Consider the following 45,330-nt stretch of genomic DNA (forward strand, 5'->3'; position numbering starts at 1 on the left):
TCCGCGGGGGTGGGGGTGAGGCGGGGCCGGCGGCGGGCCGCCGCCGCCCCCCCCCCCCCCCCGCCCCCCCCCCCCCCCCCCCCCCCCCCCCCCCCCCCCCCCCCCCCCCCCCCCCCCCCCCCCCCCCCCCCCCCCCCCCCCGCGGGGTATGCGGACCCCGTGCTGGGACGAGCGGCTGTGCGCGGTGCCCTGGCCGGACTGGCCGGCACCGCGGCGATGACCCTGGCCACGAAGGCCGAGCAGCGGGTGACGGGCCGGCCGGACTCCTACGTGCCGGCCCGCACGCTCACCGCGCTGGTCACCCGGCGCCGCCCGCCCGGGTCCGAGCGGCCGCTCGTGCGCAACCACCTCATGCACTGGGGCACCGGCGCCGCCGTCGGCGCGCTGCGGGGGATCTGGTCGGCCAGCGGCCTGCGCGGCTGGCGCGCCTCGGTCTGGCACACCTCCGTCCGGCTGGCCACCGACCAGACGCTGGAGAACGCCACCGGCGTCGGCGACCCGCCGTGGACCTGGTCGCGGCGGGACCGCGTCGTCGACGTCGCCGGCAAGGCCGTCTACTCCCTCGTCACCGGCGTGGTGTCCGACGCGCTGGTCCCGCTCGCCCCCGACCGCCGCCGCAGCACCTCCCCCTGACAGGACCGTCCCGGTCGCGGAACGGCCGGGACGGGTGGGACGGACGAGGCACGTGGGGTCACCCCCGCCCCGGGCACCGCGCGCCCTGCACACGCTCCGCTGACGACCTCCCTACGGTCCGTACCGACGAGACCAGGGGGAGCGCCGCCGGGAGGCGGCAGGAGGAGGCCGAACGTGCAGCGCAACCGGACGACGGGACGGCGCTGGACGGGTGCGGTCGCCGCCGCCACCGGGCTGGTGGCCCTCGTGCTCGCCCCCTCGTCCGCCTCTGCCGAGCCCGGCACGCCCCCGGCCACCGCCGCGGAGGCCGCCCAGCTGGTCGAGGAGACCGGCCGGCAGCTGACCGCCCTCGACGAGCAGGTGCACCAGGCCGAGCTCGCGGTCGCCGCGCAGCAGCAGGCCGCCACCGCCGCCGACGCCGCCGCCGACACCGCCGAGGCGACGCTCGCCCAGTACGCGCCGGCCATCCGCGCCATCGCGCAGAGCGGCTACACCGGCACCACCCGGTCCCGCGTGGCCGCCTTCCTGGGCAGCGACTCCGCCGATGACCTCGTCGCCCAGATGACCATGATCGACCTCATCGCCGAGCACACCGACGGCGTCCTCACCGAGGTGGCCGCCGCCCAGGCCGCGGCCGAGCAGGCCCGGGCCGACGCCGACGCCGCGGCCGCCACGGCCACCGCCGCGCTGACCGCCCTGCACGACCAGCAGGCGCAGGTCCGGGCGCAGGCCGACGCGTACGAGGCCGACTTCGAGCGGCTGACGGCCGCCGAGCAGGCCCGCGTCACCACCGCGCTGGCCGGCCCGGTCCTCGACGCGCCGTCGGCGGCCGCCGCCGCGGCCGCCGCCCCCGGTCCCGCCGCCGCGACCGCCGTGCAGACGGCGCTGGCCCAGGTCGGCGACCCCTACGTGTGGGGCGCCTCGGGGCCCGACGGCTTCGACTGCTCCGGGCTGACCTCCTACGCCTACGCCGCCGCCGGCATCGCGCTGCCGCACTCGAGCAAGGCGCAGTCGACGCTGGGGACGCCGGTGGCGCGGGCCGACCTCATGCCCGGCGACATCGTCTACTTCTACTCGCCGGTCAGCCACGTCGGCCTCTACATCGGCGACGGCAAGATGGTGCACGCGCGCACCTACGGCCAGCCGGTCGCGGTGACCAGCGTCGACCAGGCCGGCTACCGCGGCGCCGTCCGCGTGGCGTGAACGCCCGCCGGGCGCACCGACCCCGGGCGGGCCGTACCGTTGCCTGCCGTGACCCGGGCACTGCCGCGTGAGGAACCCGCCCTGCGGCCCGAGGCCATCGGCTTCCTCGACTCGCTCGTCATCGGCCTGGCCGCGACCTCGCCGGCCTACTCGCTGGCGGCGGTCATCGGCCCCGTCGTCGCCCTGGTCGGGGTGCACGCCCCGGGGGTGATGCTCGCGTCGTTCGTCCCCATGTTGCTCATCGCCGGCGCGTTCGCCGCGCTCAACCGCGCCGACCCCGACTGCGGGACGACGTTCTCCTGGGTGACCCGCGCCTTCGGCCCCACGGCGGGCTGGATCGGCGGCTGGGCGATCACGATGACCGGCGTCCTGGTGGTCGGGTCGCTCGCCGAGGTCGGCGTCCGGTTCACCCTGCTCATGCTCGGCCTGGACGCGCTGGCCGACTCCACGCCCGCGGTCGTCGCGCTGAGCGTGCTGCTGGTCGTCGTCATGTCGGCGATCTGCGTGCTCGGCACCGAGATCTCCGCCCGGCTGCAGAACGGGCTGATCCTCGCCCAGACCGCGGCGCTGCTGGTGTTCGCCGTCGTCGCGGTCGTCCGCGGCGTCCGGGGCGACTCGCCGTTCGGCGGGCTGACGCCGTCCTGGGACTGGCTGGACCCCTTCGGCGCGGGCGGCGCCGCGCTCACCGGCGGTCTCCTGCTCGGCGTCTTCGCCTACTGGGGCTGGGAGTCGGCGGTCAACCTGACCGAGGAGACCACCGACTCGCGGGTGGCCCCGGGGCGGGCCGGCGTGCTGTCCACGGTGGTCCTGCTGCTCACCTACGTCGGCGTCGCGGTCGCCGTCGTCTCCTTCGCCGGGACCTCCTGGCTCGCGGGCAACGCCGACGAGGAGGAGGCGGTCTTCGCCCTGCTGTCCACGCAGGCGCTGGGCGGCTGGGACTGGGTGGTGCTGGCCGCCGTCGCCACCTCGGCGATCGCCTCCACGCAGACGACGATCATCCCGGCCTCCCGCACCGGCCTGTCCATGGCGCGGCGGGCGGCGCTGCCGGCGCGGTTCGGGTCGGTCTCCGAGCGGTTCCGCACCCCGGACGTCTCCACCTGGTGGGTCGCCGGCGTGGCGATCGCCTGGTACGTGGGCGTGCACCTGGTCAGCGAGAACGCGCTGTTCGACTCGATCACCGCGCTGTCGCTGCTCATCGCGCTGTACTACGCGCTGACCGGCCTGGCCTGTGCCTGGTACTTCCGCCGCCGACTGGCCCGCAGCGTGCGCGACGCGCTGCTGCTGGGCGTCGGCCCGCTGGTCGGGGCGGCGATGCTCGGCTGGCTGCTGGTGCTCTCCGTGCGCGACCTCGCCGACCCGGAGAACAGCTACACCGGCCAGGCCTGGCTCGGGCTCGGCCCGCCGCTGGTGATCGGCGTCGGGATCATGGTGGCCGGGGTCGTGCTCATGCTGCTGTGGCGGTGGCGCGACGCCCGCTTCTGGCGCGAGCGCCCCGGCGTCGCCCCCGAGGACGCCGACCCCCTGGCCAGTTGAGCGTCCACTCCGGTCTTCCGGCCCTCCTGCAGGGACCCGTCGCGAGCCTGCGAGCGGCGGGGGCAGGAGGGTCCTTCGTCAGTGCAACCGTCGTCCCTCCGCCAGCATCGTGACCAGCGCCGCGATCCGCTTCGCCCGGGTGGCCGGGGTGGCGGCGGTGTGCACCCGCCAGAGGACGGCGTAGCGGTTGGTGCCGTCGAGCCCCGCGAACGCCTCCTGCGCGGCGGGCTCGGCGGCCAGCGCCGCGGCGAGGTCGTCGGGGACGGTGATGGTGGCCGGGCCCGCGTAGGCGCGGTCCCAGCGGCCGTCGGCCTGCGCCGCCTCCACCTGCGCGAGGCCGGCGGGGCGCATCCGGCCGGCCGCGACGAGGTCGGCGACGATGCCGACGTTCTTCTGCGACCACACGCTGCGCGGCCGCCGCGGCGTGACCCGGGTCAGGTACCAGTGCTCGTCCACGCTGTTGCTGCGGCCGTCGATCCAGCCGAAGCACAGCAGCGACTCGACCATCTCGTCGCGGGTCAGCGACGGCACGCCCGCGCCCTTCTTCGCCAGCTTCACGTAGCAGCCCGGCGCGGTGGCGTGCTCGGCCTCCAGCCACGCCTCGAACGCGGCCTGGTCGGGGAAGGTCAGCACCGGGAGGTCGGTCGGGAGCGTCATCCCAGCTCGCCCCGCAGCACCTCCGCCGCCCGCGCGAGCGACCGCATCTTGCCCTCGGCGGAGGCCCGCGGCAGGTACTTGAGGCCGCAGTCGGAGGTGAGGACCAGCCGCTCGACGTCGAGGTCGTCCAGGGCCCGCCGGACGCGGTCGGCCACCACCTCCGGCGTCTCCACCTCCGGCGTGGACAGGTCCAGGACGCCGAGCGCGATGCCCTTGCCGCGCAGCGGCCGCAGCTGCGCCGGGTCCAGGTGCGACTGCGCGGTCTCCACCGAGACCGTGTCGACCGGGGTGTCGGCCAGCTCGGGCAGGAACGAGTAGCCCTCCGGGCGCTCGCTCACCATGGCCGCGTAGCCGAAGCACAGGTGCAGGTGCACCGGGCCGGGCGCGCCCTCCACCGCCCGGGTCACCGCCTCGGCGCCGTACCGGCGGGCCACCTCGGGCCGGGCCTGCAGCCACGGCTCGTCGATCTGCACGACGTCGGCGCCCGCGGCGAACAGGTCGGCGATCTCCTCGCGGACGACGTCGGCGTAGGCCAGCGCGAGCGCCCGGTCGTCGCCGTAGTGCTCGTCGGCGGCCTGCTGGGCCATGGTGAACGGGCCGGGCAGCGTGATCTTCACGGCGCGGTCGGTGGCGGCGCGGAGGAAGCGCACGTCGCGGGCCTGGATCGGGCCGCGGCGGCGCAGCTCGCCGACCACCCGCGGCACGGGGATCGGCTTCCCGGAGCGGTTGAGCACGGTGCCCGGCGTGTCCACGTCGACGCCGTCGAGCGCGGTGGCGAAGTGGTTGGAGTAGGACTCCCGCCGCTGCTCGCCGTCGCCGACCAGGTCCAGGCCGGCCGCCTCCTGGGCGCGGACGGCCAGCAGCGTCGCGTCGTCCTGCGCCTCCTCGAGCAGGTCCGGCGCCGGCCGCCACAGCTCCCGGGCGCGGACCCGCGGCGGGAACTGGTGCGCCAGGCGGTCGTGGTCGATGAGCCACCCGGGCTGGGGCAGGCTCCCGACGACCGTGGTGGGCAGCGGCGGCAGCGAAGCGGGCACGGGGTGATCCTGCCCGCGCCGACGGGGCTCCGGGTGTGCTGGGGTGGAAGCCGTGGCGGACAACTACATCGCGGAACTGCCCTTCGGCGCCCCGGCCATCGACGAGGAGGCCTTCGTCGCGCCGACGGCGGTGGTGGTCGGCGCGGTCACGATGGGACCGCGCTCCAGCATCTGGTACGGCGCGGTCGCCCGGGCCGATCACGAGGTCATCGAGATCGGCGAGGGCTCCAACGTGCAGGACGGCAGCACGCTGCACTCCGATCCCGGCTTCCCGCTGGTCCTCGGTCGCGGCGTCACCGTCGGGCACCGGGTGGTGCTGCACGGCGCCCGCGTCGACGACGACGTGCTGGTCGGCATGGGCAGCATCGTCATGAACGGTGCGCACATCGGCTCGGGGTCCATCGTGGCCGCGGGCGCCGTCGTCACCCAGGGCACCGTCGTGCCGCCGGGCTCGCTGGTGGCCGGTGTCCCGGCGAAGGTGCTGCGGCCGACCACCGACGACGACCTCACGCACATCCGGCTCAACGCGGCCAGCTACACCGAGCGGCTGGACGCGGCGCGGAAGGTGCGGCCGGTGGTGCGCCGTCCGCTGCCTCCGGCCGGCTACACCCCCGGCGACGCGGCCGACTGAGGAAGGACCCCGCTGCTCCCCGCCACTCGCAGGCTCGCGGCGGGACCCTGCAGCGGGGCCAGGGTCAGCGGGCGAGGACGAGGACCCAGCGGTTGCAGCTCCCGTCGCGCTCGTAGCGGACGGTGTCCACCGCCGCCCGGGCGAGCTCCAGACCCCGGCCGCGCTCCGCGTCGTCCGGTGGCCACCCGCCCGGTCCCAGGGTCACGGGGCCGCCGTCGTCCTCGAACACGGCCTCGACCCGGTCGGGCAGGCCGCGCAGCCGCAGCACCAGTTCGCGTGCCCCCGAGGCGGCGGCGTGCTCGACGATGTTCGCCGCGACCTCGGCGACCGCCGTCTCGAAGCGCGTCCGGGCCGCCCTCCCGACGCCGTCCTCGCCCAGCCACAGCTCGGCGAGCAGGTCGTGGACGGGACCGAGGACCTCGGGACGCGCGGGGGCCCGCAGCACGTGCGTCGGGCCGGGCACGTCAGTCGCCGGCGAAGGCGCCGGCCACGTCCGGCCGCGGGCGCAGCACCCGGCCGAGGTTGGTCAGCTCCAGGACCGCCTGCACCTGCTCGCCCGCGCCGGCCAGCCGGAGGTCCCCACCGGCCTGGCGGGTGGTCTTCAAGCCGGCGATCAGCGCCCCGAGGCCGGAGCTGTCCATGGACTCCGTGCCGGAGAGGTCGACGACGACCCGGGGCGTGCCCCCGGCGACCAGCCGCCCGACGAGGGCGCGCAGCTGCGGCGCAGCGACCATGTTGAGCCGCCCCACCGGCCTGATCACCCCGATGTCGCCGTCGAGGGTCTCGGTCTGGAACTCGGTCATGTCCCCGCTCCCGCGGTCTGCTCGGGTCCGCGGTAGCGGACGGCCTGCACGATCACACTGAGGACGGCGAGGTCGAAGGCGACCCACACCAGGTTGGTCACGGTCCCGAGGACCGACGCGTCGGCGACCACCATGCGCACCGTGCCCACGACGGCCGCGACCACCAGCAGGGCCATGACCGCGAGCTGCGGGCGCACCAGGTGCCAGGGCCGGCGGTCCACCGACTGGCGCTCCTTGGGCGTGACCGCGAAGGCCAGGCTGCGGCCGAGGACGACGTTCCCGACCGCGGAGGTCACCGACCGGATCCACACCGGGAACAGCGCGAGGGAGTACTGCTGCCCGCGCCAGGTCCGCCGGCCGCGCCCGACCACCCAGAACAGCAGCTGGTTCACCAGGAGGAACGGCACCAGGCGGAGGAAGAACTCGGCCGTCAGGCCGGTCACGGGCAGGACGCCGAACAGGAGGTAGACCACCGGGGCGGCGAAGTACACGACGGCGGCGAAACCGGACAGGTAGCTCCACATCGTCGCCCAGTACATGAGCCGCTGGGCCACGGTCAGCCCGGGCTGGACGAGCGGGTTCTCCCGCAGCATGACCTGGACCGTCCCCTGTGCCCAGCGCAGCCGCTGGGTGAGCATCGTGCCGAGGTCCTCGGGGGCGAGACCGAGCGCGAGGGTCTCGTCGTGGTAGGCGGTGCGCCAGCCCAGCGCGTGCAGCCGCATGCAGGTGGCCATGTCCTCGGTGACCGAGATCGTGGCCATGGGCATGACCGGCTGGGCCTCGTCGTCGCGGTCGACGTCGACGGCGCGCACCAGGGTCCGGACGGTCTCGATCGCACCGAGCGGGGACCAGTCGCGGGCGGCGAGCCGGGCGAGGGCGTCCCGGTCGACCTCCGCGAGCCCGTGCTCCTCGCCGTCGAGCTCCGCCGAGAGGGCGGCGATGGCGGCGAGGTCCGCCTGCACCTGGTCGACGTCGGTCGCGACCACGGTGGCGGCGGCGGCCTCGACGCGCTGCTGGAAGCGGTAGGTGACGTCGGCGAGGGCGTGCCCGTCTCGCAGCTCCGCGCGCGCCCGGGCCACCGCCTCCTGCACCTGCGCGAGCGCCGCCAGCGCGCTGCCCTGCGCGGGGTCCAGCGACCGGCGCGCCCGGGCCAGCACCCGGTCGGCCGTGCGCAGCGCCCGGGCGACGGCGAGCTGCACCTCCGTGACGTACCGGGTGATGCCCAGCTGCATGAGCGCGTCGCGGCGCAGGACCGCGTTCGACCCGCAGAAGAAGGCGGCGTTCCAGCCGTCCTTGCCCTGCTGGATGGGACCGTAGAACAGCGGCGCCTGGCTGCCCAGCGGGTCGTCCCCGGGCACGTTGACGAAGACCTGCGGCGTCTGGACGAGCGCCATGCGGGGATCGCGGAAGTACCCGAGCGTGCGGTCGAGGATCTCCGGGTCCGGCACCTGGTCCGCGTCGAGGATCAGGATGTACTCGCCGTCGGTGGTCATGAGGGCGTTGTTCAGGTTGCCGGCCTTGGCGTGGCGGGACCGGCCGGCCCAGTCGGCGGAGCGGGTGATCACCCCGATGCCGGCCGCTTCGGCGCGGGCCCGCAGCTCCGGCCGCGCCCCGTCGTCGAGGATCCAGGTGCGGTGCGGGTGGCGGATGCGCTGCGCCGCCTCGGCGGTGGCCATGACGAGGTCGAGCGGCTCGTTGTACGTGGTGATGAAGACGTCGACGGTGGCGCCGTCCGGTGGCGGCGGCGGTTCCTCGCGCCGGCGCAGCCGCCACATGGTCAGGCCGAACAGCAGCGAGTCGAGGAGGCTGTAGGTCTCGGCGAGGACGAGGGGGACGGCGATCCACCACGCCGACCAGTTGATCGACTCCAGCCACCGCCAGACGACGTAGTTCACGCCGAGCGCGGCGGTCACGACGATCAGCACCCGCAGCGCCAGCAGCCGGCCGGTGAGGGGTGGCCGCGGCGCCGCCGCGGTCACCGACGCGCCGGACAGCGGGTCCCGTCCGCGGGCCGCCCGGTGGGTGGTCACGGCGCCTCCTCCCGGCGCAGGGCGATGGCGGTGACGTCGTCCAGCGGACCGGCGGCGGCCGTCAGGCCGCGGACCTGGTCGAGGAGGTCCTCGGGGTCGGGGTGCGCGCGGAGCAGCCGGGCGACGTGGTCGAGGGCCTCGCGGGTGCCGCCGAGGACGTCGAAGAGGCCGTCGCTGAAGACGAGGAGCGTGTCGCCGGGGTCGAGGACCAGCTCGTGCGCCGTCCACCCCAGGTCGGGGTCCACCCCCAGCGGCAGGTCCTCGCCGGCCAGGTGCCGCGTGCTGCCGTCGGCCCGGCGGACCAGGGCCAGCCCGTGGCCGGCGTCGGCGTAGCGCACCCGCCCGGTCGCCGGGGTCAGCCGGCCGTGGAAGAGCGTCACGAACGAGCCGGCCCGGCCGAGGTCGGGCTGCAGCGCCCGGGCCGCCGCGGCGAGCACCGCGCTCTCCGGTGACCGCCCGGGGCCCGGCGGCGCGAGGCGCGAGGTGGTCCGCAGGACGGCGCGGACGGTCGCCATGAGGATCGCCGCGGCCGCGCCCTTGCCCATCACGTCGGCCAGCGTGAGCACCAGGTCGCCGTCGACGACGTCGAGGTCGAGCAGGTCCCCGCCGACGGCGGTGGCCGGCCGGCAGCTCCCGGCGACCGCGTATCCGGGCACCTCGGGCGGCTCCCCGGGCAGCAGGGCGCGCTGCACCTCCCCCGCGCGGTCCATGTCGGCCGAGTGGGTCAGCTCGGCCTCGGTCCAGGCGGCGAGCTCCTCGAGCACCGCGACCTCGCGGTCGCCCAGCGTCCGCGGACGGGTGTCGAACAGGCACAGCGTGCCGACGACGAGACCCCCGGGGCCGGTGAGCGGGTGACCCGCGTAGAACCGCACGTGCGGCGGCCCAGCGACGGCCGGCGCCTCCGCGTAGACCGGGTCCAGGCGGGCGTCCGGCACCACGTGGGTCGTGCGCAGTGCCATCGTGCGGTCGCAGAAGGACGCCTGCCGGTCGGCCTGGCGATCCGGCATGCCCTGGGCGGACTTGAACCAGAGGTGGTCCTCGGCGATGAGGGTCACCGTCGCGATCGGTACGTCGAAGACCTTCTGCGCCAGCCGGGTGATCCGGTCGAAGCGCTCCTCGCGCCCGGTGCCGAGCAGCTGGAGCTGGTCGAGGGCGTCCAGCCGCCGGGTCTCGTCGGCATCGGCGCGGGAACCGGCCGGGAGCGGCACGAGGGAGCGGGCCGGTGCCGCGCTCACCGGCCACTCCCCACGAGGCTGCGGGCGGCGAGCGCGCGGCGGATCGCCCGGGCGCTGGCCGGGCTGCTGGCCAGGCGCCAGTCGGTCTCCTTGTCGTGGTCGAACCACACGAAGGCCTCGACGTCGGCCTGGGCGTCGAGCCAGGCCACCAGGTCGGTGATCCAGGCCGCCTTGTCGCCGCCGGACTCGGCGCAGCCGACCTCGGCCACCAGGACGGGCGTCCCCGGCGCCAGGTCCCGCAGCTCGTCGAGGCTCGGGCCGAAGAGGTCCGCGGGCGCCTGCCAGCCGCCGTGACCGGGTACCGCGCCCCAGTTGTAGCCGTCGAGCGCGACGCGGTCCACGGCGGCGGCACCGGGCCAGGTGTCGGCCATCGGCGAGGCGCCCCGGTACCGGACGTTGGGGTTCCACACGAGCTCGACGTTCCCCGCACCGGCGTGCCGGAACACCTCGGCGAGGTGCTGCCACGCGGCGACGTGGTGCCGCGCCGTCGTCCCGGCCACCCCGACCGCCCACGGGTACCAGTCGCCGTTCTGCTCGTGGGCGAAGCGCAGGAGCACCCGTCGCCCCCAGTCCCGCAGCGCCTCGGCCCACTCCCACAGCCGGCCGTCCCAGGCGCCTGCCGCGACCTCGGCCAGGGTGGAGCGTCCGCCGTCGGCCGGGTCCCACGGCTCCCAGGTGAGCACCGGCGTGGCGCCGCGGGCGGCGACGGCGTCGAGGCCGGCCAGCGGAGGAGGTGCCGCCAGGGCGGCGTAGGAGAGCACGAGCGAGGGCGGCTCCCCGGACGCCGCTGCCACCGCGTCGAGCTCGGCGGCCGCGGTCGGGCCGCCGGGTGTCGTCACGCCGAAGGCCAGCGGCTGCCTCCGCGCCGGCTGCTCCGGCCGTCCTGCACAGCCGGCCACGCCCAGTGCCGCCACGGCCACCCCGGCGGCCAGGACCGACCGGCGGGTCCGTCCCCGTTCCCCGTCCACGGGACTCCCATTCCCCACGGATGCGTAACGAACCCGTCCCGTTTCCGTCACGGGTCCCGCGCGGGTCCGTCCGGTCAGACCGCGCCGGCGAGGCGGGCGACGGCGTCGCGGACCTCGTCCAGGGACAGGGCGAGCGTCGCGTCCCCCACGGGCAGCTCCACGCGCACCACGCCCGGGTCGGCGGTGACCGCGGCCTGCACCCAGGTCCACAGCCCCTCCTGCGCCAGCGCGCGGACCGCGGACCCGAAGGCCTCCGGGGTGGTCGACAGCAGCAGGTGCAGCATCGGCGTCTGCGGCGGGTCGGGCACCACCCGCACGCCGGGCAGGCCGCGGACGGTGTCGGCGACCTCCCGCGCCCGCTCGAGGTAGGCGGGGAACAGCGGCAGCCGGCGGCGCAGGCAGGTCAGCGCCGAGGCGGCTCCGGGCCACAGGCCGAACAGCGTGCCGCCCATCCGCCCGCGCCACTCCCGGACCTCCGCGACGACGTCCGCGGGCCCGGCCACGCAGCACCCGGCCAGCGCGCCGATCCCCTTGTAGAAGCTGACGTAGACGGTGTCGAACGGTGCCGCGACGGCGGCCGGGGGCATCCCGTAGCCGGCGGCGGCCTCCCACAGCCGGGCGCCGTCGAGGTGGGCCACCGAGTGCACGTCGTGCGCCCACGCGGCCTGCTCGACGACGTCGTCCCACGGCGGCAGCGGACCGCCCAGGTCCCGCTGCGGCAGCTCCACCACCAGCGCGGCCGGCGCCTCGGCGACGCCGTCGAGGTCGGCGCGCAGCAGCATGCGGTGCCGGTCGCCGACCGGCCGCTCGACCAGGCCCTGCAGCCGCGCCAGCGCGCCGCCCTCGTGCCGGAACAGGTGGCACTCGGGGTGCCCGACGACGGTGGACCGGCGGCTGCGCTGGGCGTGCACCCGCAGCACCGCCTGCTGGGCCATCGTCCCGCTCGGCAGGTAGACGGCGGCCGGCTTGTCCAGCAGCCGCGCGACCTCCTCCTCCAGCTCGGCGACGACGCCGCCCGCGCCGTACCGGTCCAGCGCGGTGTCCGGCGGGACGGTGGCCAGCAGGTCGGCGGCGTGCTGGACGCCGTGCCCGGTCAGGGCCCGGTCGCAGGCCAGCCGCAGGGCGTCGAGGTCGTCGTCCACGGGCCCAGTCTGTCGGGAGCGCGGGATCCCGGCGGCCCGGGGCCCGGGACCGCGGCCCGCGTCAGGCGTCGAGCAGCTCGCGGAGGAGCGCGCCGACGGCGCCGGCCTCGATGAGGAAGCCGTCGTGCCCGTACGGCGAGGACACCACCCGCAGCGGCACCCCGAGCGCGTCGGCCACCCGCTGCTGCAGCTCCAGGGGGTAGAGCCGGTCGGAGTCGACGCCGGCCACCACCGCCCGCGCGGTCACCCGGGCCAGCGCCGCCTCCACCCCGCCCCGGCCGCGGCCGACGTCCCAGGTGTTCATCGCCTCGGTGAGCACCAGGTAGCTGCCGGCGTCGAACCGGCGGGCGAGCTTGTCGGCGTGGTGGTCGAGGTAGGAGGCGACGGCGAACCGGCCGTCGGCCTGCACGGCCGCGCCGAACCGCTCCTCCAGCTCGAACGCGCTGCGGTAGGTGAGGTGCGCGATCCGCCGGGCGACGCCGAGCCCCGCGACCGGGTCGGCGCGGATCGCGGCCTGCTGGGTGGTCTGGGTGCCGATCTGGTCGGCGGTGGCCGCAGCGCCCGAGGCGAGGAAGAACAGCCCGGCCACCCGGTCGGGCAGCGCGACCGCCCACTCCAGCGCCCGCATCCCGCCCATCGACCCGCCGACGACGGCGGCCCAGCGGTCGACGCCGAGCGTGTCCGCGAGCGCCGCCTCGACCAGCACCTGGTCGCCGACGGTCACCTCCGGGAACCGCGGGCCCCACGGCCGGCCGTCGGGCGCGGTCGAGGACGGGCCGGTGGTCCCCTGGCACCCGCCGAGCACGTTGGCGCAGACGACGAAGAACCGGTCGGTGTCCAGCGCCGCGCCGGGGCCGACCAGCGACGCCCACCAGCCCGGCGTCGGGTGGCCGGGCCCCGCGGGGCCGGTGACGTGGCTGTCGCCGGTGAGCGCGTGCTCGACCAGCACCGCGTTGCCGCCGTCCGGGGCGAGCGTGCCCCAGGTCTCGTAGGCCACCCGGACGCCGGGCAGCACCCCGCCGCGTTCGAGCCGGACCGGTCCGTCCAGGTCGAGGAAGAGCCGGTCCCCGGGGGGGTCGCCGTCGCGCCACCCGCCGGTGCGCGGCGGGGTGCGGGACGCCGGGACGTCCCGCACCCCGCCCACGTCAGGCGCCCTTGGCGGCGCGGAAGCCGGCCTCGAGGTCGGCGAGGATGTCCTCGATCCCCTCCAGGCCGGCGGCCAGGCGCACGAGGCCGGGCGTGACGCCGGTGGTCCGCTGCTCCTCCGGCGTGAGCTGCGAGTGCGTCGTCGACGCCGGGTGGATGACCAGGCTGCGGACGTCGCCGATGTTGGCCACGTGGCTGTGCAGCTCCAGCGCCTCCACGAAGCGCTTGCCCGCCTCGACGCCACCGCGGATCTCGAACGCCAGCACCGCGCCCGCGCCGCGCGGGGCGTAGCGCTGCTGGGCGGCGTGCCACGGCGAGGACGGCAGGCCGGCGTAGTGCACCGACTCCACCTCGTCGTGCGCCTCGAGGAACTCGGCCACCCGCTGGGCGTTGGCCACGTGCCGCTCCATGCGCAGCGACAGCGTCTCGATGCCCTGCACGACCAGCCAGGCGTTGAACGGGCTGATCGCCGGGCCGAGGTCGCGCAGCAGCTGCACCCGGGCCTTGAGCGCGTAGGCCGGCGCGCCGAGGTCGGCGTAGACGACGCCGTGGTAGGTCGGGTCCGGCGTGGTGAAGCCGGGGAACCGGCCGCGCGTCCAGTCGAAGTTGCCGCCGTCGACGATCACCCCGGCGATCGCGGTGCCGTGGCCGCCGAGGTACTTGGTGGCCGAGTGGACGACGACGTCGGCGCCGTGCTCGAGCGGGCGCACGAGGAACGGCGTGGCGATGGTGTTGTCGATGATCAGCGGCACACCGTTGCGGTGCGCCACCTCCGACACCGCGGAGATGTCGAGGACGTCGCCCTTCGGGTTGCCGATCGACTCGCCGTAGAACGCCTTGGTGTTCTCGCGGACCAGCGACTGCCAGTTCTCCGGGTCGTCGGGGTCCTCGACGAAGGACACCTCGACGCCGAGCTTGGGCAGCGAGTGGTGCAGCAGGTTGTACGTGCCGCCGTACAGCGACGCCGAGGCGACGACGTGGCTGCCGGCCTCGGCGACGTTCAGGATCGCCAGGGTCTCGGCGGCCTGGCCGCTGGCCACCGCGAGCGCGGCGACGCCGCCCTCGAGGGACGCCACGCGCTGCTCGAGCGCGTCCTGCGTCGGGTTCATGATCCGCGTGTAGATGTTGCCCATCTCGGCCAGCGCGAACAGGTCGGCGGCGTGCTGGGCGTCGCGGAACTGGTAGCTGGTCGTGGCGTAGATCGGCAGGGCGCGGGCCCCGGTGGTGGGGTCGGGGCTGGTCCCGGCGTGGATCTGCCGGGTCTCGAAGCTCCAGCTCTGCTGGTCGGGCACGGCGCCGTCTCCTCTCGCTCGCGGAGACCCCGCGGCGCACGGAGGGCTCCGTCTTGCCGCGCGGCGGGCGCCGCGCGGCCGGCTCTTCCCCTGGGAGCACCTCGGACGGAGGAGAGGTTGCCGGGCAGCCAGCCAGGTACTTGTCGCTGCCTCTCGTGAGCCTGCGCGGAACCCTAGCGCCAGGTCAGGAGGCGCCGGGCCGGGGGTGCGCGAGAGCGGCCGCGGCGTCGTCGGCGAGGCGGGCGACGAGCTCCCCGGCGGGCAGCGCCTCGGCCAGCGCGTACGCCTGCCCGGCCCACATGCTGACCGCCTCCGGGTCGCCGGCCTGCCGGGCCGCGGCGCGCAGCGGCGTCGTCAGGTGGTGGACCTGCGGGTAGGCGGCCGGGGCCGCGGCGGTGTGCTCGGCCAGGAAGCGGTTGACCAGCCCGCGGGCGCGCCGGCCGCTGAACGCGCGGGTGAGCGCCGTCGGCCGGCCGCCCCCCAGGGCCGCCCGGTGCGCGGCGCCGGTCCCCGCCTCGGGGCAGAGCAGGAACGCGGTGCCCAGCTGCGCGGCCTCCGCCCCGGCGACGAGCACCGCGGCCACCGCGGGGCCGTCGACGATCCCGCCGGCGGCGACCATCGGCAGGTCCACCGCCCGGGCGACCAGGCGCAGCAGCGGCAGCAGCCCGTACTCGCCGGCCCCGTCCTCGTCGCGGAGGCCGCCGCGGTGCCCGCCGGCCTCGACGCCCTGCACCACCAGGGCGTCCGCACCGGCGTCGCGGGCGGCCACGGCGTCCTCCGGCGAGGTGACCGTGACCAGCACGGTGGCGCCGGCGTCGTGCAGCGCGGCGACCATGTCGGGCCGGGGCAGGCCGAAGGTGAACGACGCCACCGGCACCCGCTCCTCGGCGAGGACCGCGACCTTGGCCTCCCACGCGTCGTCGTCGGCGCGCGGCTCGCCGAGGTCCACGCCCCACCGCCGCGCCTCCGGCCGGAGCCGCTCGGCGTAGCGGCGCAGGGCGCCCTCGTCGGCGGGCGGCCCGGGGACGAAGACGTTGACGCCGAACCCCTCACGGGTCCGCGCCCGGACGGCGCGGACCTCCTCGCGCACCGCCTCCGGCGTCCGGTAGCCGGCGGCGAGGAAGCCCAGGCCGCCGGCCTCGGACACCGCCGCGGCCAGCTCCACCGTCGACGGCCCGCCGGCCATCGGCGCCTGCACGACCGGTCGACGCAGCCCCAGCACCATGCCGGGCATCCTGCGCCCGCGGCTCAGGCGGGGGTGAGCCGGGCCAGCACCTGGTCGAGCGCGACGCGGTCGCCGGGGGCGACGAGCAGGGCGACGACGCCGTCGGCCGGCGCGCGCAGCGTGTGCTCCATCTTCATCGCCTCGACGACGACCACGGGGTCGCCCGCGCCGACCTCCTGACCGTGGGAGGCCGGGGTGGCGATCACCGTGCCGGGCATCGGGCTGGTCAGCTCGGGGGCGTGCGCGGCGGCGTCCGGCCGCAGCACCGGCCGCCGCGCCCGGCGCAGCGCCCAGTCCGCGCCGCCGGCGTGCACGAACAGCGCGTCCCCGTCCTCGGCCACCCGGCAGTGCGACCGCACGCCGTCGCGCACCAGCGCCAGGCCGCCGTCCTCGGGTGCGCAGCTCAGCGGGCCGGCGTCGGCGCCGTCCAGGCCGGCCCGGGCGGCGGCGGGCGTGCCGGTGAGCGTCACCGTCCGCTGCCGCCCGCCGGCCTCCAGCCGGACGATGAACGGGGCCGACGGCGCGCCCGCGCGGAAACCGGTGGGCGCGCTCCACTGGTCGGCCGGGTCGGCGGCGGCCCAGGCGGCTAGCCACACGTGCGCGGCGGCGGCGAGGACGGCGTCGTCGGGGACGGCGGGCGGCTCCCAGGCGGCGGCGAACCGGTCGAGCAGCGCGGTGTCCAGGTCGCCGGCGCGGACGGCGGGCTCGGCGAGCAGCGCCCGCACGAACCCGACGTTGGTGGTCACGCCGAGCACCGCGGTCTCCGCGAGCGCGCGGTCCAGGGCGGCCAGCGCGGTGGCGCGGTCGGGGCCGGCGGCGACCACCTTGGCGAGCATCGGGTCGTAGTCGGAGCCGACGACGGTGCCGGCGGCGATGCCGGAGTCCACGCGGGCGCCGGCGGGCTCGGCCAGCGCCAGCACCCGCCCGCCGGTGGGCAGGAAGCCGCGGGCGGGGTCCTCGGCGTACACCCGCGCCTCGACCGCCCAGCCGGTCAGCGCGACCTCGTCCTGGGTGAAGGCCAGCGGCTCCCCGGCCGCCACCCGCAGCTGCTGCTCGACCAGGTCCAGCCCGGTGACCAGCTCGGTGACCGGGTGCTCGACCTGCAGCCGGGTGTTCATCTCCATGAAGAAGAACTCGTCGGGCCGGTCGGCCGAGACGATGAACTCCACGGTGCCCGCGCCGGTGTAGCCGACGCTGCGGGCGGTGGCGCAGGCGGCGGCGCCGATCCGCTCGCGGGTGGCGGCGTCCAGCAGCGGCGACGGCGCCTCCTCGACCACCTTCTGGTGCCGCCGCTGCAGGCTGCACTCGCGCTCGCCGAGGTGGACGACCGCGCCGTGCGCGTCGGCGAGGACCTGCACCTCGACGTGCCGCGGCCGCTGCACGAACCGCTCGAGGAACAGCGTGTCGTCGCCGAACGCCGCGCGCGCCTCCCGGCGGGCCGACGCGAGCGCGGCGGGCAGCCCGGCGGCGTCCTCGACCACCCGCATGCCCTTGCCGCCGCCGCCCGCCGAGGGCTTGACCAGCACGGGGAAGCCGATGCCGGGGGCGGCGGCCACCAGGTCGTCGTCGGTGAGGCCGGGCTCGGCGACGCCGGGGACGACCGGCACGCCCGAGGCGACCACGGTCTTCTTGGCGGTGATCTTGTCGCCCATCACCCGGATCGCCTCGGCCGGCGGGCCGACGAACACGACGCCGGCGTCGGCCAGGGCGGCGGCCAGGGCCGGGTTCTCCGAGAGGAAGCCGTAGCCGGGGTGCACGGCCTGCGCGCCGGTGGCGAGGCACGCCCCGACCACCCGCTCCACCGACAGGTAGCTCTCCGCGGCCGGGGCCGGCCCCAGGCGGTGGGCGAGGTCGGCGGCGCGGACGTGCGGGGCGCCGGCGTCGGCGTCGCTGTAGACGGCGACCGAGCGGATGCCGAGCCGGCGCAGCGTCCGGATGACGCGGACGGCGATCTCGCCCCGGTTGGCGACGAGGACGGTGTCGAACACGGCGGTCACATCCGGAAGACGCCGTAGGCGACGTCGTCGAGGGGGGCCTGCGCGCACGCGGACAGCGCCAGGCCGAGGACGGTGCGGGTGTCGGCGGGGTCGAGGACGCCGTCGTCCCACAGCCGCGCCGTCGAGTAGTAGGGGTTGCCCTGGGCCTCGTACTGGCCGCGGATCGGCGCCTTGAACGCCTCTTCCTCCTCCGCGGGCCAGTCGGTGCCGCGCGCGGCCAGCCCGTCCCGGCGGACGGTGGCCAGCACCGAGGCGGCCTGCTCGCCGCCCATCACCGAGATGCGGGCGTTGGGCCACATCCACAGGAAGCGGGGGGAGTAGGCCCGGCCGCACATCGAGTAGTTGCCGGCGCCGTAGGACCCGCCGATGACGACGGTCAGCTTGGGCACCCGGGCGCAGGCGACGGCGGTGACCATCTTGGCGCCGTGCTTGGCGATGCCGCCGGCCTCGTAGTCGCGGCCGACCATGAACCCGGTGATGTTCTGCAGGAACAGCAGCGGGATCCGCCGCTGGTCGCACAGCTGGACGAAGTGCGCGCCCTTGAGCGCGGACTCCCCGAACAGCACGCCGTTGTTGGCGACGATGCCGACCGGGTGCCCGTGCAGCCGGGCGAAGGTGGTCACCAGCGTCGGGCCGTAGAGGGCCTTGAACTCCTGGTGCTCGCCGCCGTCGACCAGCGTGGTGACGACGTCGCGGACGTCGTAGGGCGTGCGGGGGTCGACCGGGACGAGGTCGTAGAGGTCGGTCTGCGGGCGGACGGCGTCCCGCGGCGGGGTCACCTCCCAGGCCGGCGGCGCGGGCGGGGCCAGCGTGGACACGATGCCGCGGACGATCTCCAGCGCGTGCTCGTCGTCGTCGGCCAGGTGGTCGGTGACGCCGGAGACGCGGCTGTGCAGGTCGCCGCCGCCGAGGTCCTCGGCGCTGACCACCTCGCCGGTGGCGGCCTTCACCAGCGGCGGCCCGCCCAGGAAGATCGTGCCCTGCTCGCGGACGATCACCGACTCGTCGGCCATCGCGGGCACGTACGCGCCGCCGGCGGTGCACGAGCCGAGGACGGCGGCCACCTGCGGGATGCCGCGGGCGCTCATCGTGGCCTGGTTGAAGAAGATCCGGCCGAAGTGCTCGCGGTCGGGGAAGACCTCGTCCTGCATCGGCAGGAACGCGCCGCCGGAGTCGACGAGGTAGACGCACGGCAGCCGGTTCTGCAGCGCCACCTCCTGCGCCCGCAGGTGCTTCTTCACCGTCACGGGGTAGTAGGTGCCGCCCTTGACCGTGGCGTCGTTGGCGACGACGACGCACGCGCGGCCCGCGATCCGGCCGATGCCGGTGATGATCCCGGCGCCGGGGGAGTCGCCGTCGTACATGTCCTCGGCGGCCAGCGGCGAGAGCTCGAGGAACGGGCTGCCGGGGTCGAGCAGGTGCGCGACGCGGTCGCGGGGGAGCAGCTTGCCGCGCTCGACGTGCCGGGCGCGGGCGGCCCCGGAGCCCCCGAGCGCCCGCCGGGCGAGCCGCTCGCGCAGCTCGGCGACCAGGTCCTCGTGCCGGGCGCGCGACGACTCCGGCGCGGCCACCGCCATGTTCTGCCTCCTGTGTGGGATCTGCGCCCCGGACGTCAACCGTCGTTCAGTTAACCGTCGTTCACTTGCGCTGTCCACGCGCCGCGTCAGGTGGTCGGGGTGCTGCCCGTCGTCGGCGGGGGTTCCTCGGCGGGGGACGGGGGCTGCTGCGTCGTCGGCGTCTCCGTCGCGGGCTCGGTCGTCCGCGGGGTGGTCGTCGTCGGCAGGGTCGGGGGAGCCGGCGCGGTGGTGGTGGGCGCGGACGGCGGGGTCGTCTCCTCGGGCGGCGTCGTCGGCTCCGGCTCGGGCTCCGTCGTCGTCGGCTCCGGCTCGCGGGTCGTCGGGGGTGCCGTCGTCTCCGGCGCGGGCGCCGGGGTGGTGACCTCCGTCGTGCCGCCGGCCGGGACGGTCGCCGGGTCCGGCGGCTTCACGTACAGGTAGAGCACGCCCAGGCCCAGGAAGAGCACGACGAGCACCAGCGTGGAGGTGCGCGCCCGGCCGATGTGCCCGGGCGAGCGGCGGAGGACGTTCGACAGGCCGAAGCGGCCGCGGCCGGCGGGGTCGCCGCCACCGGTCTCCTCGTCGGGACGCGGGGCGCCGGGGACGGTCACTGCTGCGCCCGGGCCGGTGCGGGAGCCGGGGTGGGCGCCGGCTCGGGGGTGACGTTGAGGCCGGCGTGGCCGAAGGCCAGCACGATCCGGGCGCGCAGGTCGCGGCTCACCTCGAACTGCCGGCCGGGCAGCGTGCGGGCGACCACCCGCACGTTGACCTGCTCGAGGTCGATGCTCTCGACGCCCATCACGCTCGGCTCGTCGAGCAGCAGGCGGCGCAGGTGGTCGTCGGCGAAGGCCTGCCGGCCCACCTCGCGGAGGATCTCGTTGACCCGCGTGACGTCGGCCGTCGTCGGCACCGGGACGTCGACCACCGCGCGCGCCCAGTCGCGGGACAGGTTGACCACCTTGACGATCTGCCCGTTCGGGATGGTGACCACCTCGCCGTCGGCCGAGCGCAGCCGGGTGATCCGCAGCGTGACGTCCTCGACCGTGCCGTCGGCCGGGTCGCCGCCGCCGACGACCTGGATCGAGACGACGTCGCCGAAGCCGTACTGCCGCTCGGTGATGAGGAAGAACCCGGCCAGGACGTCGCCGACGATCCGCTGCGCGCCGAAGCCGAGCCCCACGCCGAGCACGGTGGCCGGGGCGACCAGGCCGGTGACCGGGACGCCGAGGCGGTCGAGCACGTAGAACGCCGCCACCGCGTAGACCATCACGATGAGCGTCCAGGTGACGACCTGGGTGAGGGAGTGCCGGTGCTTGGCCGCCTCGGAGCGGACCAGCACGTCGCCGCCGGTGGAGCGGGCATCGATGCGGCTGGTGATCCGGTCGCCCACCCAGCTGACGAACCGGGCCACCAGGACCGAGCCCAGGATGATCAGCACGATCTCCAGGCCGCGGCCGGCCAGCCAGTCGAGCAGGTCGGTGAACGGTGCCATGCGGGATCCGGTCCTCCGGTCGGCTCGGGGGGTCGGTGCCCATCCAACCCGGTGTCGCCGGGAGCCGCCTCTACCTCGGCTCGACGAACAGCGAGGCGACCGAGCGGCCGATCCGCCCCGTGGCGTCGTAGAGGTCGGCCGCGCACTGCCCCACGCCGCCGGCGCCGAGCGTCGTCCTCGCGTCCATGCCCAGCCACTCGCCCTCCGGCTGGCGGAACAGCGCGACGACGAGGTCGACGTTGGCGAAGGTCGCCCGGTCCCACGGGAGCTCGGCGGAGATGCCGCTGGCCGCGTCGGTCATGACCAGCAGGTGCTCCAGCGGCGTCATCGGCTCGCCGTCGACCAGCGCGCACAGCGGCCGGGTCCAGGCCGCGGCCGGCCCCGTGCCGGTGAGCGAGCCCGACGCCTCCCGCCAGTCCAGCGCGCGGTGGTAGGCGACCTCCTGGCGGAACACGTCGAACACCGCCGGGCGGGCGTCCTCCGGGCCGACGGCGGCCGGCTGCGCGGGCGTGGCGGTGTCGGCGGCGTCGCGGCTGCGCATCCGCCAGGCGGTCAGCCGCATCGCGGTGCGCCCGCCCGCGGTGAGCGCGGCCTCGACCAGCTCGATCCGCCTGCCCGGGCGCAGCACCCGCGCCTCCACCCGCACCGGCCCCACCGGCACCGGCCCGAGGACGTCGTAGGCCAGCCGCACCGTCTGCCCGCCGGGGATCCCGCCGGCCCGCTCGACCTCCCGGGCGAGCAGCGCGGCCGGCGGCCCGGCGTGCTGGAGGCCCGGGTCCCACGGCCCGATGGTCAGCGCGGTCGCGACGTAGCCGTCGCCGTCCGGGAGGTAGCAGGCGGAGGGCAGGTGCACGTCCGCAGTCTCGCCCGGCCCGGGCCGGGGCCGTCCCGCGGGTCAGCCGGAGCGGGCCAGCCACAGCGCGGAGACCAGCCACACCGCGCCCACTCCCGCGGCCAGCCACCACAGCGGCTGCCCCTCCGCCGACAGCGAGATCAGCACCCCCACGACGAGGACCGCACCGGCCACCGGCGTCGACCGCAGCAGCGCGCCGGCGGTGTCCGGCCCCGGGAAGGCGACGAAGACCACCGCCGCCGCCACCAGCAGGAACGCGCACAGCGCCCCGAGGTAGGCCGCGGTGACGCCGAACTCCGCGGGCAGCACGAGCGCCCCGACCCCGCCGACGACGGCCCCCACGCCCAGCCAGAGGAGCAGGCGGCGGCGCCGTCGGGACCACGGGGGGCGGGGCTCGGTCACGCCCCCGAGGGTGCCCGCCCTCCCTGAGAGCCACCCGTGTCGCGGGGCACCGCACCGCCGGCGCGCCGTCGGTAGGTGGCGTCCGGGGGTACGCCCGCTACTCTCGGACGGGTGCCGCACACCCGCCGTCCCGCGATCGGCTACCTGACCACCGTGGCGGCGGCGGCGCTGTTCGCCGTCAACGGCACCGTCTCCACGCTCGCGCTGCAGGCCGGCGTCCCGCCCACCTGGCTGACGGCGATGCGCTGCGGCGGGGCGGCGGCCGGCCTGCTGGCCGCGCTGGCGCTCGTCTCCCCGCGGCGGCTGCGGCTCACCTGGCGCGAGGTGCCCTTCCTCGCCGTGTTCGGCGTGGTCGGCGTCGCGCTGACCCAGTTCCTCTACTACGTGGCCATCGGCCGGCTGCCCGTCGGCATCGCGCTGGTGTTCGAGATGACCGCGCCGGTCGGGATCGCGCTGTGGGTGCGGCTGGTGCGCCGGGAGCCCGTGCGCCCCCGGATCTGGGTGGCGCTGGCGCTGTCGCTGTCCGGGCTGGTCCTCGTCGCGCAGGTGTGGGAGGGCGGCGGCTCGCTGAACCCGCTCGGCGTCGCCGCGGGCCTGGCCGCCGCGGTCTGCCTGGCCACCTACTACCTCATGGGCGAGCGCGGGACGGCCACCCGCGACCCGGTCGCGCTCACCACCTGGACGTTCGTGGCCGCCGCGCTGTTCTGGGCCGTCGTCGCCCCGTTCACCGCGCCGTTCGAGGCCGGCGTGCTCGGGGAGCGGGTGCCGGTCTCGCTCGGCTCGGTGGAGCTGCCGCTGTGGGTGCTCGTGGCCTGGATCGTCGTCCTCGGGGCGATCACGCCGTTCTGGCTGTCGATCGCCGCGCTGCGCCACCTGCAGCCGACGACGGCCGGCCTGGTCGCCACCGTCGAGCCGGTTTTCGCCTCGGTCGTCGCCTGGCTGTGGCTCGAGCAGGTGCTCAGCGGCTGGCAGGTGGCCGGCGGGCTGGTGGTGCTCGGCGGCATCGCGCTCGCCCAGACCGCCCGCACCGCCGCGCGGCCGGCTCCGGCGCCGGCGCCCGTCCCCGAGACGCCGGCGCCGCTCGTGCCTTAAGCGACCTCCTGCGCGTCGGCGAGCCAGCCGGCCAGGCGCTCCATGTACCGGGCCTGCGCGGCGTAGTCCATGCCGACGTACTCCCACGGGTACACCTGCTGCGCCTGCGCGGCCGGCAGCAGGTCGTAGGTCGGCTGGCCGGCCATCTCCTCGGGGGTCATCCCGCCGCGCAGCGAGTAGAGGATGACGTCGCTGCGGTACTGCGGCACCTGCTCCCAGCTCGCGGTCTGCCAGAAGTAGCCGTCGCCGCCCGGGTCGAGGAACTGCACGCCGAGCTCGGAGTAGAGGCGCAGCGACGGGTCGTCGGGGGCCTTGGCCATGTAGAAGCCCTCGTCCGGGTAGGCGGCCACCGGCAGCACCGTGACCCCGGACGACGCGGCCTCGGTGAGCGCCGCGGAGGCCTCCTCGTAGTCCTGCCGGGCCGCGCTCACCTCCGCGCCGTCCATGTCCGCGCCGAGGGACCCCGCGAGCTCGGCGGTGCGCTCGATGACCTCGGCGGCCGAGCCGCGCCAGGCGATCGCCACGACCGGCGCGATCCGCGCGACCTGCTCCTGCTGCTCCAGCGACTCGAAGCCGTAGAGGGGCTGGGTGTCGTCCAGCGTCCCGTCGGAGTCCACCGGGTAGACGGTGGTGACGATCAGGTCGGGGTCGGCGGCGGCCAGCGCCTCGAGGTCGATCTGCCCGTAGCTCTCGCCGACGATCTCGACGCCGGAGAGGTCGCGGCCCTCGAACTGGACGTCGTCGGCTGCCGAGGTCTGGCCGAAGGTGGCCACCGGCTCGATGCCGTGGTTCCACAGCGACGACGCGACGTCGTTGAGGCCGGCCACCCGCTCCGGCGCGGCGTCGAGCTCGACGGTGGTGCCCACGTCGTCGGTGAACGACCAGCCCCCGGCCGCGGCCTCCGCCCCGTCGTCGGTGCCGGATCCGGCGCAGGCGCTCGCCGCGAGCAGGGCCGCCAGCGCGAGGGAGGCGCCGAGCAGACGCGGGGGTCGGGACACCGGGTCCTCCTCCGGTTCGGGCAGGGGGTTCCCCCTGCGGGCGAGGGGAGGTTAGCCTTGCCTTATCCGGTCCGCGAGGGCCGTCCCCGAGCGGAGCGGAGACCCGCGTGACGACGACGACCGAGGCCCCGGCAGCGGCGCTGGCCGAGCTGCCGCAGTGGCTGTTCTTCGAGACCGTCGTCGCCCGCGTGCGCCCGCTCGGCCCGTCGATGGTGCGGATCACGCTCACCGGCCCGCAGCTCGAGGACTTCGGCGTCGCCGGGGACGACCAGCGGGTCAAGCTCGTCCTCGCCCCCGATCCGACGGCGCTGGCCGAGCTCCAGGCCGCCGGCGCCGAGTGGTACCCCGCCTACTGCGCGCTCGCCGAGGAGCGCCGCCCCGTCCTGCGCACGTACACCGTGCGCGCGGCCCGTCCCGAGCGGGCCGAGGTGGACCTCGACGTCGTCCTGCACGGCGTCGCCGACGGGCACGCCGGCCCGGCCGCCACCTGGGCCGCGCAGGCCCGCCCGGGCGACCCGATGGTGCTCATGGGCCCCGACCGGCCCGGCCGCGGCCGCGCCTGGGGCGTCGAGTGGGCGCCGCCGGCCACGGCCTCCTGCCTGCTGCTGGCCGGCGACGAGACCGCGGTGCCCGCCGTCAGCGCGATCCTCGAGTCGCTGCCGCCGGGCCGGTGCGCCGTCGCCGTCCTCGAGGTGCCCGAGGCCGGGGACCTGCAGGACCTGCGGCTGCCGGAGGGCGTGCAGGTGCGCTGGCTGGCCCGCGCCGACCGCCCCCGCGGCGAGCTGCTGGTGCCCGCGGTGCACGCCGCGCTGGTCGACCTGGGGGTCTGCGCCGCGCCGGCGCCCGCCCCCGAGGACGTCGACCTCGACACCGGCCTGCTGTGGGAGGTCCCGGAGGACCCCGCGGCCGGGGCCGGCTGCTACGCCTGGCTGGCCGGTGAGGCCGGGATGGTCAAGCAGCTGCGCCGCCGCCTGGTCGGCGACCTCGGCGTCGACCGGCGCTCGGTGGCCTTCATGGGCTACTGGCGCGAGGGCCGCGCGGAGAACTGACGAAGGACCCCGCTGCCCCCCACCGTGGAAGGACCCCGTCCCCTCATCCCTCGCAAGCTCGGGACGAGCCTCCGGACGGGGCCAGCGGCGGGCCCCTGCAGCGGGGCCGTTCCATCAACTCCAGCGGGGCCGTTCCATCAACTCACCTGGGGAGTCGGCGGACCGGGACGACCATCGGGGTGCCGGCCACCGGGTCGGGCACCACGCGGGCCTCGAGGTCGAAGACGTCGGCGAGCAGCTGCTCGGTGAGCACCTCGTGCGGCGTGCCCGAGGCGACCAGGACGCCGTCGCGCATGGCCACCAGCCGCTGCGCGTAGCGGGCGGCGAGGTTGAGGTCGTGCAGCACGACGACGACCGTCCGCCCCCGCTCGGCGTGCAGCCGCGCCACGAGCTCCAGGACGTCGATCTGGTGCGACAGGTCCAGGTAGGTCGTCGGCTCGTCGAGCAGGATCAGGTCGGTGCCCTGGGCGAGCGCCATGGAGATCCACGCCCGCTGCCGCTGGCCGCCGGAGAGCTCGTCCACCGGGCGGTCGGCGAGGTCGCCCATGTCGGTCCAGGTCAGCGCCTCGGCGACGACCGCCTCGTCCTCGGTCGACCACTGCCGCAGCCAGCTCTGGTGCGGGTGGCGGCCGCGGGCCACCAGGTCGGCGACGGTGAGCCCGGACGGGGCGACCGGCGTCTGCGGCAGCAACCCGAGGACGCGGGCGACCTCACGGGTCGGCGTCCGCGCGATCGCCCGCCCGTCGAGCAGCACCTGGCCCGCCGCCGGGCGCAGCAGCCGGCCCAGCGCCCGCAGCAGGGTGGACTTGCCGCAGCCGTTGGGGCCGACGATCGCGGTGAACGAGCCGTCGGTGAGCGCGAGGTCCAGCCCGTCGACGACGACGCGGTCGTCGTAGGCCAGGCGCAGCCCCTCGGCCGCCAGGCGCACCCGCCCCCCGCCCGCGGGCACGGACAGCGGGGGCGCGTCGGTGGTGGGAGTCGTCATGCGATGGTCCGCCTCCCGCGGACGAGCAGCCAGAGCAGGTACGGGGCGCCGACGACGGCGGTGAGGATCCCCACCGGCAGGGCCTCGGGCAGGACGGTGCGGGTGAGCAGGTCGGCGAGCACCACCAGCGCCGCGCCGAGCAGGCCCGACGCCAGCAGCGGCGGGCGCGAGCCGCCGGTCAGCCGGACGGCGATCTGCGGGACGACCAGCGCGACGAACGTTATCGGCCCGGCGGCCGAGACCGACGCGGCGACCAGCACGACGGCGATGAGCACCACGGCGGCCTGCGCCGCGGACAGCCGCACGCCCAGCCCCCGTGCGGTGTCGTCGCCGAACTGCAGCACGCCGAGCACCCGCCCCGCGGCCAGCGCCAGCGGCAGGAGCACCGCGAGGGCGAGGGCCAGAGGGGCGGCCTGGTCCCAGGTGCGGGCGTTGAGCGAGCCGACGATCCACACGTAGGCGGCCGCGGCGTCGTAGATGGCCGCCCGGGTGAGCAGCCAGTCGACCACCGCCAGCGAGATCGAGGACACCGCGACGCCGACGAGGACCAGCCGGTAGCCGTCGACGCCGGACCGGTACGCCAGCAGGAACAGCAGCAGCCCGGCTGCCAGCGCCCCGGCGAGGGCCGCGAGCGGGACGCCGACCCCGCCGAGGACCGCGCCCGCCGACGAGGTCCCGGTGGCGACGATCGCGACGACGGCGCCTACCGAGGCGCCCGAGGTGATCCCGAGGATGTCCGGGGAGGCCAGCGGGTTGCGCGCGAAGGTCTGGAACAGGGCGCCGGCCACGCCGAGCGCGAGCCCGACCAGCGCGCCGACGACGACCCGCGGCGCGCGCAGCTCCAGCACGACGAACCGCTGGCCCTGCTCGCCGGCCCCGACCAGCGTGCGCAGCACGTCGGTGACCGCGATCGGGTAGTCGCCGCGGCCCAGCGCGACCGCCCCGAGCAGCACGACGGCGGCCAGCGCGGCCAGCGGCACGACGACCGACCGCCAGCGGAACCGCACCGACACCGGCCCGTACCGCAGGACGACCGCGCGGCCGGCCGGACGCCCGCCGGGGTCGGGCGGGGTCGTCTCGCGGATGGTGTCGACGGTGGCGGTCACGCGGCGGCCCTCACAGCGTCGCGCTCCTGCGCCGGCGCACGAGCGCGATGAAGAACGGGCCGCCCAGCAGGGCCAGCACGATGCCGACCTGCACCTCGCCGGGCCGGGCGATCACCCGGCCCACGACGTCGGCGGTCAGCAGCAGGAACGCCCCGGCCAGCGCCGAGCAGGGGACCAGCCAGCGGTGCGCCGGCCCGGTGAACGCCCGGACGGCGTGCGGCACCACCAGCCCGACGAACGCGATCGGCCCGCAGGCGGCCGTCGCGGCGCCGGCCAGCAGCGTGATGGCCACCAGGCCGACGGCGCGGGCCAGCCACACCCGCTGGCCGAGGCCGCGGGCGACGTCCTCGCCCATGCCGAGCAGGTCCAGGGCGGGCGCGTTGAGCAGGGCGAGCACCAGGCCGGCGACGACGAACGGCAGCACCTGCCAGGCGACGTCGGCGCCGCGGCCGGCCAGCGCGCCGACCACCCAGAAGCGGAAGGCGTCCAGCGAGTCCGAGTCGCTGACCAGGACGGCGCGCACCAGGGCGTAGAGCAGCGCGGACAGCGTGGAGCCGGCCAGGGCGAGGGTGACCGGGGTGGCCCCGCCGCGGCCGGCCGCGCCCAGGACGTACACGGCGACCGTCCCCGCCAGCGCGCCCGCGAAGGCGAACCACACGTACCCCGACGGCGTGCTGATCCCCAGCAGCGCGATGGCCAGGACCACGGCGAAGGAGGCGCCGGCGGTGACGCCGAGCAGGCCGGGGTCACCGAGCGGGTTGCGGGTGTGCCCCTGCATCAAGGCGCCGGCGACCCCGAGCGACGCCCCGACCATCAGGCCGAGCGCCGTGCGCGGGACCCGCAGGTCCCAGACGATCACCGCCTCCTCGGTCCGCAGCGAGCGGTCGGTGAGGGCCTCCCACACGGTGCCCAGGCCGAGCGGGCGGGTGCCGATCGCGATGCTGGCGGCGCAGGCGGCGACCACGAGGACGAGGAGCCCGGCCAGGCCGAGCAGGCGACGCCGCGTCCGGGCGGTCCGTGCCGGGCGTGGCGGGGTCGCCCGGGTCGCCGCGGGAGCGCGGGTGACGCTGGGGACGGACACCGGGCAGCTCCGGACGGCTCGTGATCAGGCAAGGCTCACCTTAGTACCCGCCCCGGTGCGGGTCACGCTCACCGCTTCGTGCGGCGGCTCCCGCCGTGCCAGTCCTCCTGTACCCCGACCTCGTCCGGCTGCACCCCGGCGGCGATCAGCTGCGGCCGCTCGCGCAGGCTGCGCTTGAGCTCCGCGAACCCGGGGAAGCGGGCCAGCCGGACGACGGCGTCCCACAGCTCGACCGCGTCGTCGTCGGCGGGCAGCCGGCTGATGACCGGGCCGAAGAAGGCGACCCCCTCGGGCGGCTCGAAGTGCAGGATCGGCGTCCCGACGTCCTTGCCGGTGAGCGCCAGCGCCTCGTCGGTCTCGGCCCGGATCGTGGCGTCCCGGCCGTCGTCGTCGAGGGCGTCGGCGAGGTCCGCCGGCAGCCCGGCGCGCTCCAGCACCGGCGCGAGGTAGGCCCGCGTGCCGCGCTCGCCGGCCGTGCCGGGCCGGTCGGGCTCGGTCTCGAAGACCCGCCGGCCGAGCGTCTCGTAGAGCGTGCCGACCGCCGCGCGGCCGTGCTCCTCGCGGGTGCGGGCGGCGACGCGCAGCAGCCGCAGGCCCGCGGTGTGGCCGGCCTCGTACTCCGGCGGGAAGTGGGCGTCGTAGTCGACGTGCGCGTTGAGCAGGCGCAGCGATATGAAGCGCCAGTCGACGTCGTACTCCCGCCGGGCCGCGACGGTGCGCACCCACCGGCTGGTCAGCCAGGCGAACGGGCACACCGGGTCGAAGTAGAAGTGCAGGTCGGCCATGGCCCGATGCTGCCCCGCCCGCGGAGGCCCGGCACCCTGCGGGCGGCGACCCGCCGGCGCCCGGGCGGGGGTCAGCCGGCGAGCACCGCCTCGATCGCCGTCCGGACCTCGGGCGCGCCCGGCTCGGTCATCGGGCGGAACCGCGCGACGACCGCGCCGTCGCCGTCGACCAGGAACTTCTCGAAGTTCCACTGCACCGGGCCGGCCTCGCCGGCGGCGTCGGGGGCCTCGGTGAGCCGCTGGTAGACCGGGTGCGCGCCCTCGCCGTTGACCTCGACCTTCCCCGTCATCGGGAAGGTGGTGCCGTAGGTGGCCGAGCAGAAGGACCCGATCTCCTCGGCGGTGCCGGGCTCCTGCCCGGCGAACTGGTTGCACGGCACGCCGACGACGGTGAACCCGCGCGGGCCGTACTCCCGCTGCAGCTCCTCGAGCCCGGTGTACTGCGGGGTGAGGCCGCAGCGGCTGGCCACGTTGACCACCAGGGCCGGGCGGCGGCCGGTGAGCGCGCCGAGCGTGGTGTCCTCGCCCTGGAGGGTCGAGACGGGCAGGTCGAGCAGGTCGGTCACGGGCACTCCTCGCGGGGCGGGCGGGTCGACGGCACCAGCGCCCGGGGCGCCGGACTCATTCCAGGTCGCTGATGTCGTCGGGGACGTCGACGGCGTGCTGCCGCAGCGCGGCGAGCGGCACGACCTCCAGCGACCGCGCGTTCGTGGCCGCGAGGACCACCCCGGCCGCGGCGCCGGCGCGGTAGGCCTGCAGCCAGCGGGTGGCGACGACGCACCAGCGGTCGCCGGGCCGCAGCCCGGGGAACCCGAACTCCGGCCGCGGGGTCGTGAGGTCGTTGCCGAGCTCGCGCTGCAGGGCGAGGAACTCGCGGGAGACGACGGCGCACACCGTGTGGCCGCCCAGGTCGTCGGGGCCGGTGCGGCAGGACCCGTCGCGGTAGAAGCCGGTCAGCGGCTCGGTGCCGCAGGGTTCCAGGGGACGGCCCAGCACGTTGCGTTCGGTCCCCGGCTCCGGCTCGGTCACGACGGGATCGTGGCAGAGGTGCTCCCGGGCGTGCCCGTCCGCGGACCCGGCCGGCGACGCTGCCGGCCGGGCCCGCGGAGAGCGGTCACACGGTGCCGGTCAGACGGCGTCCTCGCGACGACGCCGGCCCGCGAGGGTCAGGCCTGTCCCCAGCGCGAGGGCCAGCAGGGCCGCGCCGAGAGCGGTGACCGTCTCGGTGCCGGTGTAGGCGAGCTCCCCGGGGTCCGCGGAGCGGTCGGACGCCGTCCAGGAGCCCGCCGTCCAGGAGCCCGCCGACCAGGAGCCGGCCGCCGACACCGGGCGGGTGGTCCCGTGGGCCCAGCCGTTCTCCCGGCCGTGGCCGCGGTCGTGGCCCGAGCCGTGACCCGAGCCGTGGCCCGGGCAGTCCTCCGGCGTCCCCGGGTGCTGCGGGTCGGTCGGCTGCTGCGGGTCGGTCGGGGCCGTGGGGCCGGTCGGGTTCGTCGGGTCGGTCGGCGGCGTGCAGTCGCCCAGGGCATCGCCGAGCAGGCCGAGACCCAGGCCGCAGACGGTCACCGGCACGTCGACGTCGATGCCGCCGCCCGAGCCGTCGTTCCCGGAGCCGGGGCCGCCGGGGCCCTCCGTGCCGTCGGGGGAGCACCCGCCGAGGGCGTCCCCCAGCAGGCCGAGGCCGTTGCCGCAGACGGTGACGGGCAGGTCGACGTCGATGCCGTCGCCGGTCCCGGAGCCGTCAGTCGAGCCGTCACCCGACCCGTCGCCGGGGGCCGCCGGCAAGCAGTCGCCGGCCGCGTCGCCCAGCAGGCCGAGCCCGTTGCCGCAGACGGTGACCGGCAGGTCGACGTCCAGCAGGGAGCCGTCGGACCCGGTGCCGGCGTCCCCGGTCGGCACGGCGGGCGTGCAGTCGCCGGCCGCGTCGCCGAGCAGGCCGAGGCCGTTGCCGCACGCGGTGACCGGGACGTCGACGTCGAGCAGGTCGCCGAGCGGGCCGCCGTCGGCCGGCGCGGGAGCCGGCGCCGGAGCGGCGGTGCAGCCCCCGAGCGCGCCGCCCAGGACGCCGACGCCGTTGCCGCAGACGGTGACCGGCACGGTCACCGCGCCCTCCGGGGTCGCGGGGGCGGTGCCGCCGGCGGCGGCGTCGCCGAGCACGCCGATCCCGTTGCCGACGACGGTCACCGGCACGACGACGTCGGCCGGGTCGGTGCTGCCCGGCGCCGGTGCGGCCGGCTCCTGCGTGGCGGTGCCCCCGCCGACCGAGGCGTCGTTGCCGCCGATGGTCACGGGCACCGAGACGTCGACCGGGCCCAGGTCGAGGGAGAGGTCCTGCGAGACGGCGGGCAGCTCCAGCCCGCCGGTCGGGGTGCCGGTGTCGAGGACACCGAGCGCGTTGTCGGTGACGGTGACCGGCACCGTCACGTCGAGGTCGTCGGACGCGGCGGCGACACCGGTGCCGAGGGCCAGCAGGCCACCGGTCATCAGTGCCACGCGCAGGGCGCGGGTGGCCCAGGGGTGCATGGAGGACTCCTGACTGAGGAGGGACCGCGTCCCGGACGGGACGGCGGGGACTGCGCTCGCCCGGCCCGTGGCCGGGAGGCGCGTCCTCAGTCGGGGGAGGTGGCGGGGTCGACCGGGTCGCCGGCGGCGGCTTCCCGGGCCTCGGCAGCGGCCGCCACGGCGGCCGCCTGCTGCGCGACGGGGACGGCCGCGCCGAGGTCGGCGGTGGGCTGGTCGGCGCCGGCGGTGCCGGAGGCGGTGCCCGCGGACGCCGGCACGGCCGGCACCGCGGGGACGGCAGGCACGAGCGGCGGGACCGGCACGTCCGGCGTCGGGACGGCGACCGGCGCCGCGGCGGGCGCGGGACCGGTGACGTCCGCGGACCGCTCGACCGCGGCGGGGACCCGCGGGCCCGCGACGTCGGCGCCGGGCCAGGCGGCCGGGGCGGTCGCGACGGGCGCACCGGCGCCGGCCACGGGAGCGCCGGCCGCGGTGTCGAGCGGGTCGGCGGCAGGGGCTGCGGGGACGTCCACGGAGGCCGGCACGCCCGTTCCCGGCGGGAGCGCACGGGTCACCGGCGCCAGCGCCTCGGTGACCGGGGACAGCGCCTCGGTGACCGGCGCCAGGACCGGCCGCAGCGCCCCCGTGACCGGGGACAGCGCCTGCGTCACCGGCGCGACGGCGTCGGTCACCGGCTCGAGGACCCGGCCGACGGGCGCGACGACGTCCCGCAGCGGCGCGGGAACCGGGGCGACCGCCTCGGCGACCGGCGCCAGGACCGGCGCGACCGCGTCCGCGACGGGTGCGACGACGGGCGGGGCGATGGACCCGACCACCTGGACCACCGGCGCGGTGACCGCGCCCAGCAGGCCGGCGGGCGGCGGCTCGTCGGCCGAGGCGGTGGACGCGCCGGCCAGCCAGATCCCGGCGGCGGTCCCGGCGAGGACCGCCAGCCGGCCGCCCCACCGGCGCAGGCGGGTGCGACGGCACGGCATCAGGGAACGCTCGTCCATCGCACCTCCCCCAGGTGTCGTCCGACACAGTGCTCACTCATTGGAACCGGTCCGTCACAGGAACAGCCAGTCGAACGCCGTCCCCCGATCGGGTGGAAGCGAGACGGAACGGTCACGTCCTGTGAGGCCGACCCACCCGCTCCGGTGAGGCGGGGGGAGTGGCAGGGTGCCGCTGTGACCGCTGACACCCCTCCCGCACCGGTGCTCTGGCAGCCCACCCGGGAGGTCCGGGAGGCGACGCGGTTGGCGGCCTTCGCGCGCGAGGTGGCCGCCCGCCGCGGGCTGGACCTGGACCCCACCGACTACGACGCGATCTGGCGCTGGTCGGTCGAGCACCTCGACCAGTTCTGGGCCGACGTCGCCGCGTGGTCCGGCGTGCTGCCCGGCGTCCCCGACGACCGGGTGCTCACCCGGCGGGAGATGCCCGGCGCCGAGTGGTTCCCGGACGCCACGGTGAACTACGCGGAGCAGGCGCTGCGGCACGCCACCGACGAGCACCCGGCGCTGATCGCGGTCGCCGAGGACGCCGAGCCGGTCGAGGTCTCCTGGGCCGACCTGCGCGGCCAGGTCGGGGCGTTCGCCGCGACGCTGCGCCGGCTGGGCGTGCGACGCGGTGACCGGGTCGCCGGGTACCTGCCCAACGTCCCCGAGGCGGTCGTCGCGTTCCTCGGCGCGGCGTCGATCGGGGCGGTGTGGTCCTCCTGCGCGCCGGACTTCGGCACCCGCGCCGTGCTCGACCGGTTCGCCCAGATCGAGCCGACCGTGCTGGTCGCCGTCGACGGGTACCGCTTCAACGGCAAGCCCTACGACCGGCGCGGCGTCGTCGCCGAGCTGCGGGCCGCCCTGCCCACCGTGACGACGACGATCGCCGTCCCCCGGCTGTTCCCCGACGAGCTCCCCGACGGCGCGCTGGGCTGGGCCGACGCCGTCGCCGACCGGCAGGAGCCCGGGTTCGAGGCGCTGCCGTTCGACCACCCGCTGTGGATCGTCTACTCGTCGGGCACCACCGGGCTGCCCAAGGGGATCGTGCACGGGCACGGCGGCGTGGTCCTCGAGGAGCACAAGCAGCTGGGCCTGCACGGCGACGTCGGCCCCGGCGACCGCTTCTACTGGTACGCCTCCACCGCCTGGATCATGTGGAACATCGCCACCTCGGCGCTGCTGCGCGGCGCGACCGTGGTGGTCCACGACGGCGCCCCGGCCCACCCCTCCGTCGACGCGCAGTTCGCGATCGCCGCGCGGACCCGCCTCACCTACCTGGGCACCAGCGCCGGCTACCTGGTCGCCTGCGAGAAGGCCGGGATCCGGCCCGGGGAGACCCACGACCTGTCGGCGCTGCGGACGATCGGCTCCACCGGCTCGCCGCTGCCGGCCTCGGCGTTCGAGTGGGTCTACGACGCGGTGGGCCGCGACGTCTTCCTCGCCTCGGTCTCCGGGGGCACCGACGTCGCCACCGGCTTCATCGGCAGCACGCTGCTGCTCCCGGTGACCGCCGGCGAGCTGCAGCGGCCGATGCTCGGTGTCGCGGCCGCCGCGTGGGGCGAGGACGGCGAGCCGGTCACCGGGGAGCTCGGCGAGCTGGTCATCACCGAGCCGATGCCCTCGATGCCGCTGTACTTCTGGAACGACCCGGACGGCACCCGCTACCGCGAGTCCTACTTCGAGCCGTGGCCGGGCGTGTGGCGGCACGGCGACTGGATGGAGGTCACCGAGCGCGGCACCTGCGTCATCACCGGCCGCTCGGACTCCACGCTCAACCGCGGCGGCGTGCGCATGGGCACCGCCGACATCTACGCCGCCGTCGAGTCGTTCCCGGAGGTGGCCGACTGCGTCGTCCTCGGCGTCGAGCAGCGCGACGGCGGCTACTGGATGCCGCTGTTCGTGCAGATGGCGCCCGGCGCCGAGCTCACCGGCGAGCTCGCCGACCGCATCCGCGCCGCCATCCGCAGCTCGGCCAGCCCGCGGCACGTGCCCGACGAGATCCTCGTCGTCCCCGGCGTGCCGCACACCCGGACCGGCAAGCGGCTGGAGGTGCCGCTCAAGCGGCTGTTCCAGGGCGTGGCGCCGGAGAAGGCGGTCAACCCCGGGGCCGTCGACGACGCGTCACTCGTCGAGCACTACGTCGCCCTCGCCCGGGAGCGCGGCGCCCGCTGAGAACGGCCCGCGCAGCGCCGCCCACTGCAGCAGCAGGACGGTCTTCGCGTCGGCGATCCGGCCGTCGCCGGCCATGGCCAGCGCCTGGTCGAACGGCAGCTCGAGCACCTCGATGTCCTCGCCCTCCTCGGCGAGTCCGCCCCCGGCCGACACCCGGTCGGCCGGGGTGTAGGGCCCGGCGAAGAAGGCCAGCCGCTCGGTCACCGAGCCCGGGCTCGTGAACAGGTCGGGCAGCCGGGTGAGCGCCCCGACGGCGACGCCGAGCTCCTCCTCGGCCTCGCGCCGGACCGCGGCCTCCGCGTCCTGCTCGTCGAGCAGCCCGGCGGCGGTCTCGACGAGCATCCCGTCGGGCGAGCCGTTGACGTAGGCGGGGAACCGGAACTGCCGGGTGAGCAGCACGGTGCGGCGGGCGGTGTCGTACAGCAGCACGGTGGCGCCGTTGCCGCGGTCGTGGGTCTCCCGCTGCTCGGTGCGCCAGGTGCCGTCGCGGCCGCGGCGGGCGAACGTCGTCCGCCGGTTGACGTACCAGGAGCTGGAGAGCACCTCGACGTCCCGGACGACCACGTCGGGGTTGCCGGTGAGGTCGCGGCCCACCCGGTCCAGCCCGGTCCGGCCGCGCGCGTCGGGCACGTCGACGCCGGGGACGCCGAGCACGCCGGTCACCGGGCCACCGCCGGTACCTCGTCGACGCTGGTGTAGACCGCGGCGCCGCGGGCGCGGGCCAGCGCGACCATCTCGTCCGAGCCGGCCGAGGCGCCGGGCAGCCGCAGCACGGCGTCGACACGGGCGACGAGCCGCCGGCCCAGCGGGTGGAACACCTCGTCGAACGCGGCGTCGCCCACCCGCGTCGACCCGGCCAGCTCCGCCAGCGGCAGGGCGAGGTCCTCCCCGTTGACAGCGAGGTGGCCGGCGCGGAACAGCTCCAGGCAGGCCCGCTGGATGGCCCGGTGGTTGGCTGCGATCATCCCCGGGTCGTCGCCGGTGCCCCCGCGGTAGGGGCCGGCGACCAGGATGAACAGGGGCTGGCTCACGTGTAGTCGACCTCCACGCCGGCGTCGTCGAGCGCGGCGAGGGTCTCCTGCGCCGCGGGGGTGAGCTGGGGGTCGCGGGCGCTGGCGTCCGTGACCAGGCGGCCGACCGCGTCCAGCGGGGCCACCGAGGCGAAGGCACGGACGCCGAGCTTCGAGGCGTCGGCGACGACCAGGGTGTCGCGGGCCTGCTGCAGCCCGACCTGCTTGACCGCGGCGTCCTCGAGCGTGAACTCCGACCAGCCGGCCGCGGCGCCCACCGCCCCGATCGACATGACGAACAGGTCGAAGGTGAGCTGCCGCAGCACCGCGGCGGTCAGCGGGCCGGCCAGGCTCCGCTCGCCCGGCCGCGACTCCCCGCCGACGACGAGCAGCCGGATCCCCGGCCGGTCGGCCAGCGCGTCGGCCACCGGCAGGCTCACGACGGCGGCCGTGAACGGGCCCTCGCCCGCGGCCGCCCGGTCGGCCAGCGCGCGGGCCACGTGCACCGTCGTCGTCCCGGCGTCGAGGAGCACGGTCGCGCCCGGCGCGACGAGAGCGGCGGCCCGGCGGCCGATCCGGTCCTTGAGGCCGGCCTGCCAGCCGGCCCGCGCGGCGAAGCCCGCGGAGCCCTCCGGCCCGGCGACGGCGACCGCGCCGCCCCGGACCCGCTCGACCAGCCCGCGGGCCTGCAGCGCGTCGAGGTCGCGCCGCACGGTCATCTCGGAGACGCCCAGGCGGGCGGCGAGGTCGGCGAGCGAGGCCCGGCCGGCGTTGCGCACCAGCCGCAGCGTCACGTCGAGTCGGTCGGGGACGGCCACGGCGGTAGTCCTACCAGCTGCGTGTGAGATCCGTGAAGTATTTGTGCCCTTTGAGGGACGGGCGTGTGCTCGGTCACGCTCCTGTAGGCACGCCGTGCAGGTCAGGGGCGGCGCGCGCATGGTGGGCAGGGACCCGGACCGCGACCCCCGACCGACGACGGAGAGAGGCCCCGCGACGATGACGTCGACCCAGGAGCGCCCCGCCGACCTGCTCGAGCCGCAGCCGCCGGCGCTGCTGCCGCCGTGGCACACCCCCGAGCGCGAGGCGCTGCAGGGGCAGGCGCGCCGGTTCGCCTACGACGAGGTGCTGCCGGTCGCGGACGAGCTGGACCCGCGGAAGGGGCTGCTGCCGGAGGCGCTGCTGGCCCGGATGGCCGAGCTCGGCTACTTCGGCATCACGGTCCCGGCCGAGCACGGCGGGCTGGGCCTCGGCGTCTTCGAGTACTGCATGGTCTCCGAGGAACTGGCCCGCACCTGGATGAGCAGCGCCAGCATCCTCGCCCGCTCGCAGGGCCTCGGGACGGCGGTGGCCGACCCCGCCCGGCGCGGCGAGCTGCTGCGCCGCAGCGCGAAGGGCGAGTGGATCGGCGCCATCGCGCTGTCCGAGCCCGACGCCGGCTCCGACCTCGCCGGCGTCTCCACCCGGGCGGTGCTCGACGGCGACGAGTGGGTGGTCACCGGGCACAAGCGCTGGTGCGGCAACGCCGAGGCCGCGGACTTCATCCAGGTCCTCGTCCGCGAGCGCGACCCGGAGCCGGGGGAGTCCCGCTCCGCCGGGCTGGTCAACCTGCTGCTGGAGAAGGAGCGCGGCGCCTTCCCGCCCGGGCTCACCGGCACCCCGATCGACAAGATCGGCTACCACGGCTTCCTCACCTGGGACCTCGTCTTCGACGGCGTCCGCATCCCGCGGGAGAACGTCGTCGACCAGGCGGCCGCCAGCGACGAGCAGGGCGAGGCCGCCAAGCGCGCCGGGTTCGCCGAGGCGCAGAAGTTCCTCAACACCGCGCGGGTGCACACCGCCGCCCGGGCCGTCGGCCTGGCCCGCGCCGCGCTCGAGGACTCACTCGTCTACCTGCAGGAGCGCGAGCAGTTCGGCCACCCGATCGGCGACTTCCAGGCGCTGCGCTTCGCCGTCGCGGAGATGGCCGCCCAGATCGAGCAGGCGCGCGCCTTCTACCGGCAGGTCGCCCACCTCATCGACCTCGGCGTGCGCTGCGAGAAGGAGGCCTCGATGGTCAAGCTCGAGGCCACCGAGATGGCGGTGCGGGTGACCAACCAGGCCATGCAGTTGCACGGCGGCAACGGCTACACCACCGAGCGGCAGGTCGAGCGGCACTGGCGCGACGCCCGGCTCACCACGATCTTCGAGGGCACCAGCGAGATCCAGAAGCGGATCATCAGCGACCGCCTGCTGCCCCGCTCGCCGCTGACGTGACCTCCCGCGTCGCGAGGTGCTGACGGGACGGCGTCCCTCCTCTACGGTCCCGCGCGGCCCGCAGCCGGACCGCCCGCCGGGCGGCGAACGCGGGCCGGTCCCGGTCGTCCGCCCGGGGCCCGACGACGCCCGAGGAGAACCGTGTCCCGCACCCGTCCGACCGCCCGCCGTGCCCTCGCCGGGGCGCTGCTCGGCTCCGCCCTGCTGCTGTCCGCCTGCGGCGGGGAGGAGCTCGACGACCTCGCCGCCGCGGCCGAGGACGCCGGTGCGGCCGGGGACGCCGGCGCCGCGCCCGACGTGCCGCAGGAGTGCCTGGCGGCGTTCCCGCTGGCCGTCGCCGGCGGGGCGGACATCGCCGACGTCGAGTCCGTCCCCGCCGACTTCCCGGAGCCGCCGGCCGGGTCGACCCTGTGCGAGACCGGCGGCACGGCCGACGGCAGCCAGGAGTACGCGAACTACGCCTCCGACCTCGCCGCCGAGGACGTCCTGGCGCACTACGCGTCGGCCGCCCCCGCCGCCGAGCCGACCGAGACCGGCCTGGGCGAGCCCGCGGTGTCGGGTACCTCCGGGGACGTCTCCTGGCAGGTGGAGCCGGTCGACGGCGGCTTCCGGCTCGTCTTCGCGCCCGGGGTCTGACGCCGCGACGCTCGTGCTCTGCACACCGGTGTGGGCAGAGCACGAGCGTCACCCGGCCGTGGTGACCTCGGCGTCGGCGTGCGCGACGTTGGCCAGCTCGCGCCAGATCAGCGCCAGCAGCACCGCCGACCCGGCGAACGCGAACCAGAACGGGCCGGTCACGCCCCACACCCGGGCCACGAGCCCGCCCACGGCCTGCCCGGCCAGGATGCCGCCGAAGACGCCCATCGCGTAGAGGCTCCCGACCCGGCCCTGCAGCCCGGCCGGCACGGCGCGCATCCGGACCGTGCGCGACGTCGTCCCCCAGATGAAGGCGTGCGCTCCGAAGACGAACAGCACCGGGGCGGCGACCCACGGCGTCGTGGCCAGCGCCAGGACCAGGTGGGTGAGCGTCTCGAGCAGCAGGCCCACCCGCATGAGCGTCGCGATGCCCACGCGCCGCTCCAGCCAGTCGTAGGACGCCGTCCCGACCATGCCGCCCAGGGCGCCGACCGTGGTGAGCAGGCCGTAGCCGGCCGCGCCCAGGCCCAGCCGCTGGTCGGCGTACAGCACCAGCACCGACCAGGCCGCGCCGTACGTGACGTTGAACAGGACGATCGTGACGGTCAGCGTCCGCACCGCGGGGTGGCCCCAGGTCCAGCGCAGCCCCTCGGCGACGTCCCGGCCGATCCGCCCCCGCCGCGCCGGCCGCTCCGGCGGCGGGACCCGCATCCGCGCGATCAGCACCGCGCCCAGCGCCACCAGCACCGCCTGGGCGAGGAACGGCCATGCGGCGCCCGCCACGAACAGCACGCCCCCCACGGCCGGCCCGGCGAGCTGGTTCATCGTCAGGGTGCCCGCGGTCAGGCGGGCGTTGCCGATGCCCAGGTCGGCGCGGTCGACGACCATCGGCAGCAGGGTGCCGGCGGCGGTGTCGGCGAAGACCTCGGCGGTGCCCAGCACGAACAGCGCGACCAGCACGGGCGCCAGCCCGACGTCGCCCGTGAACAGGGCGGCGGCCAGCACGGCGAGCACCCCGGCGCGGGCCAGGTCGACGGCGGCGACGAGCAGCCGCCGGTCCACCCGGTCGGCCAGGACGCCGGCGTGCAGGCCGAACAGCAGCCACGGCAACTGCTGCAGCAGGGCGCCGAGCGCGACCAGCAGCGGGTCCTGGGTGCGGGCGGCCACCAGCAGCGGCCCGGCCGCCAGCGCCACGCCGTCGCCCAGGTTGCTCACCCACGACGACGCCACCAGCCAGCGGAACGACGTCCCCATCCGGGCGGGCAGCACCGCCTCGACCACCCGGCCCACGGGAACGGGACTGTAGACGCGACCGTTCCTGCGCTCTCCCGGTAATCCGGCTGACTGCTGTCGGCTCCGTCGGCGAGCATGGGACCGACGGCGCCGACGGGGCGCCGACCCCCGAGGAGGACCCGAGATGGCCGGCCTGCCGCGCGCGCTCGCGCCCCTGCGGCACCGCGACTACCGCCTGCTGGCCGGCTCGATGGGGCTGTCGCTGCTCGCCCAGGGGCTGTGGACGGTCGCGCTGGTCTGGCAGGTGGTCGACCTCGGCGGCGGGCCCGCCGCCCTGTCCTTCGCCACCGCCCTGTCCGCCGGCGGCATGCTGGCCAGCACGCTGCTCGGCGGCGCCCTGGCCGACCGGGTGCCGCAGCGGCAGATCCTGCTCGGCGTCGCGCTGCTGCAGACGGCGGCGGTCGGGCTGGTCGCCGTCCTGTCGCTGGCGGGGGCGCTGGCGCTCGGGCCGCTGGCCGCGGCGGCGCTGGCGCAGGGCGTCGCGATGGGGCTGTACTACCCGGCCTACTCGGCGCTGGTCCCCAGCGTGGTCCCGGCGGGCGACCTGCTCGCCGCCAACGGCCTCGAGGGCGTCGTCCGCCCGGCGCTGGCGATGGCGATCGGGCCCGCAGCCGGCGGCGTGCTGGTCGGCGTGTTCTCACCCGGCGCGGCGCTGCTCGCGACGGCGCTGACCTCGGCGGTCTCGGCCGCGTGCGTGGCGGCGCTGCCGACGATGCCGGTGCGCCGCGACGAGGTCGGCTCGGGCCTGTTCGCCGACGTCCGCGAGGGCGTCGCCTACATGGTCCGCACGCCGTGGCTGCTGGCGACGCTGCTGTTCGCCTCGCTCATGGTGCTGGTGTTCATGGGCCCGTTCGAGGTGCTGGTCCCCTTCGCGATCCGCGACCAGACCGGCGGCGGGCCGACCGAGCACGCCTGGGTGCTGGCCGCATTCGGCATCGGCGGCGCGCTGGGGTCGGCGGTCGTCGCCTCGCTGCGGCTGCCGCGGCGCTACCTCACGGTCATGAACCTGCTGTGGGGCTTCGGCTGCGTGCCGATGGTCGTCTTCGGCTGGACGTCGTCGCTGTGGCTGATGATCGCCGCGGCCGGGGTGCTGGGCGCGGCGTTCGAGTCGAGCACGGTCATCTGGGGGACGCTGTTGCAGCGGCGCGTGCCGCCGGCGCTGCTCGGCCGGGTGTCCAGCCTGGACTTCTTCGTCTCGCTGGCGTTCATGCCGCTGTCCATGGCGCTGGCCGGGCCGGTCAGCGAGGTCGTCGGGCTCACCGGCACGTTCCTGCTCACCGGGCTGGTGCCGCCGCTGCTCGCGGTCGCGGCGATCCTGTACTGGCGGCTGCCGGCCGACGAGATCGCCCACCCGCTCGACGTCCCCGCCGGGGAGCCGACCGGGGTCGGGGCGGTCAGCGAGCCGGAGGGCGCAACACCCGGGCCTCCCAAGCCCTGAGCACGGCGGGGTCGTCCTCGGGCAGGTTCCCGAGGACGACCTCCGCGCCGACCGCCTCGGGGAGCAGGCCGGCGAGGTCCTGCTCCTCGGCGCCGAGGTTGCAGACGACGAGCAGCGTGTCGCCGTCGAGGCTGCGGGTGAACGCGTACACCTCGTCGTGGTCGGGCAGCAGCATCGTGAAGTGCCCCAGCGCCACCACCGGGTCCTCGTGCCGCAGCGCGATCAGCCGCCGGTGGTGGGCGAACACCGAGGCCGGGTCGTCGCGCTGGGCGGCGGCGTTCCACTCGACGTGGTCGGGGTTGACCGCCAGCCACGGCGTCCCGGTGGTGAACCCGGCGCTCGGCGAGGCGTCCCACTGCACGGGCGTGCGGGCGTTGTCCCGGCTCATCCGGCGCAGCGCCGCGAACACCTCGTCGGGGTCGGCGCCGTGCGCCACGGCCTGCACGTGGTGACCCCGCGACTCGACGTCGCGGAACTGCGCCAGCTCGGTGAACGGGAAGTTCGCCATCCCGATCTCCTCGCCCTGGTAGACGTAGGGCGTCCCGCGGTGCAGGTGCAGCAGCGTGGCCAGGCAGGTCGCGGAGTCCCGGCGGTGGCGGGGCGAGTCGTCGCCGAAGCGGGACACCGCCCGCGGCTGGTCGTGGTTGTCCCAGTAGAGGGAGTTCCAGCCGACGTCGGCCAGGCCCGTCTGCCAGCGGCCGAAGGAGGCCTTGAGGTCGCGCACCCGCAGCGGCCGCGGGCGGAACTTGGAGCCCTCGAAGTCCAGGCCCACGTGCTCGAACTGGAAGACCATGTCCACCTCCTCGCGCGCGGGGTCGGTGAACAGCAGCGCGTCCTCCACCGTCGCGCCGGGCGTCTCCCCGACCAGGAGCAGCTGCTCGCGCCGGCCGGTGAAGACCTCGCGGTGCATCTCCTGGAGGAACTCGTGGATGCGGGGGCCGCACACCACCGACGCGGTCGCGTCCCCGTAGGGCAGGCCGGGCAGCGGCGGGCCGTCGTGCAGCTCGCCGTCCGGGCCGACGTCCTTGCTGATCAGGTTGATGACGTCCATGCGGAACCCGTCGACCCCGCGGTCGAGCCACCACCGCATCATCGCGTAGACCGCCTGCCGGACCTCGGGGTTCTCCCAGTTCAGGTCGGGCTGCTTGCGGTCGAACAGGTGCAGGTAGTACTCGCCGCCGGCCTCGTCGAGCTCCCAGGTCGAGCCGGAGAAGAAGCCGTGCCAGTTGGTCGGCTCGGCGCCGGGGTCGCCGGGCGCCAGGCCCGCCCGCGGCGGGCGCCACCAGTACCAGTCCCGCTTCGGCGAGTCCGGCGACGACCGGCTCTCGACGAACCACGGGTGCTCGTCGCTGGTGTGGTTGACCACCAGGTCCATCACCAGCTTCATGCCGCGGGCGTGCAGCCCGGCGACCAGCTCGTCCAGCTGCGCCAGCGAGCCGAACAGCGGGTCGACGTCCTGGTAGTCGCTGATGTCGTAGCCGTTGTCGGCCTGCGGCGACGGGTAGACCGGCGAGAGCCAGACGACGTCGACGCCGAGGTCGGCCAGGTGGTCCAGCCGCTGCAGGACCCCGCCGAGGTCGCCGATCCCGTCGCCGTCGGAGTCCTGGAAGGAGCGCGGGTAGACCTGGTAGACGACGGCACGGGTCCACCACGGCGCGTCAGCGGGGGTCACCCGACCAGCCCAGCACCCCTGGCCCCGCTCCGCACCCGCGCGGCTCCGGGAGCCCGCTGATTGGATGGTCGGGACCCGTCGGGGACCCCCCGGCACCCCCGATCCGAGGAGGACCCCGATGGCCGAGCCCCTGAGCCGACCCGACGTCGAGCCGCCCACCGGGCCCGCGCCCGACGACCTGGTGATCGAGGACCTCGTCGTCGGCGACGGCCCCGAGGCCACGGCCGGCGACCTGGTCAGCGCGCACTACGTCGGCGTCACCCACGACGGCGGCGAGCAGTTCGACGCCTCCTGGGACCAAGGCGACCCGCTGGAGTTCCGCCTCGGCGTCGGCATGGTCATCCAGGGCTGGGACGAGGGGATCCAGGGCATGCGCGTCGGCGGCCGCCGCCGGCTGACGATCCCCCCGCACAAGGCCTACGGCGACCGCGGCGCCGGCGGCGTCATCAAGCCGGGCGCGACGCTCGTCTTCGTCGTCGACCTCGTCGGCGTGCGCTGAGCCCCCCCGCGCGCGGTCGTGCCCTGCCCCGCTCGGGGGCGGGGCACGACCCGCCGCTGACCGGCACGTGGTTGCGCCGGGCAACCGCGGGGCACCGGTGCGGCCATGAGCGAGCCGGTCCCCACCCGTGAGCACGTCCGCGCCAAGGAGGGCACCGGCGGGGAGCCGGGCGGGGAGTCCACCGGCACCGTCGTCGTCGCCGGCCTGGCCAACCTCGGCATCGCCGTCGCCAAGCTGGTCGGCGGGCTGGTCAGCCACTCCTCGGCGATGCTGTCCGAGGCCGCGCACTCGCTGGCCGACACGATCACCGAGGTGCTGCTGTTCGTCGCGCTCAAGCGCGGGAACAAGGCGCCCGACGCCCGCCACCCGGTCGGCTACGGCCGGGAGACCTACTTCTGGGCGCTGCTGGCCTGCCTCGCCACCTTCACCCTGGGCGCCGGCTTCTCCTTCTACCAGGGGATCGAGACGATCCTCGAGGGCGAGGAGCAGGGCTCGCCGCTGATCGCCTACGTCGTCCTGGCGGTCTCGTTCGTCCTCGAGGGCGCCTCCTGGCTCAAGGCCCTGCGGCAGGTCCGCGGGGCCGCCCGCAAGTGGGGGACGACGCCCCGCCGCTACCTGGCCGAGACCACCGACACCACGGTCAAGGCCGTGACGTTCGAGGACAGCGCGGCCCTGGTCGGGCTCGTCCTCGCCGCGCTGGGCCTGTTCCTCGAGCAGGTGACCGGCGACCCGGTGTGGGACGGCGTCGCCGCGATCCTCATCGGCGTCCTGCTGCTCCTGGTGGCCGGGTCGCTGGCGCGGGCCAACGTCTCGCTGCTCATCGGCCAGTCGATCCCGCGCCGGCTGCAGGACCAGCTGCGCGCGGAGATCGCCGGGCTGCCCCAGGTCGACGACGTCCCGGTCCTGCTCACCACGGTCATCGGTCCCGGGCAGCTGGCCGTGATGGCCAAGGTCGACTTCGCCGACACCGCGACCGTGGCCGACATCGAGCGGGCCTCCGACGAGGCCGAGCGGCGGCTGGTCGCCCGCCACGAGGGCGTCCGCTTCGTCTTCCTCGACCCGACCCCCGGCGACGGGCGCGCCCGCGCGGAGGTGCACCGGCCGGAATGACGGCGGCCGGACCGTGGTTGGGGGATGCCGTGCGCATCGAGGTCTGGTCCGACGTCGTCTGTCCGTGGTGCTACATCGGCAAGCGCCGGTTGGAGACCGCGCTGGAGCGGTTCCCCCACCGCGACCAGGTCGAGGTGGTCTGGCGGTCCTTCCAGCTCGACCCCACGATCCCCGAGGGCGAGACCCACGCGACCCTCCCGGCGCTGGCCACCAAGTACGGCCGCCCGGTCGAGGACATGCGGGCGATGATGCGGCACGTCGAGGAGACCGCCGCCGGTGAGGGCCTGCAGTACGCCCTGGCCGACGGCGTCAGCGGCAACACGCTGCTCGCCCACGAGCTCATCCACCTGGCCGCCGAGCACGGCCGGCAGGGCGCGATGAAGGAGCGGCTGCTGCACGCCCACTTCGAGGAGGGCCGCTCGGTCTTCGACGTCGACTCGCTGGCCGCGCTGGCCGCCGAGGTCGGCCTGGACGAGGCCGAGGTGCGGGCGGCGCTCGCCGACCACCGGTTCCGTCCCGCGGTCCTCACCGACGGCGCCACCGCCCAGGCGCTCGGCGCCACCGGGGTGCCGTTCTTCGTCGTCGACCGGAAGTACGGCGCCGCGGGCGCCCAGCCGGCCGAGCTGCTGCTGCAGGTGCTGGAGCGGGCCTGGGCCGACGCCCACCCGCTGGTCACCGTCCCCGCCGCCGACGGCTGCGAGGGCGACTCCTGCGCCGTCTGAGCCCGGACACACGGCGGGGGGCGCCCCCCCGCCCCCGGGGGGGGCCGCGCCGGGGGGGGGGGTGGGCCACGCGCGGGGGGCCCGCCCCGAGCGCGCCACCGTC

General features: G+C 76.4%; 44 protein-coding genes and 1 riboswitch. Of the genes, 13 read left to right on the forward strand and 31 right to left on the reverse strand.

Going from position 1 to position 45,330, the window contains the following annotated elements; translation table 11 throughout:
* Positions 1-177 precede the first annotated feature (177 nt).
* From ACI8AA_RS21395 to ACI8AA_RS21405, 3 genes are all read left to right on the forward strand, one after another.
* Entirely contained in the window at positions 178-633 is a 456-nt protein-coding gene (locus tag ACI8AA_RS21395; protein ID WP_457046384.1) for a hypothetical protein, read from the forward strand.
* Positions 634-807: 174 nt separating this feature from the next.
* Positions 808-1,836 (forward strand): C40 family peptidase, encoded by a 1,029-nt coding sequence (locus ACI8AA_RS21400; RefSeq protein ID WP_457046385.1) that lies wholly within the window; start codon positions 808-810, stop codon positions 1,834-1,836.
* 48 nt (positions 1,837-1,884) lie between these two features.
* A complete protein-coding gene (locus tag ACI8AA_RS21405) occupies positions 1,885-3,369 on the forward strand; it encodes an APC family permease (RefSeq protein WP_457046386.1) in 1,485 nt (494 codons plus the stop codon).
* A gap of 78 nt (positions 3,370-3,447) precedes the next feature.
* Here ACI8AA_RS21405 and ACI8AA_RS21410 read toward each other — a convergent pair whose 3' ends face one another.
* Together ACI8AA_RS21410 and ACI8AA_RS21415 are read right to left on the reverse strand one after the other, a co-directional pair.
* Positions 3,448-4,026 carry a YdeI/OmpD-associated family protein gene (locus tag ACI8AA_RS21410; protein ID WP_457046387.1) on the reverse strand — a complete coding sequence of 193 codons (579 nt, stop codon included), beginning with the start codon at positions 4,024-4,026 and terminating at the stop codon, positions 3,448-3,450.
* Positions 4,023-5,060, reverse strand: coding sequence for a uroporphyrinogen decarboxylase family protein (locus ACI8AA_RS21415; protein ID WP_457046388.1), 1,038 nt, complete (start codon positions 5,058-5,060; stop codon positions 4,023-4,025). The genes ACI8AA_RS21410 and ACI8AA_RS21415 overlap by 4 nt, the downstream gene beginning before the upstream one ends.
* Before the next feature lie 52 nt (positions 5,061-5,112).
* On the opposite strand from ACI8AA_RS21415, the gene ACI8AA_RS21420 reads away from it, so the two are divergent.
* Positions 5,113-5,691 (forward strand): gamma carbonic anhydrase family protein, encoded by a 579-nt coding sequence (locus ACI8AA_RS21420; protein ID WP_457000243.1) that lies wholly within the window; start codon positions 5,113-5,115, stop codon positions 5,689-5,691.
* Between the two features lie 64 nt (positions 5,692-5,755).
* Here ACI8AA_RS21420 and ACI8AA_RS21425 read toward each other — a convergent pair whose 3' ends face one another.
* The 15 genes from ACI8AA_RS21425 to ACI8AA_RS21495 form a co-directional block, all read right to left on the reverse strand.
* Positions 5,756-6,154 (reverse strand): ATP-binding protein, encoded by a 399-nt coding sequence (locus ACI8AA_RS21425; RefSeq protein ID WP_457046389.1) that lies wholly within the window; start codon positions 6,152-6,154, stop codon positions 5,756-5,758.
* Between the two features lies 1 nt (position 6,155).
* Positions 6,156-6,494 (reverse strand): STAS domain-containing protein, encoded by a 339-nt coding sequence (locus ACI8AA_RS21430; protein ID WP_457046390.1) that lies wholly within the window; start codon positions 6,492-6,494, stop codon positions 6,156-6,158.
* Positions 6,491-8,524, reverse strand: coding sequence for a glycosyltransferase family 2 protein (locus ACI8AA_RS21435; protein ID WP_457046391.1), 2,034 nt, complete (start codon positions 8,522-8,524; stop codon positions 6,491-6,493). Before ACI8AA_RS21435 ends, ACI8AA_RS21430 begins: the two co-directional genes overlap by 4 nt.
* A complete protein-coding gene (locus ACI8AA_RS21440) occupies positions 8,521-9,759 on the reverse strand; it encodes a PP2C family protein-serine/threonine phosphatase (protein WP_457046392.1) in 1,239 nt (412 codons plus the stop codon). The genes ACI8AA_RS21435 and ACI8AA_RS21440 overlap by 4 nt, the downstream gene beginning before the upstream one ends.
* The gene (locus ACI8AA_RS21445) at positions 9,756-10,727 is read right to left on the reverse strand and encodes a glycoside hydrolase family 26 protein (protein ID WP_457046393.1); all 972 of its coding nucleotides are present in this window, start codon (positions 10,725-10,727) and stop codon (positions 9,756-9,758) included. Before ACI8AA_RS21445 ends, ACI8AA_RS21440 begins: the two co-directional genes overlap by 4 nt.
* A gap of 74 nt (positions 10,728-10,801) precedes the next feature.
* Entirely contained in the window at positions 10,802-11,869 is a 1,068-nt protein-coding gene (locus ACI8AA_RS21450; RefSeq protein ID WP_457046394.1) for a threonine aldolase family protein, read from the reverse strand.
* A gap of 61 nt (positions 11,870-11,930) precedes the next feature.
* On the reverse strand, positions 11,931-13,013 hold the full coding sequence (gene metX / locus ACI8AA_RS21455; protein WP_457046395.1) for a homoserine O-acetyltransferase MetX: 1,083 nt from the start codon (positions 13,011-13,013) through the stop codon (positions 11,931-11,933).
* 1 nt (position 13,014) lies between these two features.
* Positions 13,015-14,307 carry a bifunctional o-acetylhomoserine/o-acetylserine sulfhydrylase gene (locus tag ACI8AA_RS21460; protein WP_457046396.1) on the reverse strand — a complete coding sequence of 431 codons (1,293 nt, stop codon included), beginning with the start codon at positions 14,305-14,307 and terminating at the stop codon, positions 13,015-13,017.
* Between the two features lie 44 nt (positions 14,308-14,351).
* Positions 14,352-14,468: riboswitch (SAM riboswitch) on the reverse strand.
* A 23-nt stretch (positions 14,469-14,491) separates the two neighbouring features.
* The gene (locus ACI8AA_RS21465) at positions 14,492-15,532 is read right to left on the reverse strand and encodes an NAD(P)H-dependent flavin oxidoreductase (protein WP_457046397.1); all 1,041 of its coding nucleotides are present in this window, start codon (positions 15,530-15,532) and stop codon (positions 14,492-14,494) included.
* Between the two features lie 23 nt (positions 15,533-15,555).
* On the reverse strand, positions 15,556-17,520 hold the full coding sequence (locus tag ACI8AA_RS21470; RefSeq protein WP_457046398.1) for an acetyl/propionyl/methylcrotonyl-CoA carboxylase subunit alpha: 1,965 nt from the start codon (positions 17,518-17,520) through the stop codon (positions 15,556-15,558).
* A 5-nt stretch (positions 17,521-17,525) separates the two neighbouring features.
* The gene (locus ACI8AA_RS21475; protein WP_457046399.1) at positions 17,526-19,106 is read right to left on the reverse strand and encodes a carboxyl transferase domain-containing protein; all 1,581 of its coding nucleotides are present in this window, start codon (positions 19,104-19,106) and stop codon (positions 17,526-17,528) included.
* A gap of 86 nt (positions 19,107-19,192) precedes the next feature.
* Positions 19,193-19,696 (reverse strand): hypothetical protein, encoded by a 504-nt coding sequence (locus tag ACI8AA_RS21480; RefSeq protein ID WP_457046400.1) that lies wholly within the window; start codon positions 19,694-19,696, stop codon positions 19,193-19,195.
* A complete protein-coding gene (locus ACI8AA_RS21485; RefSeq protein WP_457046401.1) occupies positions 19,693-20,577 on the reverse strand; it encodes a mechanosensitive ion channel family protein in 885 nt (294 codons plus the stop codon). Before ACI8AA_RS21485 ends, ACI8AA_RS21480 begins: the two co-directional genes overlap by 4 nt.
* A 70-nt stretch (positions 20,578-20,647) precedes the next feature.
* Positions 20,648-21,430: a thioesterase family protein gene (locus ACI8AA_RS21490; RefSeq protein ID WP_457046402.1), complete on the reverse strand. Its 783-nt coding sequence runs from the start codon at positions 21,428-21,430 to the stop codon at positions 20,648-20,650.
* A 42-nt stretch (positions 21,431-21,472) separates the two neighbouring features.
* Positions 21,473-21,832, reverse strand: a complete 360-nt coding sequence (locus ACI8AA_RS21495) for a hypothetical protein (RefSeq protein WP_457046403.1) — start codon at positions 21,830-21,832, stop codon at positions 21,473-21,475.
* A 111-nt stretch (positions 21,833-21,943) separates the two neighbouring features.
* On the opposite strand from ACI8AA_RS21495, the gene ACI8AA_RS21500 reads away from it, so the two are divergent.
* Entirely contained in the window at positions 21,944-22,924 is a 981-nt protein-coding gene (locus ACI8AA_RS21500) for an EamA family transporter (RefSeq protein WP_457046404.1), read from the forward strand.
* Here ACI8AA_RS21500 and ACI8AA_RS21505 read toward each other — a convergent pair.
* A complete protein-coding gene (locus ACI8AA_RS21505; protein WP_457046405.1) occupies positions 22,921-23,922 on the reverse strand; it encodes an ABC transporter substrate-binding protein in 1,002 nt (333 codons plus the stop codon). The two genes, ACI8AA_RS21500 and ACI8AA_RS21505, sit on opposite strands and share 4 nt — an antisense overlap.
* 107 nt (positions 23,923-24,029) lie before the next feature.
* On the opposite strand from ACI8AA_RS21505, the gene ACI8AA_RS21510 reads away from it, so the two are divergent.
* Complete coding sequence (locus ACI8AA_RS21510; RefSeq protein WP_457046406.1) at positions 24,030-24,971, forward strand: siderophore-interacting protein; 942 nt, start codon at positions 24,030-24,032, stop codon at positions 24,969-24,971.
* Between the two features lie 142 nt (positions 24,972-25,113).
* Here ACI8AA_RS21510 and ACI8AA_RS21515 read toward each other — a convergent pair whose 3' ends face one another.
* From ACI8AA_RS21515 to ACI8AA_RS21550, 8 genes are all read right to left on the reverse strand, one after another.
* Positions 25,114-25,956 (reverse strand): ABC transporter ATP-binding protein, encoded by an 843-nt coding sequence (locus tag ACI8AA_RS21515; RefSeq protein WP_457046407.1) that lies wholly within the window; start codon positions 25,954-25,956, stop codon positions 25,114-25,116.
* On the reverse strand, positions 25,953-27,062 hold the full coding sequence (locus tag ACI8AA_RS21520; RefSeq protein WP_457046408.1) for a FecCD family ABC transporter permease: 1,110 nt from the start codon (positions 27,060-27,062) through the stop codon (positions 25,953-25,955). The genes ACI8AA_RS21515 and ACI8AA_RS21520 overlap by 4 nt, the downstream gene beginning before the upstream one ends.
* A 10-nt stretch (positions 27,063-27,072) precedes the next feature.
* Positions 27,073-28,143 carry a FecCD family ABC transporter permease gene (locus ACI8AA_RS21525; protein WP_457046409.1) on the reverse strand — a complete coding sequence of 357 codons (1,071 nt, stop codon included), beginning with the start codon at positions 28,141-28,143 and terminating at the stop codon, positions 27,073-27,075.
* Positions 28,144-28,211: 68 nt separating this feature from the next.
* On the reverse strand, positions 28,212-28,928 hold the full coding sequence (locus ACI8AA_RS21530; RefSeq protein WP_457046410.1) for a mycothiol-dependent nitroreductase Rv2466c family protein: 717 nt from the start codon (positions 28,926-28,928) through the stop codon (positions 28,212-28,214).
* Positions 28,929-28,999: 71 nt separating this feature from the next.
* Complete coding sequence (locus ACI8AA_RS21535; protein WP_457046411.1) at positions 29,000-29,494, reverse strand: glutathione peroxidase; 495 nt, start codon at positions 29,492-29,494, stop codon at positions 29,000-29,002.
* A gap of 55 nt (positions 29,495-29,549) precedes the next feature.
* The gene (locus ACI8AA_RS21540) at positions 29,550-29,957 is read right to left on the reverse strand and encodes a DUF2237 family protein (protein WP_457046412.1); all 408 of its coding nucleotides are present in this window, start codon (positions 29,955-29,957) and stop codon (positions 29,550-29,552) included.
* Between the two features lie 99 nt (positions 29,958-30,056).
* Positions 30,057-31,448, reverse strand: coding sequence for a hypothetical protein (locus ACI8AA_RS21545; RefSeq protein WP_457046413.1), 1,392 nt, complete (start codon positions 31,446-31,448; stop codon positions 30,057-30,059).
* Positions 31,449-31,534: 86 nt separating this feature from the next.
* Entirely contained in the window at positions 31,535-32,440 is a 906-nt protein-coding gene (locus ACI8AA_RS21550; protein ID WP_457046414.1) for a hypothetical protein, read from the reverse strand.
* A 174-nt stretch (positions 32,441-32,614) separates the two neighbouring features.
* On the opposite strand from ACI8AA_RS21550, the gene ACI8AA_RS21555 reads away from it, so the two are divergent.
* Positions 32,615-34,594, forward strand: a complete 1,980-nt coding sequence (locus tag ACI8AA_RS21555; protein WP_457046415.1) for an acetoacetate--CoA ligase — start codon at positions 32,615-32,617, stop codon at positions 34,592-34,594.
* Here ACI8AA_RS21555 and ACI8AA_RS21560 read toward each other — a convergent pair.
* Genes ACI8AA_RS21560 through ACI8AA_RS21570 form a run of 3 tightly spaced genes read right to left on the reverse strand, consistent with a single transcriptional unit; the run spans position 34,544 to position 36,422 of the window.
* Positions 34,544-35,257: an NUDIX domain-containing protein gene (locus ACI8AA_RS21560; RefSeq protein WP_457046416.1), complete on the reverse strand. Its 714-nt coding sequence runs from the start codon at positions 35,255-35,257 to the stop codon at positions 34,544-34,546. The two genes, ACI8AA_RS21555 and ACI8AA_RS21560, sit on opposite strands and share 51 nt — an antisense overlap.
* On the reverse strand, positions 35,254-35,625 hold the full coding sequence (locus ACI8AA_RS21565) for a DUF4406 domain-containing protein (protein WP_457046417.1): 372 nt from the start codon (positions 35,623-35,625) through the stop codon (positions 35,254-35,256). The genes ACI8AA_RS21560 and ACI8AA_RS21565 overlap by 4 nt, the downstream gene beginning before the upstream one ends.
* Positions 35,622-36,422, reverse strand: coding sequence for a DeoR/GlpR family DNA-binding transcription regulator (locus ACI8AA_RS21570; protein WP_457046418.1), 801 nt, complete (start codon positions 36,420-36,422; stop codon positions 35,622-35,624). The genes ACI8AA_RS21565 and ACI8AA_RS21570 overlap by 4 nt, the downstream gene beginning before the upstream one ends.
* Before the next feature lie 178 nt (positions 36,423-36,600).
* Here ACI8AA_RS21570 and ACI8AA_RS21575 point away from each other — a divergent pair, with 178 nt between their 5' ends.
* Together ACI8AA_RS21575 and ACI8AA_RS21580 are read left to right on the forward strand one after the other, a co-directional pair.
* Positions 36,601-37,857 (forward strand): acyl-CoA dehydrogenase family protein, encoded by a 1,257-nt coding sequence (locus tag ACI8AA_RS21575; protein ID WP_457046419.1) that lies wholly within the window; start codon positions 36,601-36,603, stop codon positions 37,855-37,857.
* A 141-nt stretch (positions 37,858-37,998) separates the two neighbouring features.
* Positions 37,999-38,493 (forward strand): hypothetical protein, encoded by a 495-nt coding sequence (locus ACI8AA_RS21580; RefSeq protein WP_457046420.1) that lies wholly within the window; start codon positions 37,999-38,001, stop codon positions 38,491-38,493.
* A 48-nt stretch (positions 38,494-38,541) separates the two neighbouring features.
* On the opposite strand, the gene ACI8AA_RS21585 is transcribed toward ACI8AA_RS21580, so the two are convergent.
* Positions 38,542-39,783, reverse strand: a complete 1,242-nt coding sequence (locus tag ACI8AA_RS21585) for an MFS transporter (RefSeq protein ID WP_457046421.1) — start codon at positions 39,781-39,783, stop codon at positions 38,542-38,544.
* 127 nt (positions 39,784-39,910) lie between these two features.
* Between ACI8AA_RS21585 and ACI8AA_RS21590 the strand changes: the two genes are divergently transcribed.
* Positions 39,911-41,224, forward strand: a complete 1,314-nt coding sequence (locus ACI8AA_RS21590) for an MFS transporter (protein WP_457046422.1) — start codon at positions 39,911-39,913, stop codon at positions 41,222-41,224.
* On the opposite strand, the gene ACI8AA_RS21595 is transcribed toward ACI8AA_RS21590, so the two are convergent.
* Positions 41,181-42,896, reverse strand: a complete 1,716-nt coding sequence (locus ACI8AA_RS21595; RefSeq protein WP_457046423.1) for a glycoside hydrolase family 13 protein — start codon at positions 42,894-42,896, stop codon at positions 41,181-41,183. The genes ACI8AA_RS21590 and ACI8AA_RS21595 overlap by 44 nt on opposite strands.
* 118 nt (positions 42,897-43,014) lie before the next feature.
* Here ACI8AA_RS21595 and ACI8AA_RS21600 point away from each other — a divergent pair, with 118 nt between their 5' ends.
* The 3 genes from ACI8AA_RS21600 (at position 43,015) to ACI8AA_RS21610 (ending at position 45,227) form a co-directional block, all read left to right on the forward strand.
* A complete protein-coding gene (locus tag ACI8AA_RS21600) occupies positions 43,015-43,395 on the forward strand; it encodes an FKBP-type peptidyl-prolyl cis-trans isomerase (RefSeq protein WP_457046424.1) in 381 nt (126 codons plus the stop codon).
* A 105-nt stretch (positions 43,396-43,500) separates the two neighbouring features.
* Entirely contained in the window at positions 43,501-44,505 is a 1,005-nt protein-coding gene (locus tag ACI8AA_RS21605; RefSeq protein ID WP_457046425.1) for a cation diffusion facilitator family transporter, read from the forward strand.
* Between the two features lie 29 nt (positions 44,506-44,534).
* Positions 44,535-45,227, forward strand: a complete 693-nt coding sequence (locus tag ACI8AA_RS21610; protein ID WP_457046426.1) for a DsbA family oxidoreductase — start codon at positions 44,535-44,537, stop codon at positions 45,225-45,227.
* Positions 45,228-45,330: the final 103 nt, after the last annotated feature.

The sequence above is a fragment of the Geodermatophilus sp. SYSU D01180 genome, assembly GCF_054050415.1.

Bases quoted from the DNA above. Each gene is read 5' to 3' on its own strand.
- ACI8AA_RS21410 (WP_457046387.1), bottom strand. From the start codon at position 4,026: ATGACGCTCCCGACCGACCTCCCGGTGCTGACCTTCCCCGACCAGGCC.
- ACI8AA_RS21430 (WP_457046390.1), bottom strand. From the start codon at position 6,494: ATGACCGAGTTCCAGACCGAGACCCTCGACGGCGACATCGGGGTGATC.
- ACI8AA_RS21465 (WP_457046397.1), bottom strand. From the start codon at position 15,532: ATGGTGCTGGGGCTGCGTCGACCGGTCGTGCAGGCGCCGATGGCCGGC.
- ACI8AA_RS21475 (WP_457046399.1), bottom strand. From the start codon at position 19,106: ATGGCGGTGGCCGCGCCGGAGTCGTCGCGCGCCCGGCACGAGGACCTG.
- ACI8AA_RS21485 (WP_457046401.1), bottom strand. From the start codon at position 20,577: ATGGCACCGTTCACCGACCTGCTCGACTGGCTGGCCGGCCGCGGCCTG.
- ACI8AA_RS21515 (WP_457046407.1), bottom strand. From the start codon at position 25,956: ATGACGACTCCCACCACCGACGCGCCCCCGCTGTCCGTGCCCGCGGGC.
- ACI8AA_RS21530 (WP_457046410.1), bottom strand. From the start codon at position 28,928: ATGGCCGACCTGCACTTCTACTTCGACCCGGTGTGCCCGTTCGCCTGG.
- ACI8AA_RS21545 (WP_457046413.1), bottom strand. From the start codon at position 31,448: ATGCACCCCTGGGCCACCCGCGCCCTGCGCGTGGCACTGATGACCGGT.
- ACI8AA_RS21550 (WP_457046414.1), bottom strand. From the start codon at position 32,440: ATGGACGAGCGTTCCCTGATGCCGTGCCGTCGCACCCGCCTGCGCCGG.
- ACI8AA_RS21575 (WP_457046419.1), top strand. From the start codon at position 36,601: ATGACGTCGACCCAGGAGCGCCCCGCCGACCTGCTCGAGCCGCAGCCG.
- ACI8AA_RS21590 (WP_457046422.1), top strand. From the start codon at position 39,911: ATGGCCGGCCTGCCGCGCGCGCTCGCGCCCCTGCGGCACCGCGACTAC.
- ACI8AA_RS21600 (WP_457046424.1), top strand. From the start codon at position 43,015: ATGGCCGAGCCCCTGAGCCGACCCGACGTCGAGCCGCCCACCGGGCCC.
- ACI8AA_RS21605 (WP_457046425.1), top strand. From the start codon at position 43,501: ATGAGCGAGCCGGTCCCCACCCGTGAGCACGTCCGCGCCAAGGAGGGC.